This is a genomic window from Mesorhizobium sp. LSHC412B00 (assembly GCF_000503035.1).
GTDB lineage: Bacteria > Pseudomonadota > Alphaproteobacteria > Rhizobiales > Rhizobiaceae > Mesorhizobium.
In genome coordinates this window covers 1-57,671 of record NZ_AYWB01000014.1, presented here as the reverse complement: position 1 = coordinate 57,671, position 57,671 = coordinate 1, and the positions used below count along the sequence as shown (strand labels likewise).

Sequence of the window (57,671 nt, the reverse complement as noted above, 5' to 3'; positions counted from 1 at the left end):
TACGCCAGCGGCGACAGAGCCACTGGTACCAAGAATTCGCCGACCTCTATCAAGCCCTGAGTCATGCCGCTGATTTCCTGCAGTCGGTCTCTCAAGCCACACTGAACATGGAATCCTTGTCGGATGGGGCTCGACGCTACGCACAGTCCTGGTTCCGCATTGACCAGATCTATCGCCAGTTCGTCTTCCATATGCAGCGCTCCGCACAGGCGTCCTTGATGGGCGACCTGTTCGAAAGGATCGAGAACCTCTACGTCAACACTTACCTGCTCAAGCTCAACAACCGCTGGCAGGAACACATCGACGCCGCTGACCGATGGGAAGCGCCGCCTATCATGCGCCAGCGGGAATTCTACGCATCTCAGGTCGCCCCCTATAGGCGCAAGGACCTGAAGCTTTGCGTCGTTGTTTCCGATGCCATGCGATATGAGGTCGGAGAAGAGCTGCTCGGCCGCATCCGGAGCCTCGACCGCTACGACGCCGAGATCGAGCCGGCGCTGGCGTCGATCCCTAGCTACACCCAGCTCGGGATGGCGTCACTCCTGCCCAACAACGAAATCCGGATCGCCGGAGACGATACAGGAGTCGTACTGGTCGACGGCGCCAGTTCCCAAGGACTTGTGAATCGCCGCAAGATCTTGGAGAGCGGCCGCGCTGGAGACCGGGTTGCCGCCCTGAAAGCCGAAGAAGTAATGGCCATGAAAGGGGACGAAGCGAGGACCCTTCTACGCGATCACGACGTCGTCTACATCTACCACAACCGCATAGATGCGGCCGGAGACAAGATGGTCTCGGAGGAGCGGGTCTTCGAGGCCGTAGAGGACTCGCTCGACGAGTTGGTCAAGCTCGTGAAGAAGCTGACTGCGGCCAACGCTAGCAATCTCCTGCTCACTGCCGATCACGGCTTCATCTACCAGCATCGGCCGATCGAAGAGAGTGACTTCTCAGGTGCCGAGGTCAGCGGTGATACAGTCCTGTTCAAGGATCGCCGCTTCGTGCTGGGCAAAGGATTCGTCGCGCAATCCGGCCTCCGGAAGTTCGAGCCCGCCGCCCTCGGTCTCGAAGGCGACGTCGAGGTGCTGATCCCGAAATCCATCGGCAGGCTGCGCCTCAAAGGATCCGGCAGCCGCTATGTGCATGGCGGCGCCTCCCTGCAGGAGGTGATCATCCCCGTCCTGAAGATCAACAAAAAACGACAGAGCGACCTGTCGGCGGTCGAGGTCGACATCGTCGCCAGTTCGAACAAGACAATCACCTCCGCCCAGATTTCTGTCCTTTTCTACCAATCGACCCCGGTGACGGAGAAGGCTCAGCCGCGGCGGCTCCGGGCGGGTATTTACAGCGGTTCCGGCGAACTGATTTCCGACAGCCATGATCTTCTGTTTGACTTCCCCTCCGAGAACCCGAGGGAAAGGGAGATGCCCGTGCGATTCCTGTTGTCGAAGAAGGCCGACGAGTTCAACGGGCAAGAGGTCGTGCTGCGGCTCGAGGAGCAGCATGCTGGCACGTCGCACTTCAAGGAGTACCGGAGCATGAGATATCTGCTACGCAGGAGCTTCACGAGCGATTTCGATTTCTGAGGAGCGAGCGATTGAACGCGCTGGATACCAAAATCAATGCGGCCTTCCCGGGGCTGGTCGTCCGAAAGGACCTGGTCAAGGCGGTCAAGGGAAACGCTATCGTTCCCACCTATGTGCTCGAATATCTCCTCGGGCAGTACTGCGCCACGAGTGACGAGGCTTCGATCCAGTCCGGTATCGAGACCGTCAAGGAGATCCTGCGCAAGCACTATGTCCATCGAAACGAGGCAGGACTGGTCCGCTCGAACGTTCGGGAAAAGGGCCGCTACAAGGTCATCGACAAGATCGGCGTCGCGCTGAACGATAAGAACGATGCTTACGAGGCGGAATTCGCGAACCTCGGCATCAAGAAGGTCGTTGTAGATTCTGGGACGGTGAAGTCCCATCCCAAGCTGCTGGTAGCCGGAGTTTGGTGCATCGCGGACGTCGAATACGAGCACACCGAGGACAAAGCCGTCTCGCCATGGATTCTCGGCACCCTTAAGCCGATCCAACTCTCCCATTTCGACTATGAAGCCTATCTGAAGGCGCGCCAGGAATTCACGACGGACGAATGGATCGACCTTCTGATCCAGAGCATAGGTTTCGACCCGGAGATGTTCGGGAAACGCAGCAAGCTGATCCAGTTGATGCGGCTCATCCCGTTCGTCGAGCGCAACTACAATCTCATCGAGCTCGGGCCAAAGGGTACGGGTAAGTCACACATCTATTCCGAGTTCTCGCCGCACGGAATTCTGATCTCGGGTGGCGAGGTTACCGTGCCCAAGCTGTTCGTGAACAACCAGTCCGGCAAGCTCGGGCTGGTGGGATATTGGGATGTCGTCGCGTTCGACGAGTTCGCGGGGCGGCAGAAGCGGGTCGACAAGTCGCTTGTCGACATCATGAAAAACTACATGGCGAACAAAACGTTCTCCCGAGGCGTGGAGACACTGGGCGCCGAGGCCTCGATGGTGTTCGTAGGAAATACCAAACACAACGTCCCCTACATGCTCAAGCACACCGATCTTTTCGAGGAGGTCCCCGAGAAATACTACGACTCGGCGTTCATCGATCGCCTGCATGCCTACATCCCGGGTTGGGAGGTGGACGTGATCCGCGGAGAAATGTTCTCCATCGGCTATGGATTCGTCGTCGATTATCTCGCCGAAATCCTGCGGCACCTCAGAAGCGACGACTATTCCGATCGCTACAAGGACTTGTTTCGGTTATCCTCGGCCATCTCCACCCGCGACCGCGACGGAATCAACAAGACCTTCTCAGGGTTGATGAAAATTCTGTTCCCTGGCGGCGGCGCGTCGAAGGAGGAGACCGAAGAGCTTCTCAGGCTCTCCATCGAGGGCAGAAAACGCGTCAAGGATCAGCTGATGCGGATCGACACCACGTATCCCGATATCGATTTCTCCTACTTCGCGGCCGGAGACCGGAAGATCGCCGTCACCACGCTCGAGGAAGACGAGTACCCTACCTACTATCGCCGTCGGGCCGCTGCGCAGCAGGAGGGCCAACCGGAGATCCAGGAGGAGGTGGTTTCCCGGAATAGCGTGCCTTCGATCAGCAAAGCTGAAAGCGTCTTGCCGGATGCGAGGGAAGGCCACCGAGTTTTCAGTGAGAACCAGAAGGGCGTTTCATTCGACTTGCTCTTTGGCCCCTATGTCAGGGGCGCACGGAAGATCACGCTCACGGACCCCTACATCCGTCTTTTCTACCAGGTCCGGAACCTGATGGAGTTCATCGAGACCGTCGTCAAGCACAAGGCGCCGGAGGACGAGGTGGACATCCATCTCGTGACGGCGCGCGATGATCTCAAAGCGGATCAACAAAAGGCCAATCTGCTTTCCATCGAAGAGTCCTGCCTCGGTTCAGGCGTCAATTTCACCTGGGAGTTTGACGGTGCCGGAACCATCCACGCGCGCCATATCGTGACTGATACGGGCTGGAAAATCTCGCTGGACCGAGGCCTGGATATCTTTCAGCACTACGAGATGAACGACGCCTTTAGCCTGTCGAACCGACTTCAGCAGTTTCGGTCCGCCAAAGGATTCGAGGTGACTTATATGCGCCTGGGTTAACGCGGTTCCTTATGCCAGTCGCGCTCGATGCCGAACTTGATGTATTAGGTCCACATTTCATCGGTCACATTCCACAGCTTACCACCCAATAGCCCCTCGCCCATCGATGCTGGCTCCAGTAGCGTTTGCGCAATATACCGAACTCGCTCTGCAGCTTGCGCGAACTGCGCCCCCTCGAGGTGCTGCACCGCGCGCGACACTGACAGGTTCGGCGGGATCGACGGATCGACACCAGCATATGCAAATGGTCGCGATTGATCGATTGATCGATCCGGCATGCACAGCCACCTCATGCGCCTGCGCCGTCTCGCGCAGCAGTTCTCGACACCGGCTCCCAACGTCGCCACCGAGCACCGCGCAACGGTATTTCGTCACCCAAACCAAGGGATACTTGCAGCCCCAACCGTGTAGCTGCCACGCTTTGACCTGAGACCCTTGTTCCCTCCAGTTCAGTGGAGAGTCCGGAGTTTCATTTCTGGCCTCATGCGGCCTGTTTTTCCAGAGCCATTTTGATGGCGAATTCGATGGGCGTGATGTTGCCCAGGGCTGAGTGTGGTCTGTTCTGGTTGTAGTCCTCCTTCCATAGATGGATTGCTGTCCGTGCTTGCGTGAGAGTGGAGAACAGCGTTTCGTTCAGGCATTCGTCGCGAAATCGGCCGTTGAAACTCTCCACGAATCCGTTCTGCATCGGCTTGCCGGGTGCGATGTAGTGCCATTCGACGCCGCTTTCCTGGCACCATTTGAGGATCGCCATCGATGTCAGCTCGGTGCCATTGTCCGAGACGATCGTGCGAGGCCTGCCGCGGCTGGCGAGGATGGCATCCAGTTCCCGAGCGACGCGGGCGCCCGACAGCGATGTATCCGCGACCAGCGCCAGGCACTCGCGCGTGAAGTCGTCGACGACGGCCAGAACCCGGAACCGGCGTCCGTCCGTGAAGGCATCGCTTACGAAGTCTAGGCTCCAGCGCTCATTCGTCCGGCCCGGCGCGATCATCGGCCGTCTCGTTCCCAAGGCCCGTTTGCGGCCGCCACGTTTGCGGACCTGGAGCTTCTCTTCCCGGTAAAGCCGCCGCAGTTTCTTCTGGTTCATCACGATCCCTTGCCGTTCAAGCATGATGTGGTTGCGCCGGTAGCCAAAGCGGCGGCGCTCGGCAGCCACCGTCTTCATCGCGGCTCGAACGGCGGCATCGTCCGGCCGGATGCTTGCGTAGCGAACGCTCGAGCGATCGACGAAAAGAGCCTTGCACGCCCGACGCTGGCTCACCCCATGCCGATCGCAGGCGTGGGCCACAGCGTATCGCTTGGCATCGGGCGTCACCATTTTTTTGCAGCGACATCCTTCAGGATGGCATTGTCCAGCATCTGCTCAGCCAGCCGCTTCTTGAGCTTGGCGTTCTCCTCTTCCAAAGTCTTCAGCTTGCGCGCATCGGAAACGTCCATGCCACCGAACTTGGCCTTGTATTTGTAGAAGGTCCCTTCCGAGATCCCATGCTTGCGGCAGACATCGGCGGTCTTCATGCCCGCCTCCTGCTCCTTCAAAATCGCGATGACTTGTTCTTCCGTGAACCGTGAACTTCATTCGTCCGTCTCCTTGAGCGGGACAGACTCTACCAAAAACTGGAGGAGCTTCAGGGTCTCAGGTCAGCTTGTATGCTTCCATCCACACAATCTATACCGGAAGCGCCACAATCCCAGCCGCCTAAATGCGTGGGGTTTCCAGATCTGAAAGCTGCCCCAAGTGTCAGATATATCGGCCATAGTCCGAATTTACCTTCTCATCGGTAATATATTTGAGGATTTCGCCGACATTGCGGGCCGCCCGAATCGGTATGGGCAGCTTCTGATTCATCTGCGTCGAATTCCAGTTAACCTTGGTCAACGAGAAGACCTCTTCCGCCAATGTTCTGACGGTGCTGTCACTGCGCAAATGGGGGCAAATCAACAGAGGCTTGGGATCGTACCTGCCTGGATAGGTGCCATAGTAGGGAATGCTGCCTGTCGTGTAGAGCAAACCCTTGCCGCCCATCTCCACGAAGGTTCCGCGCATCACCGGGTAGTTTCCGTCACGAAGCACCTTGATGTGCGACGATTCTTGCACCCAGACCAGATCCCGCAATTCGGTACCAACTTCTTGGAGCGCGTCCAAAATCCCCTCCGCCTCCTCATCGCGAAACCTAGATGTCTTCAGGACGATCACCCTAGCCGGATAATTCATGTGATGGGCACGGTAGGCGGCGAGCACCTGGCGAATCAGTTCCTTGGCATCGTCCTCGGCCATGTATGGGTGCCGGCCCCTGGTCTCGGTGCGGGCGCGCTTGCCCTTGAGAATGAAGCCCCGGCCCCGCTCGTCGAACATCTGCGCCGCGCTGGTGAACAGCTGCTGCCCTCCCACTTCGCGGTAGAAGCTGATGCCGATGTAACAGGCAGTAAACTCCCCCTCCTTCGGCATACGGCGCCACGGAATGCGTCCCGTCCCCTTATAGTACAGCGTCGTCATCAGATTCCACGTGCGGTCGGCCTCGTCCTGGATTTGGCGGCCGGTGGCTTCCTTGACCTTCTGGGGGATGATCACTGCGTCGTCCAGCGTATCCTCCCAGGCGATCTGGATCGGGAATCGAAGATCCATGGCGCGCGCTTTCAGCATGCCGCGGAAGTTCGGCGCATCGGTTCCCCCGCTGTCCTCTTGCTCGGTAGTTCCATCAGGGGAGTATTTGGCGTTCACCACGCGTTCGATGAGGTTGACCGGAAGTGCGACAATGGCAACGTTCGGCCGCTCGGTCCCCTCGTCGATGGCCCGAAGCTGGATCATGACTTCATCGACGGCCATCTTGACCGCCTTCTCGTGGTTGGGTTCTTTCAGGATGGCTTCGATGCGAGCCTGCGGCATGGCCAGAGCGGCATTCTCGACGAGCTCGAACTTGCAACGGAACGGGTTCTGGTTTCCCAGCCCGGGAAAATCGGGGTGGAGGTTGGGATGTTTCTCGGTCTTGCCGGGGAAACCAGCGGTCGCGTCTTCCAGGTAGCGCTTGGTGTCCTCGATGGTCTTGGCATTGCCGACGACCGCAATTCGAATGGAGTCACCGAGGGGCGTCTGCAAAGGTCCGGCCTCGTACAGGCCGAGCCGTGGATCCGGATGGTGGTGCTTGTCGCCGAACTCGAGATGTGGCTCATCGAAGATAATGGTTTCGAACTTCATAGGAATTCGATCTCCGCCTGAGTGCTGTCGTCGCCGTTGTCTTTTGCCTTCTTCGTACCCCAAGCGTCCTCAGGCACCTTCGTAGCGAGATACACCTCAGGCGGCTCCCCGAATTTCAATTGGCCTTCGAGGTTCGGCTCGGCGAAGAGATCGTCGGCACTGCCATCCTGCCTGGTGAGGAAGCGGTGCCAGAGTATCAACTGACCGCGCAGCGAAGCACTGTTGTCAAGGCGCTTCTTTCCGGCCAGCAATTCGGCCGGATAGGAATGCGGCTGGAAGCCGTTGGTCGTGAAGTAGTAGTTCGGGTTCACCACTAAAAACCACTCATCCATAAGGTTTTCAAAGCGCGGGATGAACGAATGATGGCGCACGAAAGACACTCGGGTCGTATCGGCTTTTTGCATGGCGACATTTACGACGTAGGAGCTGGCCTTCTGCTTGGAGGACTTGTAGGAGAACGACCTCGATGCATTCGCCGCCAACGCCTTGAAGTAGAACTGGCCGCGGTCCTTGTCCCAGCCCAAATCCTTGTAGAACTGATGACCCAAGGCCCGCCGAAGAAGATGTGCGAACACGTTGCGCTCGTGGACGTCCTCATGGAATGCTAAATGACGCGTGTCTATGGCCTCAACCTGGTCGAGTTCGACGATCTCTCGGCAGACAGTCTTCCGCGGATCCTGGAACGACCATAGCGTGTCACTCTTCATGACCCAGTCGAACCGGGCGGGCTCGTCGAGATCGAGCAGTATTCTGCCAGCGTCTTTCGCCGAATGGGTGGTGGGCGCGACATACATCTCAGGAGGGAAAGTTATGGGGAGCATGTTGACGAGGGCAAACTCGCCACCTCCCAACGGCGGGATATAGTAGCCGAAGCCGGCCTTGGGAACGGTGATTGCGGCCAATCTATCGACGGCATCGGTGTCGAGACAATCCAGCTTCTTGTCGAACCGCAATCTGCGCTCGGAGTCGTCCGATCCGCGCGGGATCTCCTTCCAGAAGAAGGTCTCGTCGGAATCGCGGTACAGGACAATGATCACCGGCAGATTCGACGGGCGCCAATATTCGAGGTCTTCGCTTCGCACCATATAGGTGAAGCCGTTTTTGTCCTCCGAAGCATATGCATTTCCATGGCGGGCCTTCACCTGGACGGCGATCATCTTCGCAAGTGGGACACCGTTGTCCATCACTTCGACGATGCCATCTACGCCTGCTTCCAATCTCGACCTGACATCGAACTGAAATCCGATTTTCAAGAATCGAAGTCGGGCTGCGGTTTCACCAATCTCACCCAGCAGCTGATTGTCGGTGATCTTCTTTGACATCGACGCTCCAAAGGAACAATAGGCGAACAGCTCCCAATATTGGGATTGTGCAGTCGGTTGTCGATAGTCATTTGTCGGGTAGAGTCACATACCCATAGCTTTTTGACCGCGCCGGAGACTGCGCCTCACGGCCATTCGGGTTTCCGCCACCGCCTACCAGAAGCGGCGCTGGAGCAGGCCGGATGCCGGGGCTGCTCTTTGTGGCATGCGATGTGATAGGCTGCTGCCTGAGGCTAATAGCAAGAGGTAGCCTGCGAACCGCACCTAGCAGGCTGTTGAAGAAGTCAGGCTCTTTCGCAAGCGAAGCCTGAATCGTCGGCGTTGTGGATGTAGAAGTGGCCGACGAGGCGGCCTGCAGTGCCAAAGACAGCCCAGCCGCGGCCAGAGGCTGGGTCTTTGTCATCATGCCCCTCCCACGAGAATTCCGCGCATGCTGAGCCATCGCGGGTGCCATATCGGACATCGAGGAAGCCCTTGAGTGCGCCGAAGGCGATCTCGCCATCCGCCGAGCCTTTGAATGTCAGATGCGCTTCCTCGACGAGATCGAGGAAGTCGTTATCCCAAACATCCATCTCGACGATGCGCCAGCGGCCGGCAAAGGCCTTGGCGAAGCCGGGAACCTTGGCCATCAGCCGGTCTCCGCCATGAGCTTTGGCAGTCGCACCACATTGTAGGCAGCGGCTGCGAAGGTGAAGGCCCATCCGACACGGTCGCGGCCGCGGAACCTCGTCTTGTGCTGGCCGGCCACGACCTTGATCCAACCGAATGCCTCTTCGATGCGCTTCCTGATGCGCTGGCTGACAGCATAGCCGCCATGCCGCGTCGTGCGCCCGTCGATCGCGGAACTGCGGCCGCTCGTGTTGTTCTGCGCTACATGCGGCGTCACCCTCATCGAGCGCAGCTCATTGACAAAGTCTTCAGTGTCGTAGGCCTTGTCGGCACCGAGCGTGATCGCCTGTGGCCGTTCCGCGCGAGGTTCGATCATGTGCAGTGCGGCCACCCGCTCAGCATGTCCGTCGGCCAGTGTCAGGCAGGCGTCGACCAGCAGGCCGTGGCGGTTCTCCATCAAGCCATGTCCCATAAAGCACAGCTTGGCCTCCTTGCCTTTGCCCTTGCGATAGAGCCGGGCATCCGGATCGGTGGTCGAGGCATGTGTGTCGTTCGAGCGCTTGTGGCCATGGAAGTCCGCTTCCGCGTTTCGCCCGCCCCTTCAGCCGGCGGCTCGCCCGAGCCGTCCTTCGGTTTGACGCTCTTCATCGACGCCCAGGCCTCGATCAGCGTTCCGTCGACCGAGAAGTGATCCGTCGAGAGAAGCCTCTTGACCTTGGGCTGTGCCAGCACCGCGCTCAGGAACTTTGCGGCGATGTTGCCCTCCAGCAGCCGGTCGCGGTTCTTGGAGAACACAGAATGGTCCCAGGCCGCATCGTCAACGCCAATGCCGACGAACCAGCGGAACAGAAGGTCGTATTCCAGCCGCTCCATCAACAGCCGCTCCGAGCGGATCGAATAGAACGCCTGTAGCAGCATCGCTCGCAGCAGCTTTTCCGGCGGGGTCGAAGGCCGCCCCATCGGCGAATACAGCGCCGCGAAGTCCCGCTCCAACGCCGCCAGCGCCTCGTTCACAATCGCCCGAATGCGGCGCAACGGATGATCGCGCCGCACCCGAGCCTCGAGATCAACATAACTGAACAGTTCGCCAGACCGGTCGTCCCCGCCGCGCATGCCTCGTTCTCCGAATCTCTTCGGAGACATTGAATCACGCTCACAGCCTCGCTGCGAGCCACTTTTTCAACAGCCTGCTAGGGAGCAATTTCGCTTAGTGCTGATGTGAGCAGTTCAAATTCTTGGGTCAAAGCCGGGGGGCTAATAATGTTCGGGATGTTCAAGAAGAAATTGCCGATTGACAGAAGCCTTTTGTTTGCCGCCGTCCTAGACGCGACCGCCGACAGGGTGGAGGGGTACTATCGCGATGGTGTCGCAGGGACGGCACCCGTCCAGACCTATCGGAAAACAGAAATTGTCATCTTCTCTATTATCCTCGTTAAGGCAGCGATAAGCTGTTTCTCGGGCGTGCAAAAAACCGCAGATGAAGATGCCGAGAATTTCGTGGTCACAGGAGCGAAGTATATAGCTCCAAACGTCAGAGCCGATGAGCTCACCATCATGCGCATGATCTTGGGGCGCGAAGATGAATATTACCCCGTTATCGAAGCTGAAATGGTAAACAGAAAATCTGGATCTTATAGCGCTCAACAGATAGGTGCCATGCTCGATAAGCACGCACTCAACATCGAAGCAGACGAAGACATAGATTTCGCTGACGCATCAGTTCGATCGACCGCGCTTTACGCTTCGTTCCTGGGTGCAATCGAGACTGTAAAGTCCATCTATGCCGGAACGATTTAATAAGGCTCAAATGCGTAACGAATTGGAGCTGGTGTTGGGTACGATCAACCAGAGGCTCACCGCTGGCCGCAGTCGCCCGGGGTTCCCCATCCCGCTCCCACTGACGATGCTCCAGTCGATGTCGCGAAGATTCCTCGGCGTAGCACCTGGATCGGCGAAGCATTTCATACGGACGTGGGCTTCAATGCCCGATAGAATGTGCGGAAAGCAAATTCTCCGCAGTCGCTCGCATGGCTTCGGCCTCGGCGAGTTCCTCGTCCGTCGGAGCACGTTCAACGAATGCTGCACCCCGACTTGCGAGACCAAGAACGCGAAGGATTCCATGTGGCCGTGTACTTCTTGGTCAAGGCGGGATCAGAGATTTACCTGTACGCCGCTGGCTGTCAGGTTTGATCATTTTGGAAGCTCGACCGCTTCTGGCGTTCGACGGGCCCATGCTGAGAAATATCAAAACGGCGCCGATGTATAGCCAAGGCTTTCCCAGTCCGGCACTCTTGTCTTCCCTGCGGCTTTATCGCTTTGCTCGACGCCAACCTGCCGCACGAGCTTCGGCCTCAGAGCAAAACCAGCGCTCGCCCTTTCCAGTCGATATGACTGTCTCGGCATAATGTTCTTGGCCAGGCAGGTGGTAGATGTGCTCACCAGAGTTCACGCTGATGTTGCCTTTGATGTTGCAGCCTGAGCCGAGAAGCCCGAAACCGGTCGATTGCTCGCTGACAGTCTCGACCTTGTCGGCATTGACCGCACGCCAATCCCAAGGTTGATCGAGCCGCCCCCGCCAAAGGCCGCGGTGAGCCGCTTTGGCAGTGCCTTGCTCGGCGGCGAATGTTCCCTTCGAATAGCGCGGCCAGTCGAGGGCCAGACCCTGTTCGACAAGCCAGCGCTGAACGCTGCGACCGTCTGCGCGATCGCAATTCCCTACAAGCCGGCCATAACGATCGCGGTCAATAAAGCTGCAACGCAGCGGTCGCGAAGCTGCCAGGAACTCGACCAAGGCTTGGGCGGCGCGGAGCCCACAGGGATTCGAAGCCCTTGGCGTCGTCGCAATACTGGCGACTCTCCGGTGCGTCGATGCCGTTGAAGCGGATGCGCTGACCAGCAATCTCGACCGTGTCGCCGTCGATCACCGAAGCGCGGCCTTCCATTGGGCCAGGCAATGGTTCAGTCCAAGTTGTTATGGTGCTCTGAATGCCAGTGATGAGGCCAGAGGTGCTCTGGATAGCGAATTGGGTGACTGCTGCGGCAAGCGTTCCAACGCCCAGCAAGAGGAGCCCCAAGAGCGGTCGCGGCAATCGCCGTGACAGCATTCTCCTGCCGGCGCGCTTTCGCCACCGGTCGGCCTGATTGGCACCTTGATAACGGTGGACTTTGCCCACGTCCCTCTCTCCCCTGCGGAAGAATGCTTCTGACCTGCCACTGAACATTCATCCAGCGGCGATTAGAGCCTTGGCCGTTTCTGTTACGCCTCTTGGCGCGGGTTGAGCAACCGGCGGAGGCGCAGAGCCTTCCATCAGCACAGCGTCGGAGCCGGTTGCGGTGATGTCCTCGGCGTATGCCGCCGGGGTCTGGTAGCCGAGCGAGGAATGAGGCCTCGCGGTGTTGAAGTCGTCCCGCCATTCGGCGATTGCACTGCGGGCGTGGTCGAGGCCGAAGAACAGGCTCTCGTTCAAGAGCTCGTCGCGCATGCGACCGTTGAAGGATTCGACATAACCGTGGCTCCCCCGCATCATCGTAGTTTTTCGCGAGCATCGCGATCCATAGGCCTTGTTCCGCTCGCGCCTGCTCTTTGCTGCCGTACACATAGATGTATATGTTCGTCGGAGAGTCATGGTACCGGAAGCCGCTGCGCTTTCTGGCGGCGCGGAAGCGTTTCAGGATTTCAGTTTCCAGCTCGCTCTTCGTGGGGACGCCCTGGGCGGCTACATGCTGCGCTATCTGTGTTTTGACAGGAACGTCGTTTATTTCCTCGTTCACGAGGGAAAACCTGTCATTGTCGGCTGTTTCGTCAGGTCCGCACGCGGTAACCACCACGAGGACGGCTCCAGCGATAGACGCGCGGCAAAGCCTCAGTGCTATCTTCATTGTTGCTGTCTCCCCACCCCTGGAACAGGCCTTGCGCCTCGATTTATTGCACGTTGCGGAACGACATAGAAGTCGCCTTTCAGGTCGGAGGGTTACACCGTTAAAACCCAAAGGTGCCAGCCGAGAAACGCTGTGGTGGCGGCTTCAGCGAGGAACGGCCCGAACGCCGCACCTAGTATTCCGGCCACGCGGAGCCAGATTTATATTAGGCATCTCTAAATGACCGCAGTAGGGTCGGTTGCCGCCATTCCCAGCGGATACCAAGCGTTAGATTTTCACCACTAGATCATCGTCAACGTGCACAACTTCACCCTCGAACCTGATCCTGTCTCCTGGCTTGGCGTTCTGATCGATGATCGAGTAGGGAAAATTGGCGGTAGGGATATGCAGGGCCACGCGCATCCTCGATGCGCTTGCCCACCGTGGCGATGATAGCCACCTTGTCACCGATGTTGATAGAGGAAGAATCGGAAGCAGATTGCCGCCTTCTTCTGATGACACGGCACAAAGAACAGCATAACCCTAAGCCTCATAAGAAAACTGGCTTGGGGAAGCACCATGGAACTGGTTTCGTTCAGGGTCACAAATTTCAGATCTATCTCGGACAGCGGCGACGTAAAGGTATCTAGGATTACTGCGCTGCTCGGCAGGAACGAGAGCGGAAAATCAACGCTTCTTCTAGTCCGAAGTCTGAACCCGGCAGAAGGGTTCACTGCGCTTAACAAGATAAAGGACTTTCCAAGAAGCCGTCGCCTGGAGGAGTGCACCGACGATACGCGCGTTGTGGATACGTCCTGGGTACTTAGCAAAGCGGAGCAGGCCGAACTGGCCACGATGCTCCCGCGAGCATCGGGCATAACCGAGATTTCCATTGGAAGGAATTACGGCGGCAAGCGCTGGGTCAATCTCGCGAGCCGCCTCCAGCCCCTTGGCTACGACAAAGCAGCAGTCAGCAGCAAGATCCGGAAGATAGGGCCCGCTGTACTTGCTGTGGTCGAGAATGTCGCGGACGACAGGAAGGAAGACCTGAAGACTGCGGCCGACGCCTTCGAAACGAGCGCAGCCGCACTGGATGATGGTTTGGCGTGGGCCAAAGTTGCCAGCCCTGCGGTAAAGGCTTTGCGGATCGCACTTGCTGCTGCCGGCACCGAACTATCCGATAAGCAGGATGCTTTGCTGGATGAAATCGACGATCTGGCTATCGCCGTCGGGCAGGACGAGCAAAAGCAGCAACAGGTGCGCGACTGGTTTGTAGGCAAGCTGCCGGTGTTCATGTTCCTGGATGAATACCCTTCCATGAGTGGTCACCAAAACGTCGCGGAATATCTTCAGAGGAAGGAAGCTGGGGGGCTCACGCCAGCAGATGAGCAGTTCGAAAAGCTCTGCAAAGTGGCCGGCCTGAATGCTACCACCCTCCAAAGCTTGTCTGGCACCGACGCTGAAACACGGAACCAGCTTGCAAACCGTGCCAGCGCGGTAGTGACAGGCGAGATTAAGAGGCTCTGGAAGGATAGACCACTCAAAGTCCGCTTCAGTCCTGACGCGCAGTTTCTGGACACGTTCGTTTCCGACCCGAACGCTGTCTATGATGTCGAGGTTAACCTCGATGAGCGCAGCCGTGGCTTTAAGTGGTTCTTCGCATTCTATATAACTTTTGCGGCGGATACGAACGGCGGTAAGGCTGAAAACGCGATCTTGCTGCTCGATGAGCCAGGCCTCTACCTCCACGCCAAATCGCAAGCCGACCTGCTGACGTTGTTCAAGTCGGGCTTCAAAAATCAGATTCTCTATTCAACTCATTCGCCATTCATGGTGCCGACCGACAGCCTAGACGCCATTCGGACGGTGAGCATTGATGAGGAACACGGTACGACAGTCAGTAATGACCCGGCCGGCGATTCTAGAACCCTTTTCCCCATACAAGCGGCGCTGGGTTATGACCTGGCTCAAAGCCTCTTTGTCGGCCCAAACAATCTGGTGGTTGAAGGCGTCACCGACTTCTGGATGCTTTCCTCAATTTCGGCTTACCTTCGCGACAATGGTAAGACCTCGCTCAATCCCGAGCTTACGATAACGCCGGCCGGGGGAGCCCAAAAGGTCTCCTATATGGTGGCATTGCTGACATCGGAAAATCTCAAAGTTTTGGTGCTTCTTGATGAGGAACCACAAGCCCGAAACACCAGTCTGGAACTTCTCAAGACCAGACTGATGAAGGAAGATGGCTTGGTGTTTGCCTCGGAAGGTTCGGGTACGGCGGAGGCCGATATCGAAGACCTGCTTGACCCGGCAACCTATGAGCGGCTGGTACGCGATGCCTACGTAAAGGAACTGAAGGGCAAAACACTCACGCTCAACCCAAACATTCCACGAATTGCGAAGCGGTTCGAAGACGGCCTGAAAGCCCTGAATATCGAATTTTTCAAGACCAGGCCAACTCGACTGCTGCTTTCAGAAATGGCCACGAATCCTACAGGGATTGTTGACGCTGCCACCGCCGATAGGTTCGTAAAACTCTTTAAGGCCATCAACGCCAAGTTTCAAAAGCTAGTAGCCAAGGGCGGCAAGGCTTTCAACTAGCGGCCGGGAAGCGTGTGCAGCAACGGAGGCAGAGGCTACGGCGTCAGGCATTCCTGGTTCGCTTATTCCGGCCCTCGCCAAGCTCGTACGGCCCCACACCGTGGCCTTTTATTGTGTCATCGGGTTTCAAGGGAGGGACGCTGAGTGAAGATGGACGAAATGTCTAACCAGCCCGCGCTAGTGATTGGGTTCGAAACCGACCAGCTATTCACGGCCGCAGAAATGGGCCGTTTCCTGATTGCCGTCCAAAAGGACTACCAGCGCCTCTACGGCATCTCTCTAGTCGTCGTGTCCATGGAAATTGGTTCATGGTGGACCAAGCTCATTGAGTGGGGACTCTGGGGGATTAGTCACGCCGACGAAGTTGGTGAAGCCGCTGAAGCCGGTAGCAGGATGTTGGATTTCGGAGGCAAAATACGCGCCCTAATACGGCATAGGAGTAAGCAGGCCCCGGAGGTCGAGGTCAAAACCCCCGAAGTTCTTCAGCTACTTAACCAGGCAATGAAATACTCTGACAAAAAGAATGCGAACTTTGAGATTTATCAGGAGGATATCTATAAGGACCACACCCGAAAATTGATGGTTCGGATGACGTCCAGCGAAGCGAAGGGAATCCGCAAACACGAGCGCGCAAGGCGGAAGAAGAAGCAGAAGCCAACATTGGCCAACAATGCACCGACGACCTATAGGGAGGTTCTTCCGGCTTCTAGTACGACACTGCGCGCCGATATGGGGGACCTAATTAAGCGGCTTACCCTGACAGGCCCATCGGATGACATCGCCGCAATGGTCGAGATCATCGCTCAAACCTTGCTCGCTAGTGGCAATATCGGAGGGCTGGAGGAAATCGCACGCGCGATGGACCATGCCGGCAAGTATGCTTTAGCTGAGCAGATTCGCTCTCACATCCCGCCCCGCAATGAGGGGACGGCCCACACATGGGATTAGGACAGGCTTAGTCCTTACCAAGCCCGGCAAGGCCCTTCGGGGCCTTCTTTTCGTACCGCTCCAGCACGATGGCCCGCTTGACCAGGATTTCCACCCTCGGCTTGAAATGTATGTCCGGGATATGAGGCTTGCCGGTCGCATAAGCGTCCACGGCTTCGTCGGGAGACTTACCATTACCGATGAGTATGCCGGCAGCGGAATACCAGCACACGTCTCCAGTGTGCCTAATGTCATCCGTATCGATTTCGAGCTTGTAGAGGAACTTGCCCTTTTCGCGGTCCCAGGTCAGCCGCGCCCAGCTCTCGTCTCGCCATGTGTAGAGGGAGTTGGCGCGGAGGTCGTGACCGTTCGGGATACCGTCTCGGAAAGCTTGCTCGGCCAGAGCGTGACTAGCGTGCAATGTGGTTGCCGCGTGGTCAGCGGCAGAGGCCACCACATCGCCTCGTTCGAAGCGCCGTGTATCTGTTCTCCAAACGATCTGCTTTCCCATTCACCACCCCTCGCTCGTCGACCGCCTTGGCGAGCACCATAGCTGCATGCCGTTCTGCCAGTCTTGCCGCGAGGCGGGTGCCCTGACCGGAACATCTCATTTACCAGCCCCCAAGACGCCAGGGGAGCGGCGTACACCATGATCGCCAACGAAAGTCCGCCTATGGCTGACATCGCCAGAAGCGGCCATCTCAGCATACGCCAGGGAATGACCGAGATGGAACGCCCGGCTGAACAAATTCAAGGCCGTGGCCAGTATTGAACCGCCAACCCAGCTAGATCCACGGATCGAGCCTCGACCTGTTTGAACTTGAAGGCTGGCATGACCGCCAAATCTTGCGTGACAAGAATTGCGGACTGCTTGTAGGCCGACTTCTTCGCAATGAAGGGATTGTTGGAGGCACTGATGTTAAGCTCGCCTGCGAACAGTGTGAGGTTGCCGATTCTCGATACCAATCGGGGATGTAGAATGTTTGCCTTCTCCCCAAGGTAGGTGATCCAGTCGCCCCAATCCCTCTTCGATTTCGCCGTCGTTATCTTCTGCGGAATGATGTGCTCGACATGGACGTCTTCTGCACCGAGCACGGCCAGCTCGGTGTGCTTGCCATGGCGGCGAATTTCGATCTGTTCCAGGCAGTATCTTGCTCGATCGATGATGTTGGCAGAGTAATTCGCGCTGGCAAATTCCAATGCAAATTTGTCGTCCGATGGGCACGCGTCGCGATATGCCTTGCGGGTCGCCGAGATCGGGTCGGTTGGATCCACCTCACACAGCTTGGCGAACAAGGTCTCGGTCTCGTTCGCGCGTTCCCTGCATATATGCCGGCGCAATACGAAGCTTTCCGTGAGCTTCAGAATCTGGACGAATGTCTTGTCGTCGATGCCCCCGGCGCGCAGATGCATCAAGAAGCCGTAGGTCTGAGCGGACTTGATCATGCGCAGATTTCGCAGATGTCTGTCGATCTGCTTGCTGCCGGTGGCGCCGAGCACCAGTTCGCCGAATACTTTCGCGCTGGTCACGATCCGCTTGAGGAATGCAGCGAACGTGATCTGTTCCGCCGAGGTCTCTTCGATCTCGATGTCCTTTATGTCGACGCCATCATCGAGATTGTCATCTTCGATTTCCTCCTCGTCGGCGTAGAGGTGCCGATCTGGAAGCTGACGAGCCTCGACTACCTCATTCATGAACAGCGTCTTGAACTCCGGAATGACTTGGTTCTTCGTGATGCGCCGCTGTGTGGAGGCAATGAGGAAGTATCGGAAGAATGCATCCGTATCGGTGCCATCGAGGTGGGAAAGAAGCTTCGCCCATTCCTTCTTGGCACCCTCCAGCTGCTGCGGCCCGAACCTCGCGGCATTGCCCAACAGGAAATTCTTGACGATGTCGGTGGGGCTTAAGCGGAGCCCGCGGTTGTTGATCGTCTCGAAGAGCTTGAATGCGTCTTTGGCATCGCTCACGTCGAGCCGCACGATCAAAGCCTGATTCTGTAGTTTGAACGAGAATGCCACAAGGTCTTCCAGCGTCTTCTCCGAGAGCCAAGCCCTGATCGTCCCGAATGCGTTCGCTAGGCGTTGGTTCTGATAGGCGCCAAAGTCGATTTCTTCGCTGGCAGCTAGGCTCTTGAATTCATCGCTGTCCAGAGTGTTGAGCGCAATCTTCGAGCTGCTGTCCCCACCGGAATTCCGAGCTATCAGCAGCCGCGCAAGACTGCGCCATTGCTCCTCGTCATCGACTCCTTCTTCGACGAAGCGTTTCTTCAAGGATTCGAGCAAGATGCAGATCGTGGTCAGGCGCTGTTGCCCGTCCACCAGTTCCAAGGGGTTCATATTCGCGGAATGGCGCCCGGTCAGGCACACGATGCTGCCCAACAGATGAACATCGGACCCTTCGAGTAAATCGATGTCCTCGAGCAACTCCCAGATTTGTCGTTCGCGCCAGGAATATCGGCGTTGATAAGGCGGGATTACATATTGCTCGTTTGCCGTACCGAGCAACTGGCTGACTTTCAACGAGGTTGGCGAAATGTGCATCATTCGGCCCCTGGGGTCGAGTCGACGGAAAGGCGACTCTATATTGTTGATCCGGTGTACTTTTCTTGTCGCCGAAAGTCTACGTAGGGCCCGAGGATAGACCCGGCGGTCGGCACGCCGCAGGAGTAGGCCCAACACTGGAGACCCATGCCCTGGGATGCAGTCGCTGCGACGATCGCACCCAACCCGTGAATGCCTGCAGCTACAAGAAATGCCGTGTTCGCGAATTGGAAGCGGAACCGCATGGCCAGCTAAGAGCCATGGTAGCTGTTTCAACGCCATAGTCTAATAACCGAGGGTCCGCCTCCGCCCCGCTATGGTGTTTTGTGTGCGCTAACCGGATCGGCAGCTTTTGGAACTTTCAACAAGACTGGGCAACGACCGGAATGCTGCGCATAGCTGCCAATACGACACGTAGGGTTAAACGCCTTCGTGCTGACGTGAACGACCTGCGAGGTCGCGAGCGTTAGAAATTCGAAGCCTCCTGAATCTATCCTAAATCCGAATCTAGTGACTAATTTGTCCAACAAGCACGCGCAATTCGGGTTGAGGCGGGATCCAGAAAATTCGAAAAGCTTCCAGGAACCCTAGCGCGCGCCCTGCCGGAACCTGGCCGAGAATGATGGCGGAGCCGGCAGCAACGAAATTGATGGCGACGCCGGAGACAATCTGGCCGCCCCAATGGGTGATCGTGGCGAAACTGTGCACCAGCGCGAACAATGACGGCGGTGAACCGCGGCCGCCCATGCGCCGCAACCGCCAGGCAGGCGAGGAGCAACGACCCGGAGAACAGCAGTTGCTCGGCGGCGATGGTGCGGGTCGGGTCCTGCACGGCCATGATGGCAGCGCCCGCCGAAGCGAGCATCGCGATCAATCGGACAGCAGGCACAGCATTCAAATCCTCGAAGGCGTCCGTCGACATTCGACAAGAGATTGGCGCGGCGCGAGCGCCGGCGCTGTACGATTGACGAAAGCGGCTCTCAATCCGAGGCGACGCCGTTCTTGATCCGTGTGAGGCGGCTTTCGCCTTCCTCCGGGCCGAAGCAGCTTTCGAAATCATTGCAGTCCCGGCAACTGGGGGAGCTGCACAGCGAAAAGCCTTCGGCCTCGCAGAGCTTTCGGTAAAAGTATTTTTTCCATTTCATGTTTTGGGTGTTGCCGGCCGCCAGCGTCGGAAAATGCGAGGCGAGCAGGCGGCCGAGGTCGCTTCGACTAAAAAGGCCAAGGTCTTGCCAGAGGTGGTCATTGCGCATGGCACGCCGGGCGATGATCTTGGCGAAGCGGGCGCTTGCCTTGTCGTCGGGCCGGGCATGCGCCAGCAGCAGTCCGCGCAGAAGTTCTTCTTCCAGATCCGGCTCAGGCTCGCTCCCCTCTTCCAAGGCAAACGCGTTGATAGGAAAAGCAGGGAAACAGCGGGACAGGACATCGCGCAACTCGGCGCGCGAAAGTCCGGTTGCCTCCGTCGCCGTCGCCTCGCCGGCCTCGATCTCCTCGAGCGCACGTGAAAGCACACAGGCAAGCACATGCTGGTCGAACCTTCTCTCCAGCTGCGGCCATTGGCCGGTGCTGAGCCGGGCATAATGTTGGGCAAATATGGTGCGTTCTCCTGGTTTCGCCCTATCAAATCATGCAGAGACCCGGCATGCCGCAACATGGGTCGGGCAGTTCTTCGGTACGGCACTCCGGGTCGCCTCGCGTCGAGTAGTTCGGCAATTCTCGTCTGGTCCATCGGCTCTGGCGCAAATTCTGTGTTTCGAAGAGGTTCGCGAACCCCGGCCCTGCCGTTTGCGCCTCACGGGGAACACTGGCGCCGGAATTTGCCCCGCAGAGTTGGACGTGAACCGTGCGGGACAGAGGTCGCGTGCTGAGTGCGGCCACATGGTTCAAGCCGCCAGACTCACGGTTGAATGCTGTCTCATCCAGAGCGTCAGCGAGTGAGTTCCAGCGCACGTTCAGGACAGGATCGCGCGCCTCGTGATGCAGGCAGTTCCTCCCCTTCCGCAACTTCAATGTCACCAGGCAGGATGTAACCGTCATTATCGAGTTTAAAGATGTCCGGCGCTTGCGCCGCGCATCGCGCGTGGCCCTGGCATTTGGCCTTTTGGACGATGATGCGCATGGCGCTGCCTCCATTGTCTGTGCCCGGGCTCGGGGCGGGCCTAAGACCAGTCCAGGATCAAATTTTCGATCCCGAACACATGGCCGCCAGAAGTTATCGGCGCCGTACCCTGCTTGATCCTGAAAGCCGGGATGCGCGCCAGCCACTCCTCCAGGCCAATGACAATCTCGCGCCGGGCAAGGTGTGAGCCAAGGCAACGGTGGGGACCATAGCCAAACGCTGCGTGGCGGTTGTCCTCCCGCTCCAAATCAATCGTGTTGGGGCATTCGAATTCCGCCGGGTCACGATTGGCAATCATCGTGGCGCAGGAAACATAGTCCCCCTTCCGGATCGGCGCGCCTTCGAAGTCGATATCTTTCGTGGCCACGCGGATCAACTGAATGGGCGGATAGGCCCGCAGCAATTCTTCGGTTGCGAGCGGGATGCGGTCCGGTTCGCTCCGCAGCAATTGCTGATCTTTGAGGTTGCGTGCGAGGTACGCCAAGTCAAAGCCTATAGCTGCTGCGACCGTGTCGAGCCCAGCGACGAAGACAAGCACGCCGATGCCGCGGACTTGGGTGTCAGTCAGCCGGCGGCCCTCGACCTGTGCCTGCACTATAAAGGTCATGAAATCGTCAACCGCCTCATCGCGGCGCATGGCTGCAAGTTCGTCGATGAATGCCACGATCGTCCGGGCAGCCACAGGTCGTTCCTTATCGTCGCCGTGGAGCAGATCTTTCCCCCAGCCGACGAATGTATCGAGTCGGTCATCAGGCAACCCCAGAAAGCGAAGAAAGGTGCTCACCGCGAAAGGAAAGGCAAAATCCTTCATCACGTCGCAGCTTGTGCGCGACGCGGCGATCCTTTCGATCAGCTCGACCGCCCGTTCGCGGACAGCCGGTTCCAAAGCCAACACCCGCTTTGGCGAAAGCAGCGGATTAAGCAGTGAGCGAAAGACGCCATGGGCCGGTGGATCGAGCTCAAGCGGGATCGTCGGCCAGTTCTCACCCAGTATGGAGGAGAAGATGCTGCGATGGCTGGAAAAAGTCTCTGCGTCCTGCAGCACCTTCCGCTGGTCCGCGGCACGGGTGATGACCCAGGTACCCCGGCCATCTTGCGTGTTGTAGCGGGAGTAAAAGATCGGAGGCCCGTCATGTACGCAAGCGACAGCTGCGTGTGGATCCCCGTTGGGTGTTGGTGGCATCCCTGGCGATGTAAACAGGCTGAAGTCCCTCACCATTTCGGGCGGGACATGATCTGGAACGGGGTTGGTCGCCATTTTGTTTTCTCTACATTGGCGTTCATGGCTCAATTGAGATTGCACCGCTGTTCATAAAGTCGATTTCCAGCATGGGCACGTCTCTTGTCGGGCGCCTTCTAGATTCTGTCGCCTGATACAGCCCACCTGCACCAGCGCGGATGAGATGGGTTGCGAAGTCGATCAGAGGGGCATCTCCGCCGCGCTCCGGTCATGAAGCAAAGCGGCCGCTTCCCCGTTAGGGTTGAGAGACTGGTCAATCACCTCTGCCCTGCTGATCAAATTGTCGAAGCAAGTCGCGTGCCGGATAGGGTAGCCATGGCGGTGCACCAAGCAATGCCAGCCTGCGCTGGGTCTGCCGCTGATGATCACCTGTCCATCATTCTTATGACAACGTCCGACAACCGACATCCGTGGTCGGTTTTGTCGAGCCCGCGACATCGGGCTGTTCGGCTTGGCTGTTGCTGCACAGCCTGCCGGTCGACGAGCGAGTAGATCGCTCGCACGGCCCGGATTGAGCAACGACGGGATCCAGCGCAAGGATCGGGTGCGGTCCGAGAAGACCCGACGGCGCTTGCGCGAGACGATCGGAAATATCAAAAAGGTCAAGCCGCGCTTCGGTTCGGCGCTGATGGCGTATGCGTTTTATCGCTCGCAGGCGCTGCAAGGCTTTTCCGGCAGACGGCGATGCACTCGTGCGCACCGGTGCCGACCGGCGACCAGCTTGACTGTATAGATGCGGTCCATTCCGGCGTGCATCACCTGACCATGCGCATGCGCTACGACGGCATCCTTTCCGCTCATGGACCTAGATTTGCTCGCGAGCCGCTGTCGGAACGTGGTGCTGAGTCCTATCGCGGCCAATTCAATCCGAGGACCTGTCGGCAGTCAACACACCCCTGGAGGTCGGACCGGGAACGCGTGGCAGACTCTCGGCCAGAAACCGCCAGTCGCTGCCCTCGCGTTCGCCTTCCTTGCGCGTGCCGAAGAACTGGATGATCATCTTGCCGTCCGCGCCATAGGCTTCAATGGACGTAACGTGACCATCCCTCGTCGGCTTGCGCACGGCCCAGACCTCGCGGATGCGATGGGTCCTAAGATGCAGATGGAAGGTCTCTTCGAGCACATTGATCCGCGGCCCGATCTGCTTGACCGACCTGATCGGGCCGGAATGGATCTGAATGCAACCACGATTGCCGACAAAGCACATGATCGGCATCTCGTCTTCGGCCGCCTGTTGGAACAGGGCGCCAATGGCATCATTGTCGAGTAGCCAGGCGTCATCCTCGTCGGCCATACGCATCGCCTGGCAGCGGCTGAGCTTCAGTGTCTTCAACATATGGTAGAACTGATGCACGTCGCTTAGCCGGCCCCAGTGCTCGCGTAGGTCGTCGACCGTGGTGGCGTGGTCTGGACTCACTGCGTTATCGCGCGCCCCGCTCGCCTCGAGCGATATGATCGGCTCCTGGTCGGGGGATACAAGCTCTGCCGTCAGATCCTGATAGGCCTGCAGGTTCGAGGCGGGCGTGAGATGAGCTTTGTGCATCGCCTCGCCGGTGGCATCAAAGAATTGCAGGCTGCGGCGGATCTCGGCCCCCTCGCGCTTCTCGACGGCGAAGCCATACGCCCACGCTTTCGGGAAGATGCGCAGGTCGATCTCGTCGCCGAGCAGTATGGCATGCTGGTTGCCGGTGACCACTTTGCCGTAGACGGCAATCTTTTGGTGCACGGCACTTTCGTTGCTGGTGACCGCCATCACCTCGCCGACCGCTTCGAGGCCGGTCAGCAGATCATCGACGCGCGGCTCGATGCGCACCGCGCCGTGACCACAATGCGCCGCGACCAACTCGGCTTCCGAAATGCCCAATCGAGCGGCGAGATCATGCTCCCGGATCTTCGGATTGTCTTTGCACGCCCGCCGGATTTCGTCGGGCGACGGTTTCTCGCGTTGGTCCATGCTTACCCCTGTTTCTACGACGTGTGAGGATCATCTGCCCTGCCCGGGAATCTTCAGCCGATAAGGCGCGCCGAAATGCTCGATCCTGATCTGCTGCTGGCCCATGAACAAGGTGTCGCTGGACAGCGTGCGCACGGCGTCGCACCGATGCGAAAACCGGCGAGCAGCCACATGCCGATGGCATCCCATCGAGCCGGTCGGCGGCTACTGGGCGGTAGTGAGCCAGTATGGATGTTGTCGCAATCGGCCAAGCGGGCATTCGGATGCCACGAGCGGCGCTGCTTTGCCAACAACGCGTATCTGACCACGGTCCTGACATGTTACTCCCTTGCTTCGCCCCATCCATCGCGATGGCACCCACGGCATGGTTGTGGATCGGCATGCTCTTGCCGTCTCGCCAAACGGAGCTTCAAAAACCGTGCCAATTGCGCCGAGGCAAGCTCAGAAGAAGTTCTGTCCTTGGTGATGTGAGTTCACCCAAGAACTCAGGCCAACATCCCTCGTGCCGGACCCGACAAACCCGACAGCACGTGTCGATTGGCCGACACCTTATCAGCAATCAAGAGGCACCAGTGCGAGAGATGCCGCGCTGTGTTGAAACGTTTTTTGGCTTTGGCACGGTGCATGCAACGTGATGGGCAAGCAGGTCGCGGACTGAGGAGAATGGAGCCATGATTACGCTCACCGACAACGCTGTTGCCGCCTTCAAGACTGCTCTTTGCCGTGCCAGCGAGCCGGCGGAAGGCTTTCGCATTATGGTCGAGGCCGGCGGCTGCGCAGGCTTCAAATACTTAATGGGCCTGGAGAGCGTGTCGCGCGAGGGCGACGCGATCACTGACACAGATGGGGTCAAGCTGTTCGTGGACGCGGGCTCCCAACCCCATGTAGCCGGCATGACCGTCGACTTCCTCACCGGGCTCCAATCTTCCGGTTTTGTCTTCGATAACCCCAATGCGCGCGAAAAGTGCGGCTGCGGCAAGTCCTTCAGTTAAGCGCCCGAAGCGCCTGTGCGGCCGACAGAGTGATTTTGCGGCAGAGGAGACTTATATGGCCGGCACAACAGATGTCCCCGTCCTAAAAAACAAGACAAGGTCAAAGCCGATCTCGGGACCGCCATTCGCTCCCAGTAGGATTCAAAGAACGTCGCCTCCCGAAGCAGCTCGGTTCCTGGTGGCACCCGAGCTGCTTGCGGACAAATCGCGCCGCTGCGCCAAATTCGGCTCATCGGTAGCGTTATCGCGTTCGGGCGTCCTTACCTGCCGGCTGACCTACGGCCACTGCGAACATGTACATATCGACGGAGACCCGGTTTACGTCAAACACTCCGGGCGCCTGCGCGCACTGCCAGTTCAAATGATCATCAACGGCATGCGCCAGAGGCTCAACGAGTCGGTCTCGCGTCATTCTGTTTAACTGAGGATCGCACCTATGAAGCCTGTCTACCTCGACAACAACGCAACCACACGGGTCGATCCTGAGGTCGTGCAAGCGATGTTGCCGTTCTTTAGGGATCAATTCGGCAACCCTTCGTCGGCACACGCTCTTGGCGCCTCAGTCAGTGCGGCGGTGAGAAAGGCGCGGAGGCAGTTGCAAGCTCTGATCGGCGCGGAGTTCGAGGATGAGATCACTTTCACCTCGGGTGGGACAGAAAGCGACAATGCAGCGCTTCTTTCAGCGCTCGAGGCGGCGCCCAACCGAACCGAGATCGTGACGTCCGCGGTCGAGCATCCCGCCGTGCTGACGCTCTGCGAGCATCTTGAGAAGACCCGCCGCCTCAAGGTGCACAGGATCCCGGTGGATTGCCGTGGTCGGCTCGATCTCGACGCCTATATGGCCGCCCTCACCCCACAGGTTGCAATCGTGTCAATAATGTGGGCGAACAACGAGACTGGTGTGATCTTCCCCGTGGCAAGGCTTTCCGAGTTGGCCAAGGAAGTGGGCGCCCTATTCCATACCGATGCTGTGCAGGCGGTCGGCAAGCTTCCGATGGACCTGAAGTCGACCGCAATCGACATGCTGTCGCTCTCCGGCCACAAGCTGCACGGGCCGAAAGGGATCGGTGCGCTTTTCGTAAAACGTGGCGTCGATTTCCATTCGCTGATCAAGGGGGGTCACCAAGAGCACAACCGGCGTGCTGGAACCGAGAATACGCCCGGCATAGCCGGGCTCGGCACGGCGGCCGAACTCGCCTTGAAATTCATGGACGACGAGACCACACGGGTAAAGTCGCTCCGCGATCGCCTGGAGGGCGGGATCCTCCAGCGCATCCCAAGCACCTGTGTCACTGGTGATCCCTTGCAACGGTTGCCCAACACCGCAAACATCTCCTTCGAACATGTCGAAAGTGATGGAATTCCACTTCTCCTCAGCCGCATTGGCATCGCGTGTTCCTCTGGCTCGGCCTGCACCTCCGGCTCTCTGGAACCAAGCCATGTCCTAAGCGCGATGAAAACGCCACACGCGGCAGTCCGCTTCTCCTTGGCGCGGGACAACAGCGAAGAGGACATCGACCGGGTGCTCGAGGTCATGCCGGGAATCGTGGGGAAGCTGCGCAGCTTTTCCGGTTCTGGGCCGGGTAGTCCGGTCTATGCGTGAGCCGCAGAAGAACAGGCTGCCTGTCATGACCGGTCATGTCTCCCTCAACGATACGACCTTGCGCGATGGCGAGCAGGCGCCGGGCGTCGCCTTCACCACGACGGAAAAGCTGGAGATCGCTGAGTCTCTTGCGGCGGCTGGCGTGACAGAGATCGAGATCGGCACGCCGGTCATGGGCGTCGACGAGATGGAAACAATTCGCGCCGTGGTAGCGCGGCGTCTTCCGGTTCGGCTCATGGCCTGGTGCCGGATGACGTCGTTGGATCTCGATGCAGCGATCGAGAGCGGCGTCCAAGCGGTCAATTTGTCGCTGCCTGCGTCGGACATCCAACTTGCCGCCAAGCTCGGCCTCGACAAGGCGGGAGCGCTCCAGGTCATCGATCATATGGTCAGGCGCGCCGCCGATGCCGGCTTCTTCGTCGCGGTGGGCTGCGAGGATGCCTCGCGGGCCAATCGGGATCATCTCGCCCGCGTCATCGAGACGGCCGCACGCGCCGGCGCAAGCCGCGTGAGGCTGGCCGACACAGTCGGTGTTCTCGACCCGTTTTCGACCTTCGAACTTGTCGCCCAGCTCGTGGTGCAGTCTCCAATCGACCTTGAATTTCATGCGCACAACGATCTCGGACTTGCTGGCGCCAACACGCTGGCGGCGATCCGCGCAGGCGCGCGCCATGCCTCCGTCACCGTCCTGGGGCTCGGCGAGCGTGCGGGCAATGCCGCGCTGGAGGAGGTGGCCGCCGCAATGGCAGTCTTCGACGGCGCAGACACCGGCATTGAGCTGACCGCATTGCCCGGCCTCGCCGCCCAGGTGGCTTGGGCCGCCCGCCGGCAGACCGCAGCCACTAAGCCGGTCGTCGGCGCCGATGTTTTCACCCACGAATCCGGCATTCACGTCGCAGGGCTGCTGAAGGACTCGCGTACTTATCAGGGGCTCGATCCGACTCTCGTGGGCCGCTGCCGGCGGATCGTCATCGGCAAGCATTCCGGCGCGACTGCGATTGCCCATGTGCTGAGCGAAAGCGGTCGCGATCTCGACCCGGATCTGGCAGCCGCGATGGTGGCCCGCGTCCGACGCGAGGCGGCCGAGACCAAATCGACCGTAACTGCAACTCGACTGGTCGAGCTCTACGATGGAATGTGCAGCGAGGCATCCCTCATCGAGCTGTGCGGGTCCAAGTCAGCCGTGCGCGAGCGCACAGAGGCCACAGTTTTGCGACCAGGAAGAATGCAATGAATTGTTCCGCTGACAGCCGCCCCATGGATGTCACCGACATCCTCGCACGACTGAAGCGCTTGTCGGCTGCAGAGGAATTCTTCTCAGTCCTAGGCGTCGCCTATGACCCGAAGGTACTGAATGTCTCGCGGCTCCATATCATGAAGCGTGTGGGCCAATACCTCGCCGAAGAAGATTTCTCCGGTCTGCCCGACCAGGTGATTGCCGCGAGGGTGCGCGCGACGCTCGAACGCGCTTACGAGGACTTTGCGATTTCCTCGCCGCTCACGCATCGGATTTTCAAGGTGCTCAAGGACCACGATCCGAACAAACCTGCCGCGCCGGGTCACACCTTTGTTCCGTTCGACTCGGTACTGAAGCGGTTCGGACGGGAATGATCGGCGACAAGGGTGCGACGCGACAATGTCGAGCAGCCGCCAAATGCGGTCATCACCACAGCGCCGTCAGAAGCAACCAGCCGAAGTTGTAGGAAAGGGGGAGCGCAAGAGACTTGGCACGAATAATGCGGACAAAGGAGATAACCGCAATGCCGGACCCGGACAGGAGCCTAGAGAAACCGCCAATGCACATTGTAATCTGCATCAAGCAGGTGCCGGACTCGACACAGATAAGGGTCCATCCGGTCACGAACACGATCATGCGCCAGGGTGTTCCGACCATCATCAACCCTTACGACCTGTTCGCCCTCGAAGAAGCGCTCAGACTGCGCGACGCACATGGCGGCGAAGTCACTGTGCTCACCATGGGTCCGCCCATGGCAGAGGACGCGCTGCGCAAGGCGCTCGGTTACGGCGCCGACCGAGCGGTGCTCTTGACCGACCGCTATTTTGCCGGCTCCGACACGCTGGCAACCTCGTTCGCCCTTTCCCAGGCAATCGCGAAGATTGGCGAGACGTTCGGCACGCCAGACCTCGTCTTCACCGGCAAGCAGACGATCGATGGCGACACCGCCCAGGTCGGGCCCGGCATCGCCAAGCGCCTCGGACTCCTGCAACTGACCTATGTCGCGAAGATCCCTTCTGTCGACCTTGCTGCACGCGAGATCAAGGTCGAGCGCCGTTCCGAAGGCGGCACACAGATGCTGAAGAGCAGGCTCCCTTGCCTCATCACCATGCTGGAAGGCACAAACGAGATCCGCCGGGGCTCGATCCAGGACGCCTTGTGCGCCGCGCGCAGCCAGGTCTTGAAATGGAGCGCGGCCGACGCCGGCATTGAGGATCTCACCAAATGCGGCCTGCGCGGTTCACCGACGGTCGTCAAACGTGTTTTCGCCCCTCCTGCTCGAGCTGAAAAGGCGGCACAAATCGACACCGCCGAGAAGGCCTTGCGCGATGTCGCTGACGAACTCATCACCGCAATCTTCACCCGCCAGCCGGCGCTGGAACATGAGCTCGCCTTTAACGGCGGCGCGTGACGGCAAGGAGCAAAACGATGTCGACCGCGAACGGAGAAACCCCTCGCCCTGCCGCCGGCCGCGCCGGCATAAAGAAGGAATTGCCCGCCCATTTCAAGGACTATCGGCACGTTTGGGTTTTCATCGAGCTCGAACGTGGCGAGGTCCATCCGGTATCATTCGAACTGCTCGGCGAAGGCCGCAACTTAGCAGACAAGCTTCAGGTCCAGCTTGCAGGTGTCGTGCTTGGACCGCCGGGAGAGGCCGTGGGGAACGCCGTTGCCGAAGCATTCGCGTATGGCGCTGACCTTGTCTACATCGCCGAGGCGCCCCTGCTCGCCGACTATCGGAATGAACCTTTCACCAAGGCGTTGACGGATCTGGTCGATACCCACAAACCCGAAATCCTTCTTCTCGGTGCCACCACACTGGGCAGGGATCTTGCCGGCTCCGTGGCGACGACCTTGCAGACGGGGCTCACGGCCGACTGCACCGAACTCGATGTAGATACCGACAGTTCGCTCGCCGCCACGCGTCCGACTTTCGGCGGTTCCTTGTTGTGCACGATCTATACGCTCAATTTCCGCCCGCAGATGGCGACCGTGCGGCCGAGGGTCATGCCCATGCCGCAGCGGACGGATAAACCGGTCGGGCGTGTCATCCGGCACAAGCTTTCGCTTGCCGAGGACGAGATCGCTACCAAAGTCCTCGGCTTCCTGCCGGACAATCAGTCGGCGAAGGCAAACCTTGCCTATGCCGACGTCGTGGTTGCGGGAGGCCTTGGTCTTGGCGCGGCGGAGAACCTGCAGCTTGTGAAGAACCTCGCACGAGCAATCGGCGCCGAGCACGGCTGTTCGCGTCCGTTAGTCCAGAAGAGCTGGATGCCAGCTGATCGGCAGATCGGCCAAACTGGCAAGACGATCCGGCCGAAGCTTTACATAGCGGCCGGGATTTCCGGCGCCGTCCAGCATCGGGTTGGCGTGGAGGGGGCGGATCTCATCGTGGCCATCAACACCGACCCGAACGCGCCGATTTTCGATTTCGCTCACCTCGGAATCGTCACCGACGCGATCCGCTTCCTGCCCGCACTGACGGAAGCCTTCACCCGGCGGCTGTCGCCCCACAGTCGCGATAAGCTTTCGAGCTAAGGGGATGGACATGATCGAGGAAAACTTCGACGCCATTGTTGTTGGGGCAGGCATGTCCGGAAACGCAGCTGCTTACACCATGGCCAGCCATGGCCTGAAGGTGCTGCAGTTGGAGCGGGGTGAATACCCGGGCTCCAAGAATGTCCAGGGTGCCATCATGTACGCGAACATGCTGGAGAAGATCATCCCGGATTTCCGGGATGATGCGCCTCTCGAGCGGCATTTGGTTGAACAGCGGCTTTGGGTGATGGACGACACATCCCATACCGGGATTCACTATAGGTCGGACGACTTCAATGAGGCGAAGCCCAACCGATACACGATCATCCGTGCCCAGTTCGATAAATGGTTTTCGCGTAAGGTGCGCGCGGCCGGCGCGACCGTTCTGTGCGAGACGACCGTGACGGAACTCATCCGTGATGCCAAGGACAGGGTGATCGGCGTCCGCACAGACCGGGCGGGCGGGGCCATCTACGCGGACGTGGTCGTTCTCGCAGAAGGTGTCTGCGGACTGCTTGGCACTCGAGCCGGCCTGCGCGAGATGCCAAAGCCGCAAGTCGTGGCCCTCGCCGTCAAGGAAATGCATTTCTTGCCCGAAGAGGTCATTGAGCAGCGGTTCGGCGTAAAGGGCGATGAGGGCTGCGTGATCGAGGCGGTGGGCACGACCTCCCGCAGCATGGCCGGGCTCGGCTTCCTCTATACCAACAAGGAGTCCATCTCACTGGGCATTGGCTGCCTCGTCTCCGATTTTGCCGCGATGGTCGAGAGCCCCTACGTTCTCCTTGATGCCTTGAAGAGCCATCCTTCGATCCGGCCGCTGATCGCCGGCTCGGAAGTGAAAGAATATTCCGCACACCTCATTCCCGAAGGCGGCTACAAGGCTATTCCGCAGCTCTTTGGCGATGGTTGGGTCGTGGTCGGCGATGCCGCGCAACTGAACAACGCGATTCACCGCGAGGGTTCAAACCTCGCCATGACCTCCGGCCGCATTGCGGCTGAGGCAATCGTCGAGGTCAAGAGCCGCAACGGTCCGATGAACAAACGGAATCTCGCCCTTTACAAAGCCATGCTGGACAAGTCCTTCGTGGTCAAGGACCTGAGGAAATACAAAGACATGCCGGCCTTGCTCCACACCAATTCATGCAATTATTTCACGACTTATCCGCGGTTGATGTCGCAAGCTGCGCAGAACTTCATGCGTGTCGACGGCACGCCGAAGATCGAGAAGGAAAAGGTGACCACGGCGGCCTTCATCAAGGCGCGCTCGCGCTGGGGGCTGGTCAGCGACGCGGTCCGCCTTGCATTGGCGTGGCGCTGAGGGGAGACGATATGACCAGCGCAGCGACGAAGTCACGTGTCGAGGACAAGCTTTACCAGAACCGCTACTTGGTGGATTCCGGCCGCCCGCACATCAAAGTGCGACCGCACCAGAAGCCGAGCGCGAATTTGCTTGCGCTGACCCACGTCTGCCCGGCGAAATGTTATGAGTTGAACGACAAGGGTCAAGTGGAGATCACTGCCGACGGCTGCATGGAGTGCGGCACCTGCCGGATTTTGTGCGAGACGAGTGGTGAGATCGAGTGGAACTATCCACGCGGCGGTTTCGGAATCCTCTTTAAATTCGGATGACCGGCGCACGCATGCCCTAAGCAGATACCGCGCTCAGGGACTCTACGATATGTGAAGGTGCTGACCGCGCCAAGCGAGCTGGAGATTACGCTCGCCATACGCTGGGCAATTGTCGTGAACGTCCTGCCCACGTTTCTGCAGACGGGTGATGGAGAAGTCGTCGTCTGGACGCTGAAGGAGAGCCGGAGATTGCCGCCACTGCCGGCAACACCCACGCACCTCAATCAGGCACTCGCCGCCTCATACCACAGGCTGTACCAGATCGAGCGGATTGCGGCTGCCGGCCAGTCGCATTGGCGCCTCCGCAGCAAGGTATCTCCCCTTACGGCCGGCGTCCGAACCATGCCGCTTGTCGCCCGCATCTGACGGAACGCTAGTGGCTGATCGACGCGATTGACAAGGCCGGTTGGGTTTTGCCAGGGCGGCTCGTAATCCTGGCCTCACGCCCTGGATAATCGGCTACGCCCTGCGCCGGCATGGTATCAAGGTTAAGAAATTCGGGACGTCGTGATGACGTCAAGCGTAAGCAGCCCGGAGTGGTCTCGCTCACACTCTGCGCGCCCGAGGCTGCTAGCCTCGCGACCCTATTTGCCTGTCCACTGTCGTAAGCCCGACAGGTGTGTCGGAGCAATCCGAAGGAATGTGACACGGGAAGCCTATTCAATGAACCGAAACAGCTCTTTGGGCTGGCATAGCTCTTGCGCTTTGAACTGCGACATCACGCAGCAACGGAGCCGTTCATGTCTGCACCGGCAATTTCGCTTGAGAGCCTCAGCACGACATTCGGTGACCAGTTGCTTGGCACCATGAAACTCGGGGGCTGCGCGTCTTCGTCCTGCGGCTCGTCGACAAAGCCCGACGACACGGATCCGGCTGTCTGGGAGAAGATCAAGGATCACCCCTGCTTTTCAGAAGAGGCGCATCACTATTTCGCGCGTATGCACGTCGCGGTCGCGCCGGGCTGCAACATCCAGTGCAACTACTGCAATCGCAAATATGACTGCGCCAACGAAAGCCGGCCCGGGGTGGCCTCTGAAAAGCTGACGCCCGATCAGGCTCTACGCAAGGTGATCGCGGTCGCCAATGAGGTGCCGCAGCTTTCCGTGCTCGGCATCGCCGGACCGGGCGACGCCTGCTACGACTGGAAGAAGACGAAGGCGACCTTCGCCAGGGTCGCCAGGGAAATCCCAGACATCAAGTTTTGCATATCCACGAATGGGCTGGCGCTGCCCGACCATGTCGATGAGCTTGCTGACATGAATGTCGATCACGTGACGATCACGATCAACATGGTCGACCCTGAGGTCGGTGCAAAGATCTATCCTTGGATCTTTCACGATCATCGCCGCTACGTCGGCATTGAAGCCACCCGGATCCTGCACCAGCGGCAGATGTTGGGCCTGGAGATGCTGACCGCGCGGGGCATCCTCACCAAAATCAACTCGGTGGTGATCCCGGGCGTGAATGATGAGCATCTGATCGAGGTGAATAGATGGATTAAGGAGCGAGGCGCGTTCCTGCACAACCTTATGCCGCTGATTTCGGACCCGGCCCACGGCACGCACTACGGTCTGAGCGGGCAGCGCGGCCCAAACGCAATGGAGATGAAGGCTCTTCAGGATCGTGTCGAAAACGGCGCCCAGTTGATGCGCCACTGCCGGCAGTGCCGGGCAGATGCCGTGGGCCTGCTCGGAGAAGATCGTGGCCAGGAATTCACAGTCGACCGGATTCCCGGCGAGGTCACCTACGATGCCAGCAAACGCAAGGCCTATCGGGAGCTGGTCGCGGAGGAGCGCCGTGATCACGTCGAGGCTAGGAGAGAAGCGATCGGATTGGTCAAGGCAGCGAGCCCCGGCAAGTCCCTTCTCTTCGCGGTGGCGACCAAGGGCGGCGGCCGCGTCAATGAGCATTTCGGCCATGCGAAGGAATTCCAGGTTTATCAAGCCTCGCTGAAAGGGATCAGCTTCGTCGGGCATCGGAAGGTGGACAAGTATTGCCTTGGCGGCTGGGGCGCAGAAGCCGCCCTCGATGGCGTCATCGCAGCGCTTCAAGGCATAGATATCGTGCTGTGCGCCAAGATTGGAAATTGCCCGCAGGATCAGCTCGCGGAGGCTGGAATCAGAGCCACCGACGCCTGTGCCCATGACTATATCGAGACAGCAATCAGCGCGATTTACATCGCCGCATCTGGGACCCCCACACTCGCGGCGACGGCCTGAGCTGTCTCATTCATTCGGACCAGGAGTTAAAATGGCTTTCAAGATCATCGCATCCCAATGCACCCAATGCGGCGCCTGCGAATTCGAATGTCCTTCCGGCGCGATCAAGTTCAAAGGCGAGAGCTACGTGATCGAGTCACAGAAGTGCACCGAATGCGAGGGGGTCTTCGATGCGCAGCAATGTGCCTCGGTATGTCCGGTGCCGAAGACCTGCGTTCCTGCGTAACGGACATTGGACTGCCGACATGGTTGGGGGCTGCCTACGCAGGACGCCTGGAACGCCTTGTTCGCAATCTCAGCCGCAAGAGAAATCAGGGAACGGACATGTCGCTCGGACGCGAAGAGGAGATCGAAATCCGCAGGCCTCCACGATTCATGCCGGGAGAGCGGGTACGTGCCACTCGCCACATAAAGAATGACGGCACCTATCCTGGCAGGGAGATCGGCGAAAATCTCGTGCGGAAGGGGGACGAGGGATATGTGCGCGACATTGGCACCTTTCTCCAGCAGTTCTTCATCTATGCGGTCGAGTGGATCGACCGTGGCACCGTAGTCGGTATGCGAGCGCGTGAACTGATGAGCCTCGACGAGGCCGAGGCGCCCTGCAGTGCTGAAAGCAATACCAATGAAGGGACGGCCAGATGAAAGTCATGATCCGCAGGACCGATGCTGGTTTGTCAGCGTATGTCCCCAAAAAGGACCTCGAAGAGCCGATCATCAAACTCGAGAAGGAAGAGTTGTGGGGCGGAACGGTCACGCTCAGGAACGGGTGGCGGCTCCTCCTACCCGATCTCCCACACGATACGCGTCTGCCGATCACCGTCGAGGCAAGGAAGATTTCCGAAGAGGGCTGATGCTGCCCCTAGGTGCGTCGCGAGGAAACGAGATGAACACGATCCTGACATCGGGCCACCTCGTCATTGTGCGGGACAGTTTTGCTGAAAAGCTGCTTGACCTGGCGAAGGAAGCGCTCGCCGCCGATGAGGTGATCCCCTATCTCGGTCCGGGTCTTCTTGAGTTGAACTGTGTGGAACCGCCTGTGCCGCATACCCCGGAGGTTGTTGCCGCGGCACTCAATGCACGGGCTCCAGCCCCTTCCAGGATCCGCACCAATATGTGGTCGGTTGCACAGTTCATCGAACAGCGCCGGCATCGCCGGACGCTTCAAGCTTGGATGACCGACATATTCGCAGCGCCGGTGGGGCCGACCCCCTTCCACGCCTGGCTCGCAAGGCTGCCACTCTCCCTCATCATCGACAGCTGGTATGACAGCGCGGTGCGCACGGCTCTGGTAGAGACCGGCCGAACGGACGTCGTTGAGATACAAGGCGTCACGCGCGCGAATGAAATCGGCAACATTTGGACGAAAACCTACGATTTGTCCGGGAGGGAGCTCGACCCCCGATTGGGGGCCAAGACGGTTCTCTATTCACCTCACGGGAGTATTAAGCCCGCGCAAAACTTTCTCGTCGCAGATTCCGACTACGTCGAAGTCCTGTCCGAAATTGATATCCAGACACCGATCCCAGACGCTGTGAAGGAACGGCGCATCACCCGTGGATTTTTCTTCGTTGGCTGCCGCTTCAACGATCAGATGCTGCGCACCTACGCCAGACAGATCATGAAGCGCTCCCGCGGTCCCTATTGCACCGTAATGGACGCGGAAACCCTGACCAGAAACGAAGCGCGTTTTCTTGCGGCAAGCGGAATCACGGTGATCGACATGCCACTAAGTCAAGCGGCGGCTCGGCTTGTGGGAACGGGCACGGCTGCAGGTTGAGGACGGGATTAACAATGGCGGATGCCTTTGATGATGTCTGCTTCGGCTTTCCTCGAAGGCGCAAAATGCAGTCGGGAATACACCCGTGAACAGTGAAGCTGTCAGCGGCGCAACGAACGCACTGAATTCGTTGGCCCATGTTGAAGCGGCGCGCTGGGGCCGGGATTTGAGTACGCTGTTGCGCATCACGCGTATGAATCTGCGCCATCCGTGGCAGGTTGCCCTCGCTATGGGCTCGACGATCATGGCGGCAATCCTCCAGTTGCTCATTCCCCAGCTTCTCGGCCGGGCTGTCGACCAGACCCAGACAGCTATCGGGGGCGGTGTCGCGGGGGCTGCGGCAGGACAAGCGCTCTGGGCCCCGGCTCTCCTGCTGCTCGCCGTCAGCGCGCTACGCGGCGTTTTCACGATGGCGCAGAACTATTTTGCCGAAGCCGTCGGGCATCATGTCGCGTACGAATTGCGGCTCGCCTACTACGACAAGATCCAGCGTCTCAGCTTTTCCTTTCACGACCGGGCCCATTCAGGCGATCTGATAACCGCCGGAATGCTCGATCTCGAAGGCGTGCGGATGTATTTTTCCACCGGGCTCATGCGGGTGCTCCTGCTGACGATGCTGATCGGGATTGGCGCTTACATGATGATCTCGACCGATCCCGTGCTCGGCTTGGCCGCGCTCAGCTTCGTGCCTTTTGTCGCTTGGCGCTCATCGACCACACAGCTTAAGCTGCGCGCCACCTGGCTCGACCTCTATGAGCGCCTTTCGGTACTAAGCCGCGTGATGAAGGAAAATCTCGCAGGTATCCGTGTGGTCCGAGCTTTTGCGGCTCAATCCTATGAGATGCTGAAGTTCGACGGCGCTTCCAAGAACGCGCTCGACCTCGCCAACGATCTCGTTGACATCTACGTACCCAACACGTCGGCGATGACCTTGTCCTACTTTTTCGCAATGGGATTGGTGCTTGGGATCGGTGGCAACAAGCTCGTCGCTGGCGAGATCAGCGTCGGAACCATGGCGACCTTCCTGACCTTCATGACCATGCTGCAAATGCCAGTCCGCCAGATCGGTCTCATGGTCAATGCGTTTGCCCGCGCTTCTAGCTGCGGTTCGCGGCTTTTCGGTCTCCTCGATCAGGAGATCACCATCAGGGATGCTCTCGAGGCCAGACCGCTTGAGATAAGTGACGGCACTCTGCGCTTCCACAATGTCTCATTTGCCTACCCCAACGCCGAAAACCGCGCCATTCTGAAGAACCTCAGCTTTGAGGCCCGGAGAGGCGAGACGATCGCGATCGTCGGTCCGCCGGGTTCCGGCAAATCGACGATGGCTCATCTGGTCCCCCGCTTTTACGACGTGACCGGTGGCGCCATCACGTTGGACGGCCAGGACATACGCAATGTCACCCTCGAGAGCCTTCGCAAGGCGGTCGCGGTTGTACAGCAGGATGCGTTCCTATTCACCACAACGATCGAGAACAACATCGCTTATGGCGATCCCTGGGCGAAGAGACAGCGAATTGAACGCGCTGGAGAATTCGCCCAGCTCCACGACTACATCCTCGGGCTCCCGGCAGGGTATGAGACGGTCGTGGGCGAACGCGGCGTTTCTCTCTCTGGCGGCCAGCGCCAGCGTCTCACGATTGCTCGCACCATGATGCTGCGCCCCTCCGTCATCATTTTCGACGACTCGATGGCCGCGATCGATGCCGGCACCGAGCTGCGCATTCGCGCGGCGATGCGGCGCTTCGCAAAGGATCGGGTGACGATCATCATCGCGCACCGGCTGAGTGCGCTTAAGCATGCCGATCAAATCCTTTTTGTCGATAACGGCGAAATCGTAGAACGCGGCACGCATGAAGAGCTTCTGGCGAAGCGGGGACGCTACAGGGCCCTTTACGATCTCCAGACGTGCCCGGGTGATAGCATTATTAGCCAGGATGGGGGCGCCCGCTGATGGACCAGGGCCGCGGCGAACTCGAAGCCGAACCTGACGACGGGAGACGCCCTCCGCGCGCGGTCGTCGGCTCGCACCGGATCGAGGAGGAGATGTTCGGCCGGGCTTTCGACAAGAGCATCCTCCGTCGCATCTGGGGCTTCGTCCATCCCTACCGGGCAAAGGTAGTTGTCACGATTGTCGCGATGCTGATCTTCACCGGGACGCAGCTTCTCATCCCCTTGATCATCCGCTACGCGATCGACCTCGGCATGAACCCGGCAAGGCCCGATCGCTCAGCCCAGCTTGCGGCCGTCGGCGCGTTCCTTTCGGCGATTTTGGTCAATTTCGCCGCCGGCTACATGCAGGAAGCCTTGGATGGGAAAATGGCCGAAACTGTCCTGTTCGACATCCGCCGCGCCATGTTTGGCCATCTGCAAAAGGTTTCGCTCTCTTTCATGGACAAGACCGAGGTCGGACGCCTGATGTCGCGCCTGCAAGGCGACGTTAACTCCATACAGGAGTTCCTGGAAACCTCGGTATATTCCCTAGGCGATGTTGCGCTTCTCTTCGGCATCGTTTTCGTAATGCTGTGGCTCGACTTTCGCCTCGGCCTCCTGACGCTATCGGTTCTGCCGATCCTGGTGATCGTCCGCATTGTCTGGTTGCCGCGTGCCCGCGACGCCTTCATGGCTGCACACGAAACCAATTCCGTCGTCAATGGCGCGCTGGCCGAAGCCATTCACGGCGTGCGGACCATACAGTCAATGGACCGCCAGCAGGTGAATTTCAGTCTTTTTGACGATCGGGCCCATGCCAACCTCAGGACCCACCTGATCGCTGCCAGATATGCACTGGTCATGGTGCCCATCGTCGATGGCATCACCGGCCTCGCCTTGGCCGCCGTTATTGTGGTCGGCGGCTCGATGGTCATGAATAGCCGTATAGATGTGGGCGTGTTGGTAGCCTACCTATTTTACATCCAGCGCTTCTTTGACCCGATCCGCTCACTCACCCTGCAATATTCGGTCATGCAGCGCGCCATGGCCTCAGGCAAGCGCCTGACGGATGTGCTCGACGTCAAGATCGATGTTAAGGACAAACCCAATGCCGAGGTGCTTTCGCCCGAAATGGACGGCTCGGTCGAGTTTAGGGACGTCACCTTCGGCTACGATCCGAACCGTTCGGTTCTGAAAAATGTCTCGTTCAAGGTCAATCCGGGCGAGACGGTCGCACTAGTCGGACCGAGCGGTTCTGGCAAATCGAGTGCGATGGCCCTGGTCCACCGCTTCTATGATGTTCAGCAGGGTCAGGTGCTGGTCGGCGGACATGATGTACGCGACCTCACCCAGGAATCGCTCGGCCGCCAGGTCGCCATGGTGCTGCAGGAGCCATTCCTGTTCACCGGGACGGTCTTCGAGAACATTCGATACCAGAAGACGGAAGCCACGCGCGACAAGGTGATCGAGGCGGCCAAGGCTGTCGGCGCGCATGACTTCGTCATGAGCCTCGCCGACGGGTATGAGACCCAACTTGGCGAACGCGGCGACAACTTATCTCTCGGCCAGCGCCAGCTTATCAGTTTCGCCCGCGCCCTCGTCGCTGACGCCAAGATCCTCGTGCTCGACGAAGCTACCGCCAATATCGACAGCTACACGGAATTGCAGATTCAGAAGGCTCTGATCAAGCTGCTTGAAGGGCGGACTGGCCTCGTCATCGCCCACCGTCTCGCCACGGTCCGGGGGGCCGACCGCATCATCGTGCTTCAGAATGGCCAAGTTATTGCGACTGGCAACCACGATGAGTTAATAGCCATGGGCGGCCTGTATTCCAAACTCTACTATCTCAACTACGCCTCCTTCGACGACCTTCCCGAACACGATACCACCGTCCAAGCTGGCTCTCAGACCTGACATCTTGGCGGCCTTGTGGTAGTGGCGTTGACTTTCGGGCGTGTCGGCAGACCACTCAGGCCACCGCATCCGGCCAGCAGCCAGCATTCAAGAACGAGCACTCCTCGCAATTCGTGAAGACCGGCTGCGAACGATTTCCTCCAGCATCGTATCCGACCGCGGTGCACCACCATCATCGGGCGAGCTCGCTGGAGGTGTTGGCTGGGCGTCGCAAAGCCGCTCGCGAGCGCGCCCTCAATAGCGCCGTAGCGAGTGACGGCTTTGCCACCGACGGGCCGCTGATGAAGCTGGATTAGTGGGCGCCGCACCGACGCCGCCCCGGGCGAGAAGAACCTCCTGCGGCTGGCTATGGGCAACGACTAGCGCCAGCGCGACGAGCAGACGCGTGCCGGCATCGTGACGCGCTCGGCTACCCTCTCCTTAGGATCGTGCATGTTCACACGATGGCCCAGACGCCAGCCAACGCACAAAGCTGGTATTCTGTGCCGCCTGCTCGTCGTCAGTTTGGCCTCCTCCCGATTGCCCACCCCACCACGTGCAAGCTCGAGCACATGGTCAGCCAAGTCGAGCCATGATTTCGGATTGAATGGTCCTCGCGGTGTAAAGGGAAGCATCTAGCGGCAGATTTCCAAATGCCATTTGACAAAGCAGGTAGTTGGCACCTGCCTCTTCCAACTGATCTAGCAGAGCTTTTCGCACAGACTCTGCTGATCCTACCACGCACAATTCACTCTCGACTGCCGCATCGAAGGTTAGCGGCAAGTTTGGTGGAGTGGGGATAGCGTTAAGCTCGTAAAGGAATTGGAAGCTCTTGAGCCAGCGTGCGTAAGCAGGTGCCGCGAGCGAATAGGCATGTGTGTCACAACGCCCAATCACGACCATGCGGAGCAATCCGACAAATCTCCCTTGATCCCCCCCGCCTGCGTTGTCCTCTCGATAGGCGCGGAACGCATCAGTAGTTTTGCGAACAGAAGAGGAAGGTCCTACACACGCGATATTTGTTCCATTCGCAGCGGCCCAAGCTGTGGACTCGGGTCGATTGGCAGCGACCCATGTGGGCGGATGTGGACGCTGATGAGGTCTTAGCGTCAAAGGAACGTCATTGAGATCAAAATGGCGGCCTTGATAGCATAGCGTGCCGACCTCCCTCGAATTCACAAGTATTTGCATAAGAATTTCGCTGGCTTCGGCATAACGGCCCGGCACCGCGTCCGCACCAATCCCGAAGTAGCCCAATTCGGTCGGGAGAGCACCGCGCCCTATGCCCAGTTCGAGCCTGCCACCGCTCAACTGGTCCAGCATACAGATCTCTTCGAACGCACGCAGCGGATGATAAAGCGCAAGCAGCATCACCAAGGGTCCGAGACGCAAGCGCCGGGTGCGCTGGGCGACGCTCGATAAGAACAGATTCGGCGATGGACCTCTCCCATGGGGAGTACAGTGGTGTTCTGCGAGATGATAGGCATAGAACCCTAGCTGATCGCACGCCTCTGCTAATATCAGGCGATCTTCGTACTGCCGGCCTATATCGCGGCCATCCTCATCCAAATGATCGAAGATGCCGAAAGCCAGGTTTGAAGGAAAGACGTTTGTCACTCTTTAAGTCCCCGATTTTAAAAGCAGGCTGTTTTTCTTGCTGGGATCACCAGCAAGTCGGAAGAGATGTGTGTGATCGCCGATTAGCGTCAGCGTAACGAAGAAGCAGAGCCTGACGCTTCCCTGCCTCTGGAGCTTGGCACCGTTAAGCTTCCAGCAATGTCGCCAGCGGCAGCAAGAAATTCATCCATCTGCTCTTTTGTGCCGATGCTGACGCGGATACAGTGTTCCAAGCCTTTGTCCGGAAAAAACGCGACAAGTATCTTTTGCCTCTCCAATGCTGCTTGCCACCATGAGCCGTCCTGTCCCGCGGGCACACGGGCCAGCAAGAAATTTGCGCGGGAGGGTGTTACGGAAAATCCGAGTTGCGATAATGCAACTGTCACTCGCTCTCGTTCATCCTTGATGTGCTTGTGGTTGTCTGCGTAGGCGCCGCGATGCGCAAGCACGCTGATACCTACGGCATGCCCGATCACGTTCATGTTGAAGACGTTCTGGATGTTTCGCAGCCTTCCAATAATTTCAGGGTGACCGAAACCGAAACCGACGCGAATGCCGGCGGCGGCATAGCTTTTCGAGAATGACCTCAAGATCAGAAGGTTCGAATACCGGTTGATGAGGCGCAGTCCGTGATCGGGTGCAAAGTCGACGTATGCCTCATCAAGGACAATCAAGCGGTCCGATTGTGCTACGAGGCGTTCGATATCGCTGATCGGGAGGAATGTTCCGGTCGGATTGTTTGGATTGGCCAACATAATAAACTTGGCGTCTTTTGCCGGACCGGAAAGCAATTGCTCCATTGGCAGGGAATGAGCTTGACATCCGATTTCGAGGAACTCAGCGCCCTGAAGCATGGCAAGTTTGCGGTTGAACGAAAACCCTGGCGACATCATCGCAACCTTGTCGCCGGGTGCGAGGAAAGCTCTGTAGATCAGTCCGAGCAGTTCAGACGACCCGTTGCCAGCGATGACCTGATCCCTGGAAACGCCATAGGCGCTGGACGCTGCTTCCCTCAGTCTGAAGTTGTCGTCATCCGGATATAGATACTGGCGCTTGAGGGCCGCCACTGCACTTTGCATTATGATTGGCGGCAACGGAAACGGGTTCTCATTCGTATTCAGCTTGATAAAATTTCCGTCCGGCGCTGGTCCGTTGGACGGCAGAGCATCTAACTGTCGTGTCACTTGCGAAAGAGCCGAAAGCACAGTTTGCAGTTTTGCATCGGACATATTTTACTCCGTTTCAGTCACACAGGGGGCATCCGTATGAGCTCGCAACGAGAGCAACATGGCGGACGAGATTGACGATGGCAGGGTTGCCTTTCACACAATGGTCGCAGCGCCGGCTGACATGGAATTCGGCCAGGCTGTCCTCGGTCGAATCGAGTTGACGCGGACGCGGATCTGCATCGCTGCGCGGCGCTAAGCGGCTCAGCTCATGCCCAGGGTCATGCTTTCAAAGACGCTTGATCTCGACGCCATATTTCCTCAGCACGTAGCCAATCTGACGCGGGGTCAGCCCAAGCAGGCGCGCTGCCTTTGCCTGCACCCAGCCACATCTTTCCATGGCAGCAATGACGCGCTCTATGTCGGGCGTCCTCGCCCCAATTGGGTGGGTTGCGCCGGCAAGCGGGACTGTAGTCGCGGCCGAACTGGCGGCCGCGTCCGGCGGCGTGGCCAAATTCGCTGACTCCGACAGGATCGGCGGTGGTTGCAGCGCGGCCTTGCCCGATCTGCACTTCCACAGCGCCTCGGCAAAGCATTGGCCTTGGGAGCAGGCAAAGTCGTTTCTCCCGATTGACAGTCCCTCGGCCAGGATCGCTGTCCGGTGCACGCAATTTTCAAGCTCGCGAATGTTGCCGGGAAACTCACATTTCATGAGCACTTCAATCGCACGCGGATCGAAGGTGAGCGTACAGCCGTTCTCGTTGTTGAACTTCTTGAGAAACTCAGCTGCGAGGAGCGGAATATCGCTGCGCCTTTGGCGCAATGCTGGTACCAGCAAGGGAACCACGTTGATGCGGTAGTACAGGTCGGCGCGGAACTCATTCCTTGCAACCGCCTCTTCCAGGTTCCTGTTCGTGGCGGCAATCACGCGAACATCGACCTTGATGGTCTGATTGCTGCCGACACGCTCAAACTCCTGCTCCTGCAGCACGCGCAGTAGCTTTGCCTGGAACGAGGCCGAGATCTCGCCAATCTCATCCAGAAACAACGTCCCCTTGTCAGCGAGCTCAAAGCGCCCCTTGCGGGAATTGAATGCGCTTGTGAAGGCACCCTTCTCATGACCGAACAATTCGGATTCCAGGACTGTCTCTGGGAGCGCTGCACAATTGAGTTTAACGAAGGGCCGCTTGGCGCGCGGCGACAACTCGTGAATTGCCTTGGCAGCCAGCTCCTTCCCGGTACCGGACTCACCTCGCAACAGAACTGTGGTTTTTGCCTTCGCTACGACCGCGATCTTCTCCAGCAGTGCGCTTATCGCCGGACTGTCACCAATCATCCCCTCGACGTGAACCTTTTTGCGCCGGGGTGCAGGGTGCTTAACATCAGAAAATTTCGTTTGCAGCCGATGTTCCAGCTCCGGCGTTCGCTCGCGGTCGACCGCGGAGAAGCGATGCAACTTGACTGTCTGTCCCACCATGTTGGCAATCATGGTAAGCAACCGGACATCATCGTCGAGCCGATAGCTTGACCTGCTTTCCAAAACCCGGTCCAAAGTCAGCGCGCCTATGGCGTTCCCATCAACACGAATGGGAACGCCGATGAACGACACGGTGTCGGAGGCCCCAAGCACCTCGATATCAGCGGCAGTGAAGGTCGGATGCATCACTATGTCGTCGGCGACAAGCGGCGTGTCGGTCGTCACAATCTGGTCGATGGCGTTGCGCGGCAGGCGCGAGCGGGAGGGCTCATTGCCGTTCGTGCCGCAGCCGCTGGCCACTGTGATGTCCAGTCCGCCCTCGGCATCGCAGAGAGCGATGATGCCGTGCCGCATCTGCACAAACGAGTGCAGGAGATCGACTACCTTGGCCAACTTGAGTTCGAGCCGGGCGGCATCGGCGAGTACTTTCGATATTTCGAAGATGCCGGTTAGCGCGCGCTCGTGCAATGCCACACTCGCAGGATTCGTGTCGGACTTTGGACAACCCTTTATCGCATTCGGCAGCGATATGCCGCAGTCGCGGGCATTCTGTTCTGACTTGCTAATGTTGTGGTGCATGTGATCCTCGATCTCGCGCCATCAAATCTAGGCTGGCGGCATGTGCGCCGCGACATCGTGGGCACGCGCGAAAATGCTCCGACGTGAACTCGTGCCGCCGCCGTGTGGTCGAGTGCAAAGCGGGTCTAGCCCTGACGCATCGCTTGGCTACTCCCTCCACGAGGCTTGGCCATGTTATTGGCTTGCCCCGGGCAAACACACGTTGTTTTCAAAAGACTGGAGCGAGGCGGCATAGTCAATCGAGCTTTCTTTCATCTGTGAAAGGAAACCTCGCGGCCTATGATAGGATTCATCAGTTCTATCTTTGCGATGAAGCAGAAATACCTGGGCCGGCCATGCGTTGCCCGAGCGGCTGACCGCGCGGAGTGTAAATGCGGGGCCGTGCCATTCACCAGCGCCCGCGAAGGAGGGTCGGGAGCGATAATAACCGCCAACGGCACTGGTCGGTTGCGGCAACCGCCATCTTTCTCGAGTTGATCAGGCGGCGGCGATGTCGGGTGTGAAGGCGCGAAGCTGGCGTTGAGTACGACTTCCTAGGCGGTGCTCGCAACTTCTGAATCGCATCGTCGTGGTCAGCACCATCACCGGCCTGGGGCCGAAATCGGCGCACTCAATGAGCGTATCGAAAAGTCTGAACAGATTACGATGCGACCGCTTGAAAACGGCTGCCCCTGCTGCGGGCGTTGATTTGCAAAATGGGTCGTCCAAAAGGCCGTCCGAATTTATTCTGTGATTGCAGTGGCTGCATGGTCGTAGGCTGTCTAGAAACGAGCGCTTCCGAACAGGGGTAAGTTAGCCTGTCATCTGGACGGCCTTGAACAGGCGACCTATTGGTACGCGCTGGCGCCAACGATGGGGCCCGGTCCAAAGCCGGCCAACGAGGAACCCACCACGCTCTGTGCAGCAAAACCGCTAGCCAGAGGGATCGACCGGCGGCACTCTGCCACAGACCATCAAGGGCGTTGGGACCGCGGCCTTGCCCGCTGGTCTGACACCGCATTCCTCCATCATTGGCGAGCCCACATCAGTTCAGGTGATCGGATTCATCTGGCATGGGTATTGCGGCGGCGTTGGTGCAGCGTTCGACCGGAGCGCCGCGATAGGGAGAAGCCCGGGAGAAGTCACGCCACCTCGATCCGGTCAGGGAGAGAGAAACAGTGTCAGCTGCACAAGTCCGCGGCGCGAGTCCCGCGCCCCGCAAACCCTTGTACACCAAGCTCTACGCCCAGGTGCTTGCCGCCATCGCGCTCGGCGTCGCAATTGGCTATTTTTATCCGGAGACCGGCGAGAGCCTGAAGCCGCTGGGTGATGCCTTCATCAAGCTGGTCAAGATGATCATCGCGCCTGTCATCTTCCTGACAATTGCGACCGGCATTGCCGGCATGAACGATCTTCATAAGGTCGGCCGGGTCGCCGGCAAGGCAATGGTTTATTTCCTCACCTTCTCAACGCTCGCGCTGATCGTCGGCCTCATCGTCGCCAATGTCGTCCAGCCTGGCGACGGCCTGAACATCGATCCGGCCTCGCTCGATGTCCAGGCCGTGAATACCTATGCCGCAAAAGCCAAAGCGCAGTCGGTCACCGGCTTCCTGATGAACATTATCCCGCCAACGATCGTCGGTGCCTTCGCGGAAGGCGACATCCTGCAGGTGCTGTTCTTCTCGGTTCTGTTCGGCATGGCGCTTGCGATGGCCGGAGAGACGGGCAAGCCTGTCGTTTCCTTCCTCCAGGCGCTCATTGTGCCTGTCTTCAAGCTCGTCGGAATTCTGATGAAGGCCGCGCCGATCGGCGCTTTTGGCGCGATGGCCTTCACCATCGGCAGATATGGCATCGGTTCGGTAGTCAACCTCGCGATGCTGGTCGCGACGTTCTATTTCACCGCCTTCCTCTTCGTGTTCGGGGTTCTCGGCGCAGTCTGCCGTTACAACGGCTTTTCGATTTGTTCTCTCATTCGTTACATCAAGGAAGAGCTGCTGCTTGTCCTCGCAACGTCCTCCTCGGAGGCGGCGCTCCCGTCGCTGATGGAGAAAATGGAGAAGGCGGGCGCCAGGCGTTCGGTTGTGGGTCTCGTCATCCCGGCCGGATATTCGTTCAATCTGGACGGCACGAATATCTACATGACGCTAGCGGCTCTCTTCATCGCACAGGCGACGAACACGGATCTGTCCATCGGCGATCAGGTGCTGCTGCTGCTCGTAGCAATGCTTTCCTCCAAGGGCGCTGCAGGTGTGACAGGTGCGGGCTTCATCACCCTGGCGGCTACGCTCGCGGTAGTTCCGAGTGTTCCCGTTGCTGGGATGGCACTGATACTCGGCATCGACCGATTCATGTCCGAATGCCGGGCGCTGACGAATTGCGTCGGCAACGCAGTGGCATCCCTCGTCGTCGCACGCTGGGAAGGAGAGTTGGACCGAGCACAGATGAAAGCTGCCTTCAGCGGTCATCAGCTTACCGAGGCATCAAACCGGCTACCCTCCTGCAAGTAAGGTGGGCGGCCCACGACCTGTGAAGTCGCTTAGCTGGTCACATAACTGAACGACCGACCCGCAGCCTCTAAACGGCTCCTCACGGACCATGTATCAGAAGCGCTAAATGTGTGAGTGCAAATCGTCACCGCCCTTTAAGCGAATGAGCCTTTCAGTATACCCGGCCGGTTTACGTCTGCAATGATGTTCGTCCAACACGCTGTGCCCATTCGTATGGGGACGTCTTCACTTTGCCACCCGAAACCGAAACGCGTTAGGCGGACAGAGAGCCGGCCCGCGTCAAAAACCAATCAGAATAGGACCTATGACCAAGCGCCCCACAATTGCCGATCTCGCCCGCGAAGCCCGAGTCAGCGTAGCAACGATCGATCGGGTTCTGAACGCCCGCCATCCGGTGCGCGAGGAGACCGCGCGGCGGGTCCACGACGCCGCCCAGGCGATCGGCTATCATGCTGCCGGGCTAATCAAGCAGCGGTTGCGGCGAGACCTACCGCACTACCGTCTGGGCTTCATCTTGAGAAAACCGGCCCAGCATTTCTACCAAGATTTTGCGCGCGAGGTCGAAGCATCGGTCAATTTGGCCCAGTCCTTCCACGGCATTCCGCTCGTCGAATTCGCCCCGTCACATATGCCGAGCGACCTGATCGCGCCGCTCAAGGAGTTGGGCGCACGCTGCCATGCAATCGCGATGGTGGCACCGGACCACCCGAAAATCACAGCAGCGGTTGAGGACCTCAAGGCCAAGGGCATTCCGGTTTTCTCGCTGCTTTCCGACTTCGCCGCCGGCGTGCGACAGGGGTATATCGGCCTCAACAACCGCAAGGTGGGGCGCACGGCCGCTTGGATGGTGTCCAAGGTCGCAAAACGGCCCGGCAAAGTGGCGGTGTTTGTCGGCAGCCATCGTTTCCAGGGGCACGAGCTCCGTGACGTCGGCTTTCGCTCCTATTGCCGTGAGAACGCGCCCACGTTCGAGGTGCTGGATCCGGTCATGAACCTCGAGAAACGGCAGATCACCTACGAGGCAACGCTTGATCTCATGCAGCGGGAGCCCGAGCTCGTCGGCTTCTATGTCGCCGGCGGCGGCATGGAGGGCGCCATCTCCGCGCTCCGAGAAGAGGGCAAAAGTCGGGATCTCGTCGCGATCGTGAATGAAATCACACCTGAGTCTCGGGCAGCGCTTGCAGATAACATCGTCACGATGGCGGTCGCCACGCCAATGCGCCGGCTTTGCCAGGAGCTGATAACGCTGATGACACGGGCTATCGAGACCGGCACCGCTGAAACACCCGGACAGACATTTCTGCCGTTCGACATCCATCTGCCGGAAAATATATGAAGGCGGAAGCGCGAGGTAGATTGCCTAGATCCGCAGCGTCAACCTCCACCGGCTTCACTTGCCAACATGCCCCACGTTCTCGTGCAGGGGGTGTGGTCAATGATCCCGCACGGCAAGAGCCGAGCGAGGCCAGCACAGTCCATTTGGGGTCGACCTCGTCGACCGCCATCTCCTCGCCTGGCTGCACGTGAAAAGCCGCGGCACAGCCGGCAAGGTAGGAATTTAACCGGGCTAACCATCTTCTGGGACTTCGCACGCAAATCGAGGCGGCAGTCAATTCAGTAGCAGCCCGGGCGTGTGTTCTGCTCGTTCCGGCCCCTCGCACTTAGCAAGGAACTGCGCCGCTCTGCCGGGCCAAAGGCCCGACGCCCGAAGGGCAACCGCTCCTACGCGATCGCGTCCGCCTCCAGAAGCCGCCATCGAAAAGAATGCTCGCGTCGTCACCACCTACGGCCAAAGCGGGCAATCAAGGCAGCTGGCATCACTCTGCCACACATCCTCGACGAGCAACTCGCCTGAGATCAGCCCCAGAACGTAGGTAACACGCGCCGCGCCGGCGCTTGTCGAACATGCTGATCAGCCTGTCTTACAGGCGGTGATTAGGTGGGGCTCAACATCTTCCGGGACTTCGCACGCGATTTCGAGGTGGCAGTCGGTACCAAGAAACGAAAGGTCGGATCGGCGTGCCCGAGACGCTCAATGATTTCAGGCAAAGGCGCCAGGCGAGATGCCTCCTGCAACATCATTTCCCGCATCCACATGCTTGCCGGATCACTATTGTGAAGCTCAGGCCATTGGACGGCTTCCGTGAATGCAGGAGGAGGAAGTGGCGGCGGAAGTTGGACAATCCGCAGGGGTGTTGTTTTTGCGAAATGCTGCGCCAGCCGTAAGGGCATGGTCCCGATGCGGTTGGTGCCTGACAGGACGGGCGGGATCAGGCTAAAGCCCTGTACGACAACTTCGATACGTCTCTCGAAACCGTGCTCGAGCAAATACCATTCCTCCATGGTGGGCTGCCGGGTGTGCCTGAATTTGAGCACAACATGTCCCATGCACAAGTATCGCTCGAATGTAAGTGGCTCCGACAGCTGCTTGTTCGTGCCGCAGCCTACGCCTACGAGCTTATCTTCGAACAGGGCTGCGCGAGGATGTTTCGACATGAACACTTCCGGCATGATTAGAAAATCAACGTCGCCGCGCCGGAGAAGCTCCTCGGGGTCGTCGCAAATAGGCAGACATTCAAAGCGAACGGCGGGAGCTTCCCGCGCAGCGCGCTCTACTATCGTCCTAAAAAATACGAGCGTGATGTAATCGGAAAGCATGATTCGGAAGAGGCGATCCGATTGGGCCGGGTTGAAGGCGTCGGGGGAAATAATCGATAGCTGGATGTGCAGCAATGCATCCCGGACTGCTGGAGCGAGCCCGTCGGCGCGCGGTGTCAAAATGAGCTCGCGGCCGTTCATCGTAAATAGCTCATCGTTGAAATAGGCGCGTAACCGAGCAACGGCGGCGCTCATGGCCGGCTGGCTCAGGTTGATACTGCGAGCCGCGGCAGTGACTTTACGCTCCCTCATCAGAGCGTCCAGCACAACGAGGAGATTTAGATCCAGCCCTTTAAAACGCATGTCATGTTCTATCCAACGTGTGGATGCGTATCATTCAAACAATCAATTTTACGAATTTACGAGCCATGCATTAGAGGAACGTAAATGAGCGACGTCAAGCTCAAATCGACGACACGGGCCGGAACTTCGAGAGAGTGTCTGGCTCACCTTCGCCAACGACAACGGCTGAGTGCAGCCAACAACGCCGCTTTGGTCGAGTAATGCGGCCGCAAAAACCAATATGAAGAGAGGTCCTGAATGCGCCATCAGGTGCAGTGGAAGTTGTGCTGGGAAAACGAGTTGCAGCTCTCCGATCACGTTAAGCTCGCCGAGTTCTTTCGTGATACGTACGGGCCGACTGGGGCGTCCAACGCAGAACCGTTCGAAGGTAGTCGAAGCTGGGCCGGAGCCAGGCCTGAACTCCGCGTAATCGCCTATGATTCAAGCGGTGTAGCGGCTCACATGGGCATACTGCGCCGTTTCATCAAGGTCGACGCGGTCGACCTGTTGGTGGCTGAACTGGGCCTGTACGGGGTACGTCCGGACCTTGAGGGTCTGGGAATCGCCCATTCAATCCATGTCATGCTTCCAATACTGCAGGAGCTTGGCGTTCCATTCGCTTTCGGAACGGTCAGGGACGCGCTGCGGAATCATGTTGAGAGGTTCGGACGGCGATACAGCCCTATGGCCGTTTTGTCGGGAATTCGCGTGCGCTCCACCCGACCAGAGGCCCGCCTCGACCTGCCGCCCACACGCATCGATGACGCACTCACAATTGTTCTGCCAGTTGGACGGCCGATCAGCGAATGGCCCACGGGCACGATGATAGATCGGAACGGACCAGAGCTATGAGCCGGTCCGATTGCTTGTACGAAGTGCGCCGTGAGTGCTCTGACGGCACCGGCCGTCGAAGCGTTTATCTGACGTTTGACGACGGTCCCAATCCACTTTTCACACCGGAGATTCTCGACGTGCTGGCAGAGCAGCGAGTGCCGGCGACTTTCTTCGTCATCGGCGCCTACGCCTTAGAGCACCCATATCTAATCCAACGGATGATCGCAGAAGGGCACGAGGTAGGCAACCACACGATGTCTCATCCGGATCTGTACCAATGCGGTTTCGGCGAAGTGCAACGTGAGGTCTTTGAAGCGAACGACGCCATCATGAGAGCGTGCCCGCAGGCCTCGGTCCGCTTTGTTCGCGCGCCCTACGGCGCCTGGAGCGAAGAAGTCTGCACAGCATCACAGATCGCCGGGCTGGCGGCCCTTCATTGGTCCGTCGACCCTCGAGATTGGTCTCGCCCTGGAGTCGAGGCGATTATCGATAAAGTGCTCGCCTCCGTCCGGCCGGGCGCAATTGTACTCTTGCACGACGGATGCCCTCCCGGCGAGTTGAGCCAGGGCGCTCACGCCGGCATGCGCGACCAGACGGTCACGGCGCTGTCCCGGCTGATTCCAGCACTGCGTGAGCGCGGATTTGTAATCCGCTCACTTCCTCAACATCACTGAACAACGAGATCCCATGACTCTTCTTAGTACAACCAGCACTGTGGCCATTTCGCTTTATGCACTGCTCTCGACTGCCTATAAGAGCATGCAAGGGCTTTATGCTATGCCGACAAAGGATTCGTCGGGGTTGGAGGTTCTCGTCGGCTCCGACAAACTGCCCAGCGTGGATGTCATCGTCCCCTGCTTCAACGAGGATCCGCGCACGCTTTCAGAGTGCCTGGCTTCCATTGCAGACCAAGAATACGCCGGAAGACTTCGGGTCTATTTGGTTGATGACGGTTCTGGAAATCGCGAAGCCTTAGGAACTGTCCACGAAGACTACGCGCGCGACCCCAGGTTCGACATCATTTTGCTTCCCGAGAATGTTGGAAAGCGCAAGGCGCAGATCGCCGCGATACGACGCTCATCAGGGGATCTGGTGCTTAACGTTGATTCAGACACGGTACTCGCGCCCGACGTCATTTCCAAGCTTGTACCGAAGATGCGAGATTCAGCGGTCGGCGCAGTCATGGGTCAATTGACGGCCAGTAACCGAACCGAGAGCTGGCTGACCAGGCTGATAGACATGGAGTACTGGCTGGCTTGCAACGAGGAGCGCGCGGCACAGGCTCGCTTCGGTGCCGTTATGTGCTGTTGCGGCCCATGTGCCATGTACCGCCGGTCTGCGCTCCTTTTGTTACTGGACCAGTACGAGTCGCAATTTTTTCGGGGCAAGCCAAGCGACTTCGGTGAGGATCGCCATCTCACTATCCTGATGCTGAAAGCAGGCTTTCGAACCGAATACGTTCCGAGCGCCATCGCGGCCACAGTCGTTCCGAACAGACTCGGACCGTATCTGCGCCAGCAACTCCGTTGGGCACGAAGCACATTCCGGGACACGCTGCTTGGGCTGCGCTTGCTGCCTAGCCTAAATAGCTATCTCACGTTGGACGTGGTCGGACAGAATCTCGGCGCGCTACTCCTCGCCCTATCGGTATTAACGGGCCTCGCACATTTCGCACTGACAGGCACTGTGCCTTGGTGGACAGGACTGATGATTGTGTCCATGACCATGCTCCGATGCAGCGTGGTAGCATTTCGTGCTCGACAATTTCGATTTCTTGGCTTTTCGCTGCACACGTTCATCAACGTCTTTCTCTTGCTTCCGTTGAAGGCCTACGCGCTGTGTACCTTGAGCAATAGCGATTGGCTGTCGCGAAGCTCTGCTGTCGCTACATCGAACACTGGGGGAAAACAGGCCCCCACCCAAGCTCCGATCACTGGTTCCAGCAGGGCAGAACTCTCGCCCCATTCGGCTCCGCTTCGCAGGCTCAATCTTGCGCGGGATTCTTCGGAATTAGTCCTGTCGGACAACATTTGCGGCGACGACTGACCGCAATACCTAATGGACGAGAGGTGCACGAGTTTGACCCAGAACGTGAATCATCAGTTGCTTGATCGGGAATTGGCCGCTGACGATCCGTGGCGCCTCGACGGCAATCCATTCGAGCGGAAGCGCCACACGCAAATGCTCCAGCTGGCGCTTGCCCAAGGCTCCATTACAAATGCCCTCGAAGTCGGGTGCGCTGCCGGCGCATTCACGGAAAAACTAGTCCCCTACTGCCAAGGGCTCACCGTCATCGATGTCGTGGCGCAAGCGATTGCTCGAGCACGTCAACGGATAAAGGAGCCGTCGCGCATCAACTGGATAGTCTGCGATGTTCAACAGTTTTCGACCGACGAGTTGTTTGACGTGATCGTTGTGGCGGAGGTCCTCTACTACCTCGGAGACATAGCCGAGATGCGCGCGGCCATCAAAAACCTGGTGCGGGTGCTTGCGCCAGGCGGGCATCTGATCTTCGGATCGGCAAGGGATGCTAATTGCCGTCGCTGGGGTCACGCCGCTGGTGCTGAGCCGGTCATCGCCATGCTGAACGAAACGTTGATCGAGGTAGAGCGGCTTGAGTGTCGGGGCGAGTCGGTCAACGAAGACTGCTTGCTCGTCCGTTTCCGGAACCCGATTTCCGCTTCCTGATGAATCTCGAATCTATCGCCGTTAACGTGGAGACACTATGCGCATCTGTGGTACCAAGCTGACCCATGATGGGGCGATCGCCCTGGTCGAGGATGGACGGCTCGTCTTCTGCGATGACCAGGAAAAGCGGCACAACGATCCGCGTTACCAATCCATGGATAATCTCGACGCAATTGTCGCCGCTTTAGCGGAGCAGCGGCTAGATCCTTGTGATGTCGATCAGTTCGTTATCGACGGCGGGGATGGCGAAGACGAGTTACAGTTTCAGATCGGCAGGGAACCAAGCAACCGCCAGTTTTGTCGTCCCGCTCGGTAAAATGAACCCATGTCCATGATAGCGATCGACCTTACTGACGTAAGCAAAACTTATGACAAGCTCGTTGTCGACAGGCTGTCGTTCCGCGTTGCGGCGGGGGAATGCTTCGGGCTCTTGGGACCGAACGGCGCGGGCAAAAGCACGATTGCGCGTATGGTCCTCGGCATGACATCGCCTGATGCGGGGAAGATTACTGTGCTCGGCGCTCCAGTGCCGGCGCGCGCGCGTTTGGCACGTATGCGCATCGGCGTGGTCCCGCAGTTCGACAATCTTGATGCCGCGTTCACTGTACGCGAGAACCTGTTGGTGTTCGGGCGCTACTTCCGGATGAGCAGACGCCAGATCGATGCGGTCATACCATCGCTGCTTGAGTTCGCCCGCCTCGAGAACAAAGCGGATGCGCGCGTCGCCGAACTGTCCGGCGGCATGAAGCGGCGCCTGACGCTCGCGCGTGCGCTCATCAATGACCCGCACTTGCTGGTGATGGACGAGCCGACCACCGGCCTCGATCCGCAGGCCCGCCACCTGATCTGGGATCGGCTGCGATCGCTGCTGGCGCGGGGCAAGACCATTCTTTTGACTACCCATTTCATGGAAGAGGCCGAGCGGCTGTGCGATCGGCTGTGCGTTATGGAGGAGGGGCGCAAGATCGCCGAAGGTCGCCCGTCCGAACTCATTGACGAGCAGATCGGCTGTGACGTGGTCGAGGTCTACGGCGGCAATCCGCATGAACTGGGTGCGCTGATCCGGCCGTACGCACAGCGCATCGAGGTGAGCGGTGAGACGCTTTTTTGCTATGCACCCGATCCGGAGCAGGTGCTGGCGCAGCTACGCGGGCGCACGGGTCTACGCCTTCTGCAGCGTCCCCCCAATCTCGAGGATGTGTTTTTGCGGTTAACCGGGCGCGAGATGGAGGACTGAACAATGGGCGAACGTTATGCGGCGGGCATGCCCGCCAATGCGTGGAATTGGGTCGCGGTTTGGCGCCGCAACTATCTTGGATGGAAGAAAATCGGGCTTGCATCGGTTCTCGGCAACCTCGCCGATCCGATGATCTATCTGTTCGGTCTCGGCTTTGGCATCGGAACAATGATAGGTCCTGTTGAGGGCACTTCGTACATTGCGTTTCTCGCGGCTGGCATGGTTGCCACAAGCGTGATGGCATCGGCGACCGCTGAAACGGTCTACGGGAGTTTCGGCCGCATGGGCGACCAGCGCACCTGGGAAGGAATGCTATGCACTCAGCTGACGCTCGGCGATATCTTACTCGGCGAATTGGCGTGGGCAGCCACGAAGGCCCTCATGGCGGGCACAGCAATCACTATTGTTGCCACCACGCTCGGCTACGCATCGTGGCCATCCATCCTCTGCTTGCTGCCAGTCATCGCTCTCAATGGCCTCGCCTTCGCGAGTCTAGCGATGGTCGTCACGGCGCTTGCGCCCAGTTATGAATATTTCATATTTTATAATACGCTTGTTATTACACCCATGCTGTTCCTTTGCGGCGCGATGTTTCCGATCAACCAATTGCCCGGCGCTTTTCAGTATGCTGCCTCCTTATTACCGCTCGCACATGCAATCGACCTCATTCGTCCAGCGATGCTTGGCCGTCCGATTGACAAAATGGGCCTGCATATCGGCGCGCTTTGCATATACACAGTTTTGCCCTTCTTCTTTTCGATTGCTCTTTTTCGTCGAAGGCTGATGCGTTGACGCTACTCACCATTCGAATTGAATGTTTGGTCGCAACCCATTCACACGCCGCCTAGATCAAGACATGCGTTTTAAGGGACTCGATCTGAATCTCCTCGTTGTGTTGGACGCTCTGGTCAGGGAACGTAAAGTCACCGCGGCGGCCCGCAGTATTAACCTGAGCCAGCCGGCAATGAGCGCCGCCGTTGCTCGGTTACGCGCCTATTTCAGCGATGAGCTATTTACGATGAGCGGCCGCGAGCTCATTTTGACGCCTCGCGCTGAGGGGCTCGCCCCAGCAGTCAGGGAGGCATTGCTGCACATCCAGCTATCGATTATTTCCTGGGACGCCTTCAACCCAGCCCAATCGGATCGTCGCTTCCGGATTATCCTTTCCGATTACATCACGCTCGTATTTTTTAAGAAGATCGTAGAACGTGCTGCGCGGGAAGCTCCCGCCGTCCGCTTTGAATGTCTCCCTATTTCCGACGATCCCGAGGAGCTTCTCCGGCGCGGCGACGTTGATTTTCTGATCATGCCGGAAGTATTCATGTCGAAACATCCTCGCGCAGCCCTGTTCGAAGATATGCTCGTGTGCGTAGGCTGCGGCACGAACAAGCAGCTATCAGAGCCACTTACATTGGAGCGATACTTATCGATGGGGCAGGTTGTGTTCAAATTCGGGGACACCCGGCAGCTCTCCATGGAGGAATGGTATTTGCTCGAGCACGGTTTCGAGAGACGCATCGAAGTTGTCGTACACGGCTTTAGCCTGATCCCGCCCGTTGTATCAGGCACCAGCCGGATCGGGACCATGCCCTTACGGCTGGCGCAGCATTTCGCAAAAACAACACCCCTGCGGATTGTCAAACTTCCGCCGCCACTTCCTCCCGCATTCACGGAGGCCGTTCAATGGCCTGCGCTCCACAATAGTGATCCGGCAAGCCTGTGGATGCGGGAAATGATGTTGCAGGAGGGATCTCGGATGATTCCTCTGCCTAAGAGCACCGGACGTCTCAGTTGTCCCCAAATTGAGAAACTGCCCCCCCCTCGACTATGAGAGGAGGCATGGATGGCGATCCCCCGCCGCCTGCGACCCCGCAACTGCTCAGCAGAAGGGCGGAGCGAACGAGAGTGAATCCATTTCGTAAATGTGTGCCTATCCAAGCAATCGATTTCTGCAATTGTCCGATGACGAATATGAACGCGCCTGAAGGTGTGGAGGCGGAAGCCTGTTCGGGCCCTTGCGGCCGACCACGATGAATCCCTTCCAAACCTTCAGCCNGGACGGTGTTGTTGACCCGCTCCATTAAACGCCGGGACCAAACATATTCGGCGGGAGCACTGATCCTGAACCAGTGAGCGGATGCAGTCGGTTGCCGGTCGGGGAGCAATATAGGGAGCTGGGTCGCCAGCCTCCGGAGACTTACGTGACAACCATTCCTTAAAGGATTCAGCTTTGAGACCCTTCCCTCTGACTTCCGCGATTTGGGGCATTGTGTTGATCAGCGGCGTGGTCAACGTGCTTGCGCTCATCTCGCCGCTGTTCATGCTTCAGGTCTATGACCGCGTTCTGGCAAGTGGCAGCGTATCCACGCTGGTGGGGCTCGTCGTGCTTGCTGCGGGGCTTTATGCGTTCCAATGCCTGCTNGACATTTTGCGCGCCCGCGTGCTGCTGCGGATTGGCGAGCGTTTCGATGGACAGTTTTCCGGACGCGTTCACGATGCGATCGTTCGCCTTCCGCTTTCAACGCGCATGCCGGGCGACGGCTTGCAGCCGCTTCGCGATCTCGACAATGTTCGCGGCTTCTTAGGTGGAAACGGTCCGACAGCGTTCTTCGATCTGCCATGGATGCTGTTTTATCTTGGCATTTGCTTCCTCCTTCATTTCTGGATCGGCATGACGGCACTTATCGGGGCGGTCGGTCTCACATCTCTGACACTCCTTGCCAACACTCTCTCGCAAGGGCCGATAAGCGATACCGTTGCCCACAACATGGCACGCAATGGTCTGCTGCAAGCAGCGCGTTGCAATGCCGA

General features: G+C 58.7%; 47 protein-coding genes and 6 pseudogenes (1 of these 53 running past the window's edge). 32 read left to right on the top strand and 21 right to left on the bottom strand.

Features of this window, described 5'->3' with window-relative positions; translation table 11 throughout:
* Together pglZ and brxL are read left to right on the top strand one after the other, a co-directional pair.
* On the top strand, positions 1-1,580 hold the 3' portion of the coding sequence (gene pglZ, locus X757_RS142970; protein WP_245275092.1) for a BREX-1 system phosphatase PglZ type A. It extends 928 nt beyond the left edge of the window; the window shows 1,580 of its 2,508 coding nt (coding positions 929-2,508); its start codon lies beyond the left edge, outside the window; it ends in the stop codon at positions 1,578-1,580.
* 11 nt (positions 1,581-1,591) lie between these two features.
* Complete coding sequence (gene brxL / locus X757_RS142975; protein WP_023727141.1) at positions 1,592-3,649, top strand: BREX system Lon protease-like protein BrxL; 2,058 nt, start codon at positions 1,592-1,594, stop codon at positions 3,647-3,649.
* Between the two features lie 64 nt (positions 3,650-3,713).
* Here the strand turns inward: brxL and X757_RS1000000169090 are convergent, their stop codons facing one another.
* The 6 genes and pseudogenes from X757_RS1000000169090 to X757_RS01000000165125 all read right to left on the bottom strand — a co-directional run bounded on the left by X757_RS1000000169090 (position 3,714) and on the right by X757_RS01000000165125 (position 9,889).
* The gene (locus X757_RS1000000169090; RefSeq protein ID WP_352967566.1) at positions 3,714-3,887 is read right to left on the bottom strand and encodes a transposase; all 174 of its coding nucleotides are present in this window, start codon (positions 3,885-3,887) and stop codon (positions 3,714-3,716) included.
* Between the two features lie 243 nt (positions 3,888-4,130).
* Positions 4,131-5,197, bottom strand: a pseudogene (locus tag X757_RS142980) (IS3 family transposase).
* Positions 5,198-5,390: 193 nt separating this feature from the next.
* On the bottom strand, positions 5,391-6,845 hold the full coding sequence (locus tag X757_RS142990; RefSeq protein WP_023727137.1) for a hypothetical protein: 1,455 nt from the start codon (positions 6,843-6,845) through the stop codon (positions 5,391-5,393).
* Positions 6,842-8,167 carry a DUF4365 domain-containing protein gene (locus tag X757_RS142995; protein WP_023727136.1) on the bottom strand — a complete coding sequence of 442 codons (1,326 nt, stop codon included), beginning with the start codon at positions 8,165-8,167 and terminating at the stop codon, positions 6,842-6,844. The genes X757_RS142990 and X757_RS142995 overlap by 4 nt, the downstream gene beginning before the upstream one ends.
* A gap of 284 nt (positions 8,168-8,451) precedes the next feature.
* The gene (locus X757_RS143000; RefSeq protein WP_023727135.1) at positions 8,452-8,796 is read right to left on the bottom strand and encodes a hypothetical protein; all 345 of its coding nucleotides are present in this window, start codon (positions 8,794-8,796) and stop codon (positions 8,452-8,454) included.
* Positions 8,796-9,889, bottom strand: a pseudogene (locus X757_RS01000000165125) (IS5 family transposase). Before X757_RS01000000165125 ends, X757_RS143000 begins: the two are co-directional and overlap by 1 nt.
* Before the next feature lie 147 nt (positions 9,890-10,036).
* Here X757_RS01000000165125 and X757_RS143005 point away from each other — a divergent pair.
* Positions 10,037-10,573, top strand: a complete 537-nt coding sequence (locus tag X757_RS143005; RefSeq protein ID WP_023727134.1) for a hypothetical protein — start codon at positions 10,037-10,039, stop codon at positions 10,571-10,573.
* Positions 10,574-11,084: 511 nt separating this feature from the next.
* Here X757_RS143005 and X757_RS1000000169085 read toward each other — a convergent pair.
* From X757_RS1000000169085 to X757_RS143010, 3 genes and pseudogenes are all read right to left on the bottom strand, one after another.
* Positions 11,085-11,567 (bottom strand): thermonuclease family protein, encoded by a 483-nt coding sequence (locus tag X757_RS1000000169085; protein WP_245275090.1) that lies wholly within the window; start codon positions 11,565-11,567, stop codon positions 11,085-11,087.
* A complete protein-coding gene (locus X757_RS1000000169080; RefSeq protein WP_245275089.1) occupies positions 11,518-11,949 on the bottom strand; it encodes a thermonuclease family protein in 432 nt (143 codons plus the stop codon). Before X757_RS1000000169080 ends, X757_RS1000000169085 begins: the two co-directional genes overlap by 50 nt.
* A 48-nt stretch (positions 11,950-11,997) precedes the next feature.
* Positions 11,998-12,288, bottom strand: a pseudogene (locus X757_RS143010) (transposase); the annotation flags it as partial.
* Between the two features lie 925 nt (positions 12,289-13,213).
* On the opposite strand from X757_RS143010, the gene X757_RS143015 reads away from it, so the two are divergent.
* Together X757_RS143015 and X757_RS143020 are read left to right on the top strand one after the other, a co-directional pair.
* The gene (locus X757_RS143015) at positions 13,214-15,232 is read left to right on the top strand and encodes an AAA family ATPase (RefSeq protein WP_023727128.1); all 2,019 of its coding nucleotides are present in this window, start codon (positions 13,214-13,216) and stop codon (positions 15,230-15,232) included.
* Positions 15,233-15,376: 144 nt separating this feature from the next.
* On the top strand, positions 15,377-16,180 hold the full coding sequence (locus X757_RS143020; protein ID WP_156933467.1) for a hypothetical protein: 804 nt from the start codon (positions 15,377-15,379) through the stop codon (positions 16,178-16,180).
* 7 nt (positions 16,181-16,187) lie between these two features.
* On the opposite strand, the gene X757_RS143025 is transcribed toward X757_RS143020, so the two are convergent.
* From X757_RS143025 to hemP, 8 genes and pseudogenes are all read right to left on the bottom strand, one after another.
* Entirely contained in the window at positions 16,188-16,670 is a 483-nt protein-coding gene (locus X757_RS143025) for a hypothetical protein (protein ID WP_156933466.1), read from the bottom strand.
* Positions 16,671-16,909: 239 nt separating this feature from the next.
* Positions 16,910-18,703 (bottom strand): DUF262 domain-containing protein, encoded by a 1,794-nt coding sequence (locus X757_RS143030; RefSeq protein WP_050593962.1) that lies wholly within the window; start codon positions 18,701-18,703, stop codon positions 16,910-16,912.
* 606 nt (positions 18,704-19,309) lie between these two features.
* Positions 19,310-19,417: pseudogene (locus X757_RS1000000168115) on the bottom strand (ABC transporter permease); the annotation flags it as partial.
* Between the two features lie 263 nt (positions 19,418-19,680).
* Positions 19,681-20,295 (bottom strand): nitrogen fixation protein NifQ, encoded by a 615-nt coding sequence (locus X757_RS143040; protein WP_023727122.1) that lies wholly within the window; start codon positions 20,293-20,295, stop codon positions 19,681-19,683.
* Positions 20,296-20,627: 332 nt separating this feature from the next.
* Positions 20,628-20,819, bottom strand: a complete 192-nt coding sequence (locus X757_RS1000000166910) for a ferredoxin (protein WP_081725572.1) — start codon at positions 20,817-20,819, stop codon at positions 20,628-20,630.
* A 40-nt stretch (positions 20,820-20,859) separates the two neighbouring features.
* Positions 20,860-22,077, bottom strand: a complete 1,218-nt coding sequence (locus X757_RS143045; RefSeq protein ID WP_023727121.1) for a cytochrome P450 — start codon at positions 22,075-22,077, stop codon at positions 20,860-20,862.
* 844 nt (positions 22,078-22,921) lie between these two features.
* Positions 22,922-24,013: a hemin-degrading factor gene (locus X757_RS143050; RefSeq protein WP_023727120.1), complete on the bottom strand. Its 1,092-nt coding sequence runs from the start codon at positions 24,011-24,013 to the stop codon at positions 22,922-22,924.
* A gap of 30 nt (positions 24,014-24,043) precedes the next feature.
* Positions 24,044-24,148, bottom strand: coding sequence for a hemin uptake protein HemP (gene hemP / locus X757_RS1000000168110; RefSeq protein ID WP_023685012.1), 105 nt, complete (start codon positions 24,146-24,148; stop codon positions 24,044-24,046).
* Positions 24,149-24,684: 536 nt separating this feature from the next.
* Between hemP and X757_RS143055 the strand changes: the two genes are divergently transcribed.
* From X757_RS143055 to X757_RS143130, 16 genes are all read left to right on the top strand, one after another.
* The gene (locus X757_RS143055) at positions 24,685-25,005 is read left to right on the top strand and encodes an iron-sulfur cluster assembly accessory protein (RefSeq protein WP_023672207.1); all 321 of its coding nucleotides are present in this window, start codon (positions 24,685-24,687) and stop codon (positions 25,003-25,005) included.
* Between the two features lie 436 nt (positions 25,006-25,441).
* Complete coding sequence (gene nifS / locus X757_RS143060; protein WP_023672209.1) at positions 25,442-26,608, top strand: cysteine desulfurase NifS; 1,167 nt, start codon at positions 25,442-25,444, stop codon at positions 26,606-26,608.
* Positions 26,609-26,633: 25 nt separating this feature from the next.
* Entirely contained in the window at positions 26,634-27,842 is a 1,209-nt protein-coding gene (gene nifV, locus X757_RS143065) for a homocitrate synthase (RefSeq protein WP_023727119.1), read from the top strand.
* On the top strand, positions 27,839-28,219 hold the full coding sequence (gene nifW, locus X757_RS143070) for a nitrogenase stabilizing/protective protein NifW (RefSeq protein WP_023687348.1): 381 nt from the start codon (positions 27,839-27,841) through the stop codon (positions 28,217-28,219). The genes nifV and nifW overlap by 4 nt, the downstream gene beginning before the upstream one ends.
* Before the next feature lie 185 nt (positions 28,220-28,404).
* Positions 28,405-29,256, top strand: coding sequence for an electron transfer flavoprotein subunit beta/FixA family protein (locus tag X757_RS143075; RefSeq protein WP_023727118.1), 852 nt, complete (start codon positions 28,405-28,407; stop codon positions 29,254-29,256).
* A gap of 17 nt (positions 29,257-29,273) precedes the next feature.
* A complete protein-coding gene (locus tag X757_RS143080; RefSeq protein ID WP_023685019.1) occupies positions 29,274-30,383 on the top strand; it encodes an electron transfer flavoprotein subunit alpha/FixB family protein in 1,110 nt (369 codons plus the stop codon).
* A 10-nt stretch (positions 30,384-30,393) separates the two neighbouring features.
* Positions 30,394-31,701, top strand: coding sequence for an FAD-binding protein (locus X757_RS143085; protein ID WP_023727117.1), 1,308 nt, complete (start codon positions 30,394-30,396; stop codon positions 31,699-31,701).
* Between the two features lie 11 nt (positions 31,702-31,712).
* Complete coding sequence (locus tag X757_RS143090) at positions 31,713-32,012, top strand: ferredoxin family protein (RefSeq protein WP_023687351.1); 300 nt, start codon at positions 31,713-31,715, stop codon at positions 32,010-32,012.
* Between the two features lie 51 nt (positions 32,013-32,063).
* The gene (locus X757_RS143095) at positions 32,064-32,378 is read left to right on the top strand and encodes a hypothetical protein (RefSeq protein WP_023727116.1); all 315 of its coding nucleotides are present in this window, start codon (positions 32,064-32,066) and stop codon (positions 32,376-32,378) included.
* Between the two features lie 374 nt (positions 32,379-32,752).
* Positions 32,753-34,231, top strand: a complete 1,479-nt coding sequence (nifB, locus tag X757_RS143100) for a nitrogenase cofactor biosynthesis protein NifB (RefSeq protein WP_023708818.1) — start codon at positions 32,753-32,755, stop codon at positions 34,229-34,231.
* 31 nt (positions 34,232-34,262) lie between these two features.
* Positions 34,263-34,457, top strand: coding sequence for a 4Fe-4S dicluster domain-containing protein (locus X757_RS143105; protein WP_023672218.1), 195 nt, complete (start codon positions 34,263-34,265; stop codon positions 34,455-34,457).
* Positions 34,458-34,555: 98 nt separating this feature from the next.
* Positions 34,556-34,876, top strand: coding sequence for a nitrogen fixation protein NifZ (locus X757_RS143110; RefSeq protein WP_023672219.1), 321 nt, complete (start codon positions 34,556-34,558; stop codon positions 34,874-34,876).
* The gene (nifT, locus tag X757_RS143115; protein WP_023672220.1) at positions 34,873-35,085 is read left to right on the top strand and encodes a putative nitrogen fixation protein NifT; all 213 of its coding nucleotides are present in this window, start codon (positions 34,873-34,875) and stop codon (positions 35,083-35,085) included. The genes X757_RS143110 and nifT overlap by 4 nt, the downstream gene beginning before the upstream one ends.
* Positions 35,086-35,117: 32 nt before the next feature.
* Complete coding sequence (locus tag X757_RS143120) at positions 35,118-36,011, top strand: SIR2 family protein (RefSeq protein WP_023727115.1); 894 nt, start codon at positions 35,118-35,120, stop codon at positions 36,009-36,011.
* Between the two features lie 85 nt (positions 36,012-36,096).
* Complete coding sequence (locus X757_RS143125) at positions 36,097-37,965, top strand: ABC transporter ATP-binding protein (protein WP_023727114.1); 1,869 nt, start codon at positions 36,097-36,099, stop codon at positions 37,963-37,965.
* Positions 37,965-39,857: an ABC transporter ATP-binding protein gene (locus X757_RS143130; protein WP_023727113.1), complete on the top strand. Its 1,893-nt coding sequence runs from the start codon at positions 37,965-37,967 to the stop codon at positions 39,855-39,857. The genes X757_RS143125 and X757_RS143130 overlap by 1 nt, the downstream gene beginning before the upstream one ends.
* Before the next feature lie 555 nt (positions 39,858-40,412).
* Here X757_RS143130 and X757_RS1000000166900 read toward each other — a convergent pair.
* From X757_RS1000000166900 to nifA, 3 genes are all read right to left on the bottom strand, one after another.
* The gene (locus tag X757_RS1000000166900; RefSeq protein WP_031194208.1) at positions 40,413-41,453 is read right to left on the bottom strand and encodes an LLM class flavin-dependent oxidoreductase; all 1,041 of its coding nucleotides are present in this window, start codon (positions 41,451-41,453) and stop codon (positions 40,413-40,415) included.
* An 89-nt stretch (positions 41,454-41,542) separates the two neighbouring features.
* Positions 41,543-42,682 carry a histidinol-phosphate transaminase gene (gene hisC / locus X757_RS143140; RefSeq protein ID WP_023727112.1) on the bottom strand — a complete coding sequence of 380 codons (1,140 nt, stop codon included), beginning with the start codon at positions 42,680-42,682 and terminating at the stop codon, positions 41,543-41,545.
* A 226-nt stretch (positions 42,683-42,908) separates the two neighbouring features.
* The gene (gene nifA / locus X757_RS143145) at positions 42,909-44,675 is read right to left on the bottom strand and encodes a nif-specific transcriptional activator NifA (RefSeq protein ID WP_050593961.1); all 1,767 of its coding nucleotides are present in this window, start codon (positions 44,673-44,675) and stop codon (positions 42,909-42,911) included.
* 1,157 nt (positions 44,676-45,832) lie between these two features.
* Here nifA and X757_RS143150 point away from each other — a divergent pair.
* Entirely contained in the window at positions 45,833-47,161 is a 1,329-nt protein-coding gene (locus tag X757_RS143150) for a dicarboxylate/amino acid:cation symporter (protein WP_023727109.1), read from the top strand.
* Positions 47,162-47,465: 304 nt separating this feature from the next.
* Positions 47,466-48,497 (top strand): LacI family DNA-binding transcriptional regulator, encoded by a 1,032-nt coding sequence (locus X757_RS143155; protein ID WP_023672231.1) that lies wholly within the window; start codon positions 47,466-47,468, stop codon positions 48,495-48,497.
* Positions 48,498-49,096: 599 nt separating this feature from the next.
* On the opposite strand, the gene X757_RS143160 is transcribed toward X757_RS143155, so the two are convergent.
* On the bottom strand, positions 49,097-50,122 hold the full coding sequence (locus tag X757_RS143160; RefSeq protein WP_023685028.1) for a LysR family transcriptional regulator: 1,026 nt from the start codon (positions 50,120-50,122) through the stop codon (positions 49,097-49,099).
* Between the two features lie 237 nt (positions 50,123-50,359).
* Between X757_RS143160 and X757_RS143165 the strand changes: the two genes are divergently transcribed.
* The 9 genes and pseudogenes from X757_RS143165 to X757_RS0134590 form a co-directional block, all read left to right on the top strand.
* A complete protein-coding gene (locus X757_RS143165) occupies positions 50,360-50,953 on the top strand; it encodes a NodA family N-acyltransferase (protein WP_023694280.1) in 594 nt (197 codons plus the stop codon).
* The gene (nodB, locus tag X757_RS143170; protein ID WP_023672235.1) at positions 50,950-51,609 is read left to right on the top strand and encodes a chitooligosaccharide deacetylase NodB; all 660 of its coding nucleotides are present in this window, start codon (positions 50,950-50,952) and stop codon (positions 51,607-51,609) included. The genes X757_RS143165 and nodB overlap by 4 nt, the downstream gene beginning before the upstream one ends.
* A 13-nt stretch (positions 51,610-51,622) precedes the next feature.
* Positions 51,623-52,981: a chitooligosaccharide synthase NodC gene (gene nodC / locus X757_RS143175; RefSeq protein WP_023727108.1), complete on the top strand. Its 1,359-nt coding sequence runs from the start codon at positions 51,623-51,625 to the stop codon at positions 52,979-52,981.
* Positions 52,982-53,014: 33 nt separating this feature from the next.
* A complete protein-coding gene (nodS, locus tag X757_RS143180) occupies positions 53,015-53,623 on the top strand; it encodes a nodulation methyltransferase NodS (RefSeq protein WP_023727107.1) in 609 nt (202 codons plus the stop codon).
* A 37-nt stretch (positions 53,624-53,660) separates the two neighbouring features.
* Positions 53,661-53,894: pseudogene (locus X757_RS143185) on the top strand (carbamoyltransferase N-terminal domain-containing protein); the annotation flags it as partial.
* Positions 53,895-53,948: 54 nt separating this feature from the next.
* Positions 53,949-54,860, top strand: a complete 912-nt coding sequence (gene nodI / locus X757_RS143190; protein ID WP_023685034.1) for a nodulation factor ABC transporter ATP-binding protein NodI — start codon at positions 53,949-53,951, stop codon at positions 54,858-54,860.
* Positions 54,861-54,863: 3 nt separating this feature from the next.
* A complete protein-coding gene (locus X757_RS143195; protein ID WP_023698293.1) occupies positions 54,864-55,652 on the top strand; it encodes an ABC transporter permease in 789 nt (262 codons plus the stop codon).
* 64 nt (positions 55,653-55,716) lie between these two features.
* Positions 55,717-56,691 carry a LysR family transcriptional regulator gene (locus X757_RS143200; protein WP_023685036.1) on the top strand — a complete coding sequence of 325 codons (975 nt, stop codon included), beginning with the start codon at positions 55,717-55,719 and terminating at the stop codon, positions 56,689-56,691.
* Positions 56,692-57,180: 489 nt separating this feature from the next.
* A pseudogene (locus X757_RS0134590) lies at positions 57,181-57,671 on the top strand (type I secretion system permease/ATPase); the annotation flags it as partial.

Bases quoted from the DNA above. Each gene is read 5' to 3' on its own strand.
- X757_RS1000000166910 (WP_081725572.1), bottom strand. From the start codon at position 20,819: ATGCGCATCATCGTCCAAAAGGCCAAATGCCAGGGCCACGCGCGATGC.
- X757_RS143080 (WP_023685019.1), top strand. From the start codon at position 29,274: ATGTCGACCGCGAACGGAGAAACCCCTCGCCCTGCCGCCGGCCGCGCC.
- nodB (WP_023672235.1), top strand. From the start codon at position 50,950: ATGAGCCGGTCCGATTGCTTGTACGAAGTGCGCCGTGAGTGCTCTGAC.
- X757_RS143015 (WP_023727128.1), top strand. From the start codon at position 13,214: ATGGAACTGGTTTCGTTCAGGGTCACAAATTTCAGATCTATCTCGGAC.
- X757_RS143025 (WP_156933466.1), bottom strand. From the start codon at position 16,670: ATGGGAAAGCAGATCGTTTGGAGAACAGATACACGGCGCTTCGAACGA.
- X757_RS142995 (WP_023727136.1), bottom strand. From the start codon at position 8,167: ATGTCAAAGAAGATCACCGACAATCAGCTGCTGGGTGAGATTGGTGAA.
- nifA (WP_050593961.1), bottom strand. From the start codon at position 44,675: ATGCACCACAACATTAGCAAGTCAGAACAGAATGCCCGCGACTGCGGC.
- X757_RS143200 (WP_023685036.1), top strand. From the start codon at position 55,717: ATGCGTTTTAAGGGACTCGATCTGAATCTCCTCGTTGTGTTGGACGCT.
- nodI (WP_023685034.1), top strand. From the start codon at position 53,949: ATGTCCATGATAGCGATCGACCTTACTGACGTAAGCAAAACTTATGAC.
- X757_RS143105 (WP_023672218.1), top strand. From the start codon at position 34,263: ATGGCTTTCAAGATCATCGCATCCCAATGCACCCAATGCGGCGCCTGC.
- X757_RS143160 (WP_023685028.1), bottom strand. From the start codon at position 50,122: ATGCGTTTTAAAGGGCTGGATCTAAATCTCCTCGTTGTGCTGGACGCT.
- X757_RS143085 (WP_023727117.1), top strand. From the start codon at position 30,394: ATGATCGAGGAAAACTTCGACGCCATTGTTGTTGGGGCAGGCATGTCC.
- nodC (WP_023727108.1), top strand. From the start codon at position 51,623: ATGACTCTTCTTAGTACAACCAGCACTGTGGCCATTTCGCTTTATGCA.
- X757_RS143045 (WP_023727121.1), bottom strand. From the start codon at position 22,077: ATGGCGACCAACCCCGTTCCAGATCATGTCCCGCCCGAAATGGTGAGG.
- X757_RS143005 (WP_023727134.1), top strand. From the start codon at position 10,037: ATGTTCGGGATGTTCAAGAAGAAATTGCCGATTGACAGAAGCCTTTTG.
- nifV (WP_023727119.1), top strand. From the start codon at position 26,634: ATGACCGGTCATGTCTCCCTCAACGATACGACCTTGCGCGATGGCGAG.
- hisC (WP_023727112.1), bottom strand. From the start codon at position 42,682: ATGTCCGATGCAAAACTGCAAACTGTGCTTTCGGCTCTTTCGCAAGTG.
- X757_RS143055 (WP_023672207.1), top strand. From the start codon at position 24,685: ATGATTACGCTCACCGACAACGCTGTTGCCGCCTTCAAGACTGCTCTT.
- nifT (WP_023672220.1), top strand. From the start codon at position 34,873: ATGAAAGTCATGATCCGCAGGACCGATGCTGGTTTGTCAGCGTATGTC.
- nifS (WP_023672209.1), top strand. From the start codon at position 25,442: ATGAAGCCTGTCTACCTCGACAACAACGCAACCACACGGGTCGATCCT.
- X757_RS143090 (WP_023687351.1), top strand. From the start codon at position 31,713: ATGACCAGCGCAGCGACGAAGTCACGTGTCGAGGACAAGCTTTACCAG.
- X757_RS143155 (WP_023672231.1), top strand. From the start codon at position 47,466: ATGACCAAGCGCCCCACAATTGCCGATCTCGCCCGCGAAGCCCGAGTC.
- X757_RS143075 (WP_023727118.1), top strand. From the start codon at position 28,405: ATGCACATTGTAATCTGCATCAAGCAGGTGCCGGACTCGACACAGATA.
- X757_RS1000000169090 (WP_352967566.1), bottom strand. From the start codon at position 3,887: ATGCTGGTGTCGATCCGTCGATCCCGCCGAACCTGTCAGTGTCGCGCG.
- X757_RS143130 (WP_023727113.1), top strand. From the start codon at position 37,965: ATGGACCAGGGCCGCGGCGAACTCGAAGCCGAACCTGACGACGGGAGA.
- X757_RS143050 (WP_023727120.1), bottom strand. From the start codon at position 24,013: ATGGACCAACGCGAGAAACCGTCGCCCGACGAAATCCGGCGGGCGTGC.
- X757_RS143000 (WP_023727135.1), bottom strand. From the start codon at position 8,796: ATGGCCAAGGTTCCCGGCTTCGCCAAGGCCTTTGCCGGCCGCTGGCGC.
- nifB (WP_023708818.1), top strand. From the start codon at position 32,753: ATGTCTGCACCGGCAATTTCGCTTGAGAGCCTCAGCACGACATTCGGT.
- X757_RS142990 (WP_023727137.1), bottom strand. From the start codon at position 6,845: ATGAAGTTCGAAACCATTATCTTCGATGAGCCACATCTCGAGTTCGGC.
- X757_RS143165 (WP_023694280.1), top strand. From the start codon at position 50,360: ATGCGCCATCAGGTGCAGTGGAAGTTGTGCTGGGAAAACGAGTTGCAG.
- X757_RS143030 (WP_050593962.1), bottom strand. From the start codon at position 18,703: ATGATGCACATTTCGCCAACCTCGTTGAAAGTCAGCCAGTTGCTCGGT.
- X757_RS143120 (WP_023727115.1), top strand. From the start codon at position 35,118: ATGAACACGATCCTGACATCGGGCCACCTCGTCATTGTGCGGGACAGT.
- nifW (WP_023687348.1), top strand. From the start codon at position 27,839: ATGAATTGTTCCGCTGACAGCCGCCCCATGGATGTCACCGACATCCTC.
- X757_RS143110 (WP_023672219.1), top strand. From the start codon at position 34,556: ATGTCGCTCGGACGCGAAGAGGAGATCGAAATCCGCAGGCCTCCACGA.
- X757_RS143195 (WP_023698293.1), top strand. From the start codon at position 54,864: ATGGGCGAACGTTATGCGGCGGGCATGCCCGCCAATGCGTGGAATTGG.